General features: G+C 38.7%; 21 protein-coding genes and 1 pseudogene. 9 read left to right on the forward strand and 13 right to left on the reverse strand.

The window, feature by feature from the left end; genetic code table 11:
• Positions 1-420: 420 nt before the first annotated feature.
• Positions 421-1,671 (reverse strand): bifunctional sterol desaturase/short chain dehydrogenase, encoded by a 1,251-nt coding sequence (locus tag RMY32_RS13220; protein ID WP_322714456.1) that lies wholly within the window; start codon positions 1,669-1,671, stop codon positions 421-423.
• A gap of 453 nt (positions 1,672-2,124) precedes the next feature.
• Here RMY32_RS13220 and RMY32_RS13225 point away from each other — a divergent pair, with 453 nt between their 5' ends.
• Complete coding sequence (locus RMY32_RS13225) at positions 2,125-2,535, forward strand: hypothetical protein (protein ID WP_322714457.1); 411 nt, start codon at positions 2,125-2,127, stop codon at positions 2,533-2,535.
• 10 nt (positions 2,536-2,545) lie between these two features.
• Here the strand turns inward: RMY32_RS13225 and RMY32_RS13230 are convergent, their stop codons facing one another.
• The 9 genes from RMY32_RS13230 to RMY32_RS13270 all read right to left on the reverse strand — a co-directional run bounded on the left by RMY32_RS13230 (position 2,546) and on the right by RMY32_RS13270 (position 38,913).
• A complete protein-coding gene (locus RMY32_RS13230) occupies positions 2,546-3,226 on the reverse strand; it encodes an SDR family oxidoreductase (RefSeq protein ID WP_322714458.1) in 681 nt (226 codons plus the stop codon).
• 9 nt (positions 3,227-3,235) lie between these two features.
• Positions 3,236-3,358: a hypothetical protein gene (locus RMY32_RS13235; RefSeq protein WP_409882902.1), complete on the reverse strand. Its 123-nt coding sequence runs from the start codon at positions 3,356-3,358 to the stop codon at positions 3,236-3,238.
• A gap of 325 nt (positions 3,359-3,683) precedes the next feature.
• Positions 3,684-5,699, reverse strand: coding sequence for an ABC transporter ATP-binding protein/permease (locus RMY32_RS13240; protein WP_322714459.1), 2,016 nt, complete (start codon positions 5,697-5,699; stop codon positions 3,684-3,686).
• Between the two features lie 225 nt (positions 5,700-5,924).
• The gene (locus RMY32_RS13245) at positions 5,925-6,935 is read right to left on the reverse strand and encodes a hydroxyacid dehydrogenase (protein ID WP_322714460.1); all 1,011 of its coding nucleotides are present in this window, start codon (positions 6,933-6,935) and stop codon (positions 5,925-5,927) included.
• Between the two features lie 11 nt (positions 6,936-6,946).
• Positions 6,947-7,744: an aspartate/glutamate racemase family protein gene (locus tag RMY32_RS13250; RefSeq protein ID WP_322714461.1), complete on the reverse strand. Its 798-nt coding sequence runs from the start codon at positions 7,742-7,744 to the stop codon at positions 6,947-6,949.
• Positions 7,745-7,791: 47 nt separating this feature from the next.
• Positions 7,792-18,240, reverse strand: a complete 10,449-nt coding sequence (locus tag RMY32_RS13255) for a non-ribosomal peptide synthetase/type I polyketide synthase (protein WP_322714462.1) — start codon at positions 18,238-18,240, stop codon at positions 7,792-7,794.
• A gap of 36 nt (positions 18,241-18,276) precedes the next feature.
• Entirely contained in the window at positions 18,277-19,206 is a 930-nt protein-coding gene (locus RMY32_RS13260; protein WP_322714463.1) for an SAM-dependent methyltransferase, read from the reverse strand.
• 57 nt (positions 19,207-19,263) lie between these two features.
• Entirely contained in the window at positions 19,264-30,888 is an 11,625-nt protein-coding gene (locus tag RMY32_RS13265) for a type I polyketide synthase (RefSeq protein WP_322714464.1), read from the reverse strand.
• Positions 30,889-30,927: 39 nt separating this feature from the next.
• Positions 30,928-38,913, reverse strand: coding sequence for an SDR family NAD(P)-dependent oxidoreductase (locus RMY32_RS13270; protein WP_322714465.1), 7,986 nt, complete (start codon positions 38,911-38,913; stop codon positions 30,928-30,930).
• Between the two features lie 1,206 nt (positions 38,914-40,119).
• Here RMY32_RS13270 and RMY32_RS13275 point away from each other — a divergent pair.
• The 5 genes from RMY32_RS13275 (at position 40,120) to RMY32_RS13295 (ending at position 54,162) form a co-directional block, all read left to right on the forward strand.
• Positions 40,120-48,030: a non-ribosomal peptide synthetase gene (locus RMY32_RS13275; protein ID WP_322714466.1), complete on the forward strand. Its 7,911-nt coding sequence runs from the start codon at positions 40,120-40,122 to the stop codon at positions 48,028-48,030.
• Between the two features lie 2 nt (positions 48,031-48,032).
• Positions 48,033-51,887, forward strand: a complete 3,855-nt coding sequence (locus RMY32_RS13280; protein WP_322714467.1) for an amino acid adenylation domain-containing protein — start codon at positions 48,033-48,035, stop codon at positions 51,885-51,887.
• A 262-nt stretch (positions 51,888-52,149) separates the two neighbouring features.
• Positions 52,150-53,193 carry an inosamine-phosphate amidinotransferase 1 gene (locus tag RMY32_RS13285; protein WP_322714468.1) on the forward strand — a complete coding sequence of 348 codons (1,044 nt, stop codon included), beginning with the start codon at positions 52,150-52,152 and terminating at the stop codon, positions 53,191-53,193.
• A gap of 99 nt (positions 53,194-53,292) precedes the next feature.
• Positions 53,293-53,943 (forward strand): CatB-related O-acetyltransferase, encoded by a 651-nt coding sequence (locus RMY32_RS13290; protein WP_322714469.1) that lies wholly within the window; start codon positions 53,293-53,295, stop codon positions 53,941-53,943.
• Positions 53,944-54,012: 69 nt separating this feature from the next.
• Positions 54,013-54,162 carry a hypothetical protein gene (locus RMY32_RS13295; protein ID WP_322714470.1) on the forward strand — a complete coding sequence of 50 codons (150 nt, stop codon included), beginning with the start codon at positions 54,013-54,015 and terminating at the stop codon, positions 54,160-54,162.
• A gap of 100 nt (positions 54,163-54,262) precedes the next feature.
• Here the strand turns inward: RMY32_RS13295 and RMY32_RS13300 are convergent, their stop codons facing one another.
• From RMY32_RS13300 to RMY32_RS13310, 3 genes are all read right to left on the reverse strand, one after another.
• A complete protein-coding gene (locus RMY32_RS13300; protein ID WP_322714471.1) occupies positions 54,263-54,529 on the reverse strand; it encodes a heavy metal-binding domain-containing protein in 267 nt (88 codons plus the stop codon).
• Between the two features lie 320 nt (positions 54,530-54,849).
• Entirely contained in the window at positions 54,850-55,458 is a 609-nt protein-coding gene (locus RMY32_RS13305; protein WP_322714472.1) for a glutathione S-transferase family protein, read from the reverse strand.
• Between the two features lie 327 nt (positions 55,459-55,785).
• Positions 55,786-55,953, reverse strand: coding sequence for an aldo/keto reductase (locus RMY32_RS13310; protein WP_322714473.1), 168 nt, complete (start codon positions 55,951-55,953; stop codon positions 55,786-55,788).
• An 18-nt stretch (positions 55,954-55,971) separates the two neighbouring features.
• Between RMY32_RS13310 and RMY32_RS13315 the strand changes: the two are divergent.
• The 3 genes and pseudogenes from RMY32_RS13315 to RMY32_RS13325 all read left to right on the forward strand — a co-directional run.
• Positions 55,972-56,202 (forward strand): annotated as a pseudogene (locus RMY32_RS13315) (ATP-binding cassette domain-containing protein); the annotation flags it as partial.
• A 169-nt stretch (positions 56,203-56,371) separates the two neighbouring features.
• Positions 56,372-56,515: a hypothetical protein gene (locus RMY32_RS13320; RefSeq protein ID WP_322714474.1), complete on the forward strand. Its 144-nt coding sequence runs from the start codon at positions 56,372-56,374 to the stop codon at positions 56,513-56,515.
• A gap of 47 nt (positions 56,516-56,562) precedes the next feature.
• Positions 56,563-57,666, forward strand: coding sequence for a GHMP kinase (locus RMY32_RS13325; RefSeq protein ID WP_322714475.1), 1,104 nt, complete (start codon positions 56,563-56,565; stop codon positions 57,664-57,666).
• Positions 57,667-57,671: the final 5 nt, after the last annotated feature.

Here is a 57,671-nt window from a genome sequence, read left to right on the forward strand (position 1 = left end):
GCCTGATGTCAGGTTTATTTAGAGGATTTCCCGTTTTTAATTCTTCTGTTGTAAAGAAGGTTGTTTTATACAGCAGTTTTCATTTGCATAAAGTACAAAGTTATGGGTTTTGAGGCAGAAGGTAGCTCTTGCTGGAGGGAAGAGGTAGAAACTTTTTATATTTGATAAATAGTCCTGGATTTTGTACCTCACTTACTTGCAATCTGCTATATATAGTCTCCATTTTTGTATTTTTGAAGCAGTAGGTATTCGATACCGATACGGCTAAGGCTCTCACTTTCACTTTTGAGGGTTTGTAGTAAGCACTTTAGTGCTTAGAAAATAAGGACTAAAGTCCTTACTACAAACTTGCTTACCTCTCAATTGAAACTTGACATACTACTTGAAAATCATTCTTTTCGACTATTATTTGCGTAAGCCCTATTCACTTTTTGCTACCCGGCTGAAGACTCGATAGTATAGTGACGTACTCGTTTCCTTTAAGGGAAACAGCAGATAGGTGAGAGGATTTATTGCCACAATAATATTTCGGAAGTCACGCCGTGCCAAAAATAAGATCGCACGAGCAACTTGCTGTGCAGACATCACTCCATAAGGATTCAGTTGACTCTTAAACGGGCCAAGAATTAACTTGCGAATTACACAATCTCCATCCAACCGCTTGAGCGTAACAATATCTCCTAGCGCTCTTTTGCTGAGTTCATAAAGCGGACTCAGTGCTGGAGAAACCTCAGCCTCAGAAGTGTTTACCCAAATTTCCTTGGTTGCTTTTGCTTGTGGCCCTGTTACAGTTGTCAAAAATATATCTATCAACCGCAATGCTGAAAAGGTATTCACTTCATAAGAGGAATTGATAGCCTCCGATGTGCGGCTGGCGTAAACATTGACTCCATGATTGATAATTAAAATATCTACTTTCTCTAAACTATCCTTTAGATTAACTTCATTACCCAACTGCCAGGAAACCACCTTTACCCCAACTTGCTCTACTAATTTTTCTGGATTAGTGGTTAATGCCACGACTTTAGCATTATTCTTGACAAGTTCAGCCGCCAACGCTTGCCCCAACGCTCCTGATGCTCCAGTTAAAGCGATGGTTTTACCTTTGAGAGACAGTCCTGTACCCAGAATTTTATCAACTAAGGGAAAGACGCCACTGTAGTAGGCGTTAACATCATCAAAATGATGCCGCCAATGGTAAGACCGATTCACCCACCAAATGGATGGAATTGTCTCTAAAGGGCCGGGTAGGTGGTTGTAATCTGTATCAATTTTTCCTTGAAAATATCGCACAGACGCGCCATACAAGAAGGTGCAAGCGTAAGCTACTCCCAGCCATAACCCCATTTGCTGGACAATTAAAGCAACGACTACCAATACCACCAGCAGTAGAATCGACTCTAAAATGTCGTGATAAAGCTGCGATTCTTGATAAACTTTCAGAGAAACTATCGATAAATCGCGGCGATAAGCCATGTGGTGCTTGTTGTGCCATTTAGCAAGCCAATTGACTTGGTGACACAAAGCATGGTAGCTGTCTCTCAATATCTCAGCAAGTAAAAGTGAGAAGAGTGCCCAACTAGCAAACTGTAAGCTGGCATTTAGCCAAACCCAATTAATTTGTAAGCTTGTCTCAATTCCTATCAAGTTTTCAGCTAGCATTTTTATCATGTTTGTCTATACTCGTTTTTGTTAATCATTCTTCACGATCTGATAAAGGTGCGTTCAGGTCGAGTTTAGAGCAAATTCAAATCAAAGGGAATGGGGGGACAAGGGGACAAGGAGAAATAAGCAATGCCCAATTACGAATTAGTTACAGCGTATTCAGGTAAATCTGCCCCTGTACTTGCAGCCACATTTGCCAAATCTTGTTGAGAAGTCTATGAATATTCATAATTCACCTGACGATTTATAGCAAAGGTCAATCACTGGATCAAAATGTTGAATATGAGGATGAACTGGATTCTAATATTTTAGATAACATGGCACTGGCTGGAACAAAATTTGATTGGATGTTAAGCCGTTTGAGAAAAAATTAGATTTATTTCGATACTGATAAATAATATAATTGATAACTGTTTTAACAGTGCTGTCTGTTTGTCACATCTCCTCAATATCCACAATATGAATATCGACCGATTACATGAACTTAAGCAAAAACTGACGAATGACGCAGACTTGTCCGATATCTGGCTATTTTATATGGATCATTTTGCGGATTGGCCGGAATTCACTGACCTGGGTAAGCCTGCCGATAATGAATATCTAGATACTGTCCTCCAAAAAACTTGTCAGCAGATGTTTGGCAGGGCAATCAAGATTAGTGATTTTTTGTTGATCTACATAGCTCCGTATCATTTATTTCATGGAGCTTTCTTTCTTGAAGGACGTATTGGGGGTGTGATTTATTTCGAGGATATAAAAATTGGGTTAATTGCAGTTTCGGCAGATTATCCCCCTACCGATGCGGTTAAGTATTCACGTTTTACTGAGTTGATTCAACTGTCGGCACCGCAGGGCAACGATTACAATTGAGATTCAATCTTTAATGTATAGTCAAGGGAATCCCGTTATCTTTGGGTTTTAATTTGAGAATAAATGGCACAGCTTTCAATACCCAATCGGACACGGGTGTATAATTAGCAGCTTCTTCTCCAAAGCTAATAGAGAGCATATCTGTATGAATAATCCCTGGATTAAGGGGTATAGCTGCCATACCATTCGGCAATTCTTGTGCTAAAGAACGAGTTAATCCTTCGATTGCCCACTTAGAAGCACAGTATGGTGCAACTTGGGCTGAAGTCGAACGTCCCCAGCCAGAACTAAAGTTAACAATAATACCCCGTTTATTTTTCACCATTGCTGGTACGAAATGGCGAATTATATTCGCTACTCCTTTAATATTAATATCTATCAGATCGGAAAACTCTTCAGATGGTATTTCCCACAAAGGTGCTGGGTAATTAGTAATTGCCGCATTATTAATTACTATATCTGGCGGTGCATATTTTTGAAGTACGTCTTGGGTCCATTTTTCTACAAGCTGTTCATTTGCCACGTCTACAGATGTGAAATCATTGGGCGCACTAAACTTTTGGCGTATTTTATCGATAGCATCTGATGAACGGGCGCAACCAATAACAGTATGTCCTTGTTGAATAAAACCCTCGGTCATGGCATAACCTAGACCTTTGCTTATGCCTGTAATCAAGATGAGTTTAGTCATATTTTTCTGCTATTCCTGACAGCAAGAAATAATTCGTAGGAACAAATAACCACTACCTCGTGTTGTCAGGATAAATTCTGGATTATTGCGATCGGATTTTACCTTTGTCCGCTTTTCTAGAGATATGCACATCTATAGCAATCCTATTTGATTGCTGATTACTCGTAAAGATCGGGGACTGGGGACTGGAAAGATAGGAATAAAGGGTACTGAGTTTTTTCAGAAATCAAATATGAGTCCTATACCACACGAGGATCTGTATGAACCTTTGGTACAAAGCCCCATAATTATAACACTTCTAATTGCAAAAAATATTTCCCGAATGATTGTTAAAGATATAGAAACTGACTTCGAGTGTAAAAAAGAGTCCCGATTAACTGCATTCCGTTAGCTAGTACAACTTATTGAATCTTTTTGCGGAAATTGGCTATTGTAGTTTTTAGAAACTAAGTAGCTGCTAAACTTTAACCCATTTCAACACATCAGGATCTTTATCATAACGATAGGTAAAGCCGTCCCTAGTAGTGATAGACTCTCCTTTGCTTGCCTTACTTCTAATAGTTTTAATAGAGTAATCAGTTAATTCAGTAATTTCCTTATGAGAAAGCCCTTCTATGATAGATTTTTGAGTCAATATTCCTGATTGATTTTGGAACTCTTTATTAGGCGTAATTTCAGAATTTTGGGAATAATTATGAACAATTGTTTTTTGATCTCGGTAATCTTTGACAGTCAGAAGTTGCCAACTAAAATTTTGTGAAAGTTCCAGAACCCATTGATGATAATCAAATAGACTTTCTCTATGCCCAACGCTGATAAACGTTGTTTTCGTTTCTTGTAATTGTCTATATAAATTACCTTCGTTATTTAAATCTAAAGCACTTGTTGCTTCATCTAATATTGTGAAATGAGGATGAGTTACTAATAGGCGTGCGAAAGCAAGGCGTTGTTGTTCTCCTAGCGATAATATGTTTTCCCAAGGAACTTCTGTATCAAAGCCATCAACTCGATTTAACAAGTTTTGCAGGTTTACTTGTTGCAAAACAGCTTTAAGTTCCGCGTCAGTCATTTGACGAGTAGTTTTAGGATAAAGCAACTGTTCGCGCAGAGTTCCTAAGATGATGTAAGGACGTTGAGGTAAAAATAAAACTTCTTCTAGGGAAGGTCGCACCAAACGACCAGTGCCTGCATTCCACAAACCTGCGATCGCTCTTAATAAAGAACTTTTACCTCGACCACTCGGCCCAACAATCAATAAACCTTCTCCCGGCTGAACAGACAATGATAAGTCTTCAACGATTACCTGCTCGTAGTTGGGCGTTTGTAAGGTAACATCCTCAAAAGCCAGACGGTTTTCTTCTATTGTTTTAATAGTACTTACATTCTCTAGTTGTTTGGTAACAGCTTCTAAAGCATCTGAAAAATTAGCTAAACGCTCAACATAACTCGAAAATCGTCCAGAAGTTCCAAATTCATCTATTAATGTTGCCAGACCATTAGCAAACATACTGCAAGCTACAACTGCTTGGCTAACTTGTCCAAAATCAATTTCACCTCGAATATATACAGGTGCAAATATTAAAAACGGAAAAATTTGGATTACAGAGCGGTATCCTCTATTAAAAATATCTTTGTTTCTTTCCCAATTAATCTTGCTTTCAGAATTTTTCAAAAGATTATTGAATCTTCGCTGAATGATATTTAATTCTTGGTTTTCTCCCCGGAAGAAAGCTATAGATTCAGCATGATTACGAACATGAGTTAGGCTATATGTATAATCAGCTTTAGATTCAAGTTCTTCTTGAGTAATCTTATCTAATTCTTGACTCAAGTAAACAGCAATCAAATTGCCTATAATCGTATAAGTAAGTAGAAATGCAACAGCAAATTGGGAAATGGACCAAAGAATTATTAAAAAAGTCGTCATTTCCAGGATTTTTTCAAACAAAGTAGCTGAAAAATTGAGAGCAGTCCTGGCAATAGGTTCGATTTCTTGAGATAGACGTTGGTCTGGGTTATCAATATCGGAGCTAAAATTGATTTTATAATAGGCGCGATCGCTAAAATATTTTTCTAAAGTCTGCTGATTGAGCCATTGATACCAATTAAGGGCAATTTTTTTTCTGACAAATTTAGTAAATCCTGTTAAGAGCGTGATTAAGAGCAGTCCAAAGCCATAAAGTGATAACGTACTAAAAAACTTAGAAGTATCTTTATCTTGAATAATGATATCGACTAAATAACGATCGACAAAGCTATTAAAGGCAGTTACGCCCACAAGCCCAATTATTAATAAGATTAGGAGAATGAGCATCCCCCATGTTTTAATTACATCTGAAAATGCTCTTTGCCCTGGCTCTATTGGAAACCAGTAAGGCCTAGCGATCGCTTTTACATCCTCCCAAAATTGAGTAAAATTAGAAAGAAAAGAAGTATTTTTTGGAGGTTTATTAGAAATAACTTGAGCTTGCATATTAGACCTCTTACAAAAATAATTTTTAGTATGATAACTTATTGTAAAATTTTGTTTTTTGTCTCATTAACTATAGTAAAAAATAAAAAATTGCAGTATTAATTCTGATTATGTAAACAAAATTATCATATCACAAAATAATTTTGCTATATTTCTATAACTAGAAATATAGCAAAGCAATTCAATGATAAATCCCCAGCATTTATTTTGTTGTGGGATGAAAAATTACGAACTCCAAACTTCAGGATTGACAATGTAAGGCGGCTTCTCGCCTTGAAGCACTTGAAGTATTTGATTAGCTGCGGAAAGTGCAGCAGCCATACCAGCTTCAGGTGTCACTCCAGCCAAATGAGGGGACAAAATTATATTGTCAAACTCATATAAAGGATTATCAAGAGATGGAGGTTCTGGCTCAAACACATCAATTGCAGCCCCTGCTATCAACTTTTCGCGTATGGCTGTAACCAAATCTCGTTCGCGAACTACCTTTCCACGAGATGTATTGATCAAGAAAGCAGTAGGCTTCATCTTCTTGAAAGCTTCTAAAGCAAACATTTCATAAGTTTCATCAGTTAGTTCAGGATGCAAAGAGACAAAGTCAGATTCAGTAAGTAGGTAGTCTAAATCTTGTACTAAGGTTGCACCAACTGCTTCTGCTTTACTGATTGGGACATAAGGATCGTATGCTAAAACTCGCATCTGCAACCCTGTACTACAAATTTGAGCAACAGCACTACCAATCCTCCCCAAACCGACAATACCAAGGGTTTTTGCTTCGACTTGAATTGGTTGTACCTGATTACGAATTAAGTAGTTTCCTATTTTGACACACTGATTGAGAAAAGTAAGCTTTTTAGCAAGTGCTAAAATCATGGAAATCGTGTGTTCTGTAACAGCAGTTGTTGATAACCCAGGATTATTAACTACGACAATTCCCTGTTGTGTTGCAGCAGCAATCTCAATTGCATCAGTGCCAAATCCAGAGGTACTAATAACTTTTAAATTTTTTGCTAATCGAATCGCTTGGGCATCTAATTTAGTAGGATAACGGACAAATACACCAGATACGTCTTGAATAGCTTCATGAATTTGATGCTGCGTTGCTTCTTTGATAATCTCGATATTAGTGTATTCTTCTAAAAGCTTTTCACCTGTTTCGTGGTACATTCTCCCAATTAAAAGAACCTTGTGATTTTTAGTAGTTGCTGGGGAAGTTTGAGGAAAAATAGCTGTCATCTTAATTAACCTTAACTTGTTTGATACAAAGATGTTTTAGATTCAATAATTGATGAATGAAATTGCTGAGAAAATTTCATTCTTTCTGTCAGCAAACTAGAATTAGATGTGGCTGACTCTAATAGCTGAGGTAAATTTTCGGCAATGGTAGTTAAAGGGTCGATCGCTTGAATAGAATCAATGCCATTAAGCTTGAGATATTTGGCAAGGATATGAAATTCTGTACAACCAGAAATAAAGGAACGAGTATTATATTTATCTAACAACTTTTGAACATCTTCAAGAATTGTTAGTGGGTTTTGTCCTCGTTTTAGTACTTTAAAAATCATCTCATGAATCAAGTGATGATCTTTTTCATCTGGAGAAATAATTCGATTTGCAGCAGTACAGCCTCGATCGAACAATTTTTTCTTGTAAGTACCTGAACCTGCAAGTAAAAGTGCAGGTTCATCATGTTCTTGAAGTTGGCGATCGGCAATTTTAATTAAGGAGATTACTTTATTAGTTTGATGCTCTGGAAGATAAGCTAAAGCATAATGAGCGGTACAACAACCAATCACTATGCGGTCAACTAATTGATTAAGTTTTTCTAAATGTGTTTGCACAAAATCAATGAATTCTCTTTCCTTGCCGCTATGAACTGAAGTCGTGCGATCTGGTGCAGAGGGAAGTGAGAAAACAATAACGTTGGGTGCTTCTTGTTCGTTGTCGATATACTGGTTGTATTCATAAATGGTTTTCAGGAATTCAACAGTAACTACAGGCCCCATTCCGCCTAAAATTCCCAGCACTGGTAGTTTTTTATTCATAAACTTTCTCCAAAACAATGATTACTATGGTTTAGCTGTTTAGGTTACTAAAAACTAAAATCTGTAGCAAAAAGATTGTTATCTTCTTGAGTGGGTTTATCTGTGCGATCACACAGTTTTAATAATGGGGTATCGGGAAATTTTACTACTTCTTCTATAAGGCTTTCTAACAACTTGATAATCAATGAAATACGTTCGCTGGCAAATATATCTGTATTGTAGATTAACTTCAAATACAGTTCTGTTTCGTCCACAAAAATAAATTCCAGATCGAATTTAGCAGTAACAATTTCTTGCTCAATAGTGTTAACAGTAATTCCATCTATTGCTAAGTCTACATTTTGATTATTTTGCAGAACAACTACAATATCAAATAGAGGATTACGGCTAGGATCGCGTTGGAAATTTAAATCTGATACTAATTTATCAAAAGGATATTCTTGGTTATCATAAGCTTCTATTGTGGTCGTTTTCACTTTTGCAAGTAAACTAGCAAAACTATCATCTACTGCTATTCGATCGCGGAAAACTAAAGTATTAACAAAAAAACCTATTTGTTCTTCTAAATCAGGATGATTTCGTCCAGCGATGGGAGAACCTACTGTAATCTCATTTTGTTCGGTATAGCGAAAGAGAAAACTTTTAACTAAAGTTAGTAAGCCCATAAATAAACTGGCTTTTTGGGTCTTAATTAATAACTCAAAATCCTTGATTAATTCTTGATTTGGCTTCCAGATCGTCGCAGAGCCTGAGAAACTTTGCACTGCTGGTCGAATACGATCTAAAGGTAAATCAAGACGCGCCGGAGCAGGAGTTAATTTAGCCAACCAGTAATCACGTTGTGCTTGTAGTTTTGGTGTTTGCAACTGTTTGTCTTGCCACAAAGTATAGTCTTTATAATGAATTCTCAGAGGTGGCGGTAACTCTATATTCTGTTGCCCATAGGCATGATAATGTGCAAGAAAATCTTTAATTAAAACGCCTGCCGACCAACCATCTGAAATGATATGGTGCATATTAAACAGAACCATATAACTCTGTTGAGTGAGCTTTAATAAGTTAATCTTGAGTAAAGGCCCTGCTTCTAAATTAAAAGTAGTTTTGGCGTTATTACAAATAGCTTCAACAATGTTTTCTGCTTGTTTTTCATCTTCAGTTAAGTCTATTTTTTTAACAGCAAAATCCATTTGTTCGTGTACGATTTGATGTGGTTCATTATTTATTAAATTAAATGTAGTACGCAAAGTTTCATGACGTTGAATCAGATATTGAAAAGCATTTTCAAATGCAGAAATATTTAAATTACCATTGAATTGATAAGCACTGGGCATTCCGTAAGCATTATGATTGCGATCGAGGAATTCTAAAGCCCAAAGACGGCGTTGCCCATGAGACATGGGATAAGATTGTTGCTGAGTTATTGCTGGTATGGGTTCTTGATAGTTAGATTTAGTTTTAGATATTAAAGCTGCTAATCCAACAATTGTGGGAGCTTTAAAGAAGTCAGCTAATTTGACCAACACATTTAATTCTTTGTGAACGTGAGTGACTACTCTTGAAAGTAGCAGGGAGTGTCCACCAATTTCAAAAAAGTTATCAAAAATTCCGATAGGATGTTTAGTGAGAATTCTTTCCCAAATATGGACTAGCTTTGATTCTAAAGTATTACGCGGTGCAGTATAAGCTACTTGTGTTAATTTATCTGTTGGCTTGAGAGCAACGAGCGATCGCAAGTCAAGTTTGCCATGTTTAGTTAAAAGAAATTGCTTGAAGAAGATAAAGGAAGTCGGAATCATGTAAACTGGCAAAAATTGAGATAAAAATTCTCTAATTTCAGAAATTTTTATCTCTTTACCAGTTTGACAATAGGCAGATAATTGAATTTGATGATTTACCTCTACAGGTAACACAATTGCTCTTTCTATTTGGGCGTAGCGGCTAAGTTGGTATTCAATCTCGCCTGGATTTATCCGATAGCCATTGACCTTAACTTGATTATCTTTTCGCCCCATAAATTCAATCACACCTGGGGCAATTTGTTTACCTAAATCTCCTGTTCTAAAAAGAATTTTTTCGGAATTTAGAAAGCTAGGTTGAAATTTTTCTTTGGTGATTTGGGGAAGATTGCGATAACCAACTGCTAATGCTGCACCTTCTACGCAAATTTCACCTATTATATGCAGAGGTACAGGGTTATTGAATTCATCCAGGACAAATAATCGATTGTTATGGAAAACCTGACCAAGAGGTACGTCTGTATTTAAATTTTCGTCTATTGTATATTGAGAGACTCCTACACAAGTTTCTGTGGAACCGTAGACATTACTAATAATTTCAGATGAGAAGTGTTTTCGTAAAGCGATCGCAGTTTCTCGGTCTAATTTTTCTCCGCCGCAAGAGATATATTTTAAGCTGGGGATAGTTTCTTCAGGTTCGAGTACAGCTAAAATTTCTCGATAAATAGATGGCGTTGTGTGCAGTGCATTGATTTGGTTTTCTTGTAAAAAGTAAACTAAATGCCCTATATGCTGTACTTCGTACATATATAAAGCAGCACCGATGGTTAAAGGTAGGAAAATATTGCGAAAAGATGGGTCGTGGGTGATAGGTGCAGTAAAGATATAACGCCATTCAGGATGTTTATCTAAGTCAAATGTCAGTCGTAAGCTCCGAATCACATTCAAAATAGAAATGTGACGACCCATGACTCCTTTAGGGTTTCCTGTGGAGCCAGAAGTGTATAAAATATAGGCAACTTGGTTAGTGTCTGGTTTGAAATTAGGCTCAGTGTTATCAAAATATGCCAAAATATTGTCGATTTTATCTAAGCAGATTGCTTCGATTTCTTGGGGGAATTGGGAGACAAAATTACTTTCGGTGAGACAGAGATTACAGCCACTATCTTTTAAAATAAAATCGATACGATTTCTAGGATATTGGGGGTCTATCGGTACATATATTACTCCAGTTTTGAAAGTAGCAAGGATGGCGATAATTAAGTTTTGATTGCGTCCGATCGCTAGTGCGATCGCTTTTCCGTAACCAATGTGATACTTATCATGTAAGTAATTCGTTAAACGATTTACCTTCTCATTTAATTCTCTATATGTTAAAATCGATTCCCCAACTATTAATGCAGGTGCATTGGGTGTAGATTTAACTCGAACAATAAAGTCATCAATGATTGTAGAATTTTGGGGTAATTCTATTGTTTCTCCTGTTAATTCTGTCAATAATTGTTCTTGTTGCACTTGTGTTAATAAAGGCAACTCAGAAAGCAAATTATTAGCATTTTTAATTACCCCCTGCATCAAAATTTCAAAACTTTCTAGAAACTGGTTGATAGTTTCTGGTTTAAACAGTTCTGTATTGTAGTTGCAGTAGATAATAAGTGCGTCATTGACTTCGATGAAATTAAAGCCTAAATCGAAAGGAGTATAGCCAATTGGTTCTGCTGGTAGCGATACTTTCAGTCCTTCAAATTCAGGTAAAGTTAATTTTGGGTCTAGATTGAAAGAAACTGAAATCAGAGGAGAACGAGAAAAATCCCGTTGCAATTGTAAGGCTGCTAATAATTCTTCTAAGGCGTGACTTTGGTGTTTAAAAGCGGCTATGAGTGTTTCTTTGGTATGACGGAGATGTGCAACAAAAGAAGCAGTGACATCTGTCTGGATGCGAATCGGTAAAAATTGCGAACAAAAGCCAACTAATTTTTCGCTTCCTTCAAATTGTCGTCCCGAAATCGGTATACCAATTACTAAATCATCATAACCGGAAATTCGACGCAGAAAAGCTGTGTAAGCAGCGAACATTGTCATAAATAATGTCGCTTGGTTTTTGCGTCCTACAGTCTGCAAATTTTGCCACAATTGAGGAGCAATAATTTTACTTTCTCTACCGCCTGTGTAAGTTTTGACAGCAGGACGGGGAAAGTCTGTAGGAAGCTCAAATACGGGGATTTCTCCCTCATAAGTTTTCAACCAAAAATCACGATGCTCTTGCATTTGTGGGCTTTGCGCTTCTTGCTGTCGCAAAGCTAAATATTGGCGAAATTGCATTGGTGGCGTTAAAGAGTCTGTAGCAACGCCAATTTTTGCTGAATAAAGATTGCCGATTTCATTCAAAATTAGCCCTAATGACCAACCATCTGCAACAATATGATGAGTTTTTAAAGTTAGCAGATAATGTTCGGGTGCAAAACGCATCAGCACAGCCGCAAATAAAGGAGCAACACCCAAGTCAAAAGGCTTTTGAGATAACTCAGTTCTTAATACTAAAGCAGTTGCTTCGGGATTATCTTCATCCATCAAATTGATTAACGGTAGGTCAATTTTGACACTACTGACAACTTCCTGTAGTTCGCCTTGTTCTAATATTTGGGTTCGTAACGCTTCATGACGATTGACTACTTCATTAATCGCTTGCTGTAAGTATGATATATCTAAAGAACCACGCAATTCTAAGGAAGTAGTAACATTATATGATGCTGAAGCGGTTGTATCTAATTCTGCCAATAGCCAAAGCTGACGTTGCGCTTCACTGGTAGGAAATTTCTGGTTTAAATTTTTCCTACCATCTTCATCATCAGAGCGATCGCTTGCTTCTCTTTTCTTTGCTTGGGGTGGTTTGGCATTTTCAAAAAAACTTGCTTGTTGAAGTTCTATAATCGCTTCTTTGACAGCAGCAACTACTTTGTCTATATCTTTATTAGTATGATTAGTTGAGAGAAAACAAACTCGTTTTTCCCATGTATACACACCTTTAAGATTTAGCAAGTAGTAAAAGAGTGGTAATTCAATAGGTTGTAGGAAAATACTATAAGCACCAAAAGATTCAAAGCGAAACAAAGAGCCAAAATGAACAATGCGGATAGGAATTCCTATTTCTTGAAAGAACTGATTAACTTCAGTAGCTAATCGATTAGTTAATTGATTTACTCTTTCTTGAAGCGTTGCACCTTGTTTGCGTAAATGTAAAAGTACTGCACGACAAGCAGCCAAAGCCAAGGGATGACGGCAAAAAGTACCACCATAAGCAGTTAATTCTGTTTGCGGATGGGAATTATCCCCATAACTCCAGAAACCGCCATCAATTGTATCTAATAAATCTGCTTTCCCACAGATCGTACTGATAGGCAAACCACCACCAATTGCCTTACCATAAACTACTATATCCGCTTCAACATCAAACCATTCCTGCGCTCCTCCTGGAGTAATGCGAAATCCAGTAATAATTTCATCAAAAATTAGGGTAATTTCTTTTTGTTGAGTCAATTTTCGTAATTTTTGCAGAAATTCTTTAGGTTGTAAATCGGGTTTACGGCTTTGCACAGGTTCTACTAAAACTGCTGCTAAATTATCAGCTTGAGCAGCAATTATTTCTAGACTTTCTTCGGCTCCATAAGTAAGAACTATGACATCTTCAACCATTCCTGATGGTGTCCCAAGACTCAATGGTTGAGCTGTTCCCGCTTCTTCTCCAGTGCGCGCTAAAATGCCATCAAAAGTACCGTGATAAGAACCAGCAAAAATTACAATTTTTTGGCGTTTTGTTCGAGAACGAGCAACACGAACTGCTGCCATAATCGCTTCTGTACCAGTATTACTAAAAGCGACTCGCTCCACACCTGTCATCTCACAAATTAAAGCAGCTGTTTCTGCCGCAATATTAGACTGCATTCCTAATCCAATTCCGTGTTGCATTTGTTGCTGAATTGCTGACAACACAAAATCAGGACTATGCCCAAAAAAGTTAACACCAAACCCCATTGCTAAGTCGATGTAATCATTGCCATCAATATCACGAAAATATGCTCCTTGGGCTGATTCTGAAACAATGGGATACTGAAATTCTTTTAAAGCCATACGGAAGTCAATGGTAGGTTTAACATCAACCATTGTCTTGCGGCTATTTTGCGAATATGCCTTGGATTTCGCTGTTTTTTGGTTATAAATAATTTCTAACTTTTGGATAAAAGCTTGCTGTTTGTCTGTGAAAGATTTATTCTCTGCTAGCTTTAAAGCTAGTGGGTTTAAATTTGGAGAATTAATTTTTTGGCTAGGAGTTACAGTTTCTATTTTGCTTGTTTTAGGAGTAGGTGCAGTTTCTGTCTGACTAAACAAAACTTCTGATGTATTGCTCGGTGCAACAGATACAGATTGCAGTATTTCTAACTGCTTGATAATAGTTTTTTCATGTATATCTTTGAGTTCTTTCAAAGATTGCAATTGAGCCATCATCAAAGCTTCTTTGCCAGAGGTTGGTGTTGATACAGCTACTGTTTTTGCTTGGTTATCAATAGCACTTTCAGCAGAGATGGAAGCGATAATTAACTCTTGTCCATTATAGATGCTGATATTATTCTGTTTAGAAAAACTATCCGCAGTAGCAAAACCACAGCGTTTTAAAACAGCACACCAACTTTCTCCACTCAACAATGGAGTATCCAAACGTAAATCTTTGTCTTGAAAACGCCACCATCCGGGTGTGAGTCCAAAGGTTAAATCAAGCCATGAATTATTTTCTACTGTTTCTAGCAGTACCAAGTAACCACCAGGTATTAGTAGTTCTCGGATATTATTTAGTGTTTCTGTAAGATTTCGGGTGCTATGAAGCACATTAGCAGCAACAACTATCTGATAAGAATGTGCTGTTAACCCTTGAGAAACTGGTGATTTCTCAATATCTAATTGATGAAAGTTGAGATTATCTCTATGTTTAAATTTTTGTCGGGCTTTATTGAGTAGAACAGGAGAAAGTTCAGTAAAAGAATAATTAGCATCATTGAGATTTAAATTATTAATAATTGCTTCCGAAGTCGCTCCTGTACCACCTCCCACTTCGATAATTTGGTAAGGGCGATCGCTACTAGAAAAACTCTCTAAAATTGAGTTAATTGCTTGGGCTACTCGTTGATTCATTAAACGAGATACCGGAGAATTTCCATATATACTTTCTGCATGAATTACTGAACCTGCTGGAAAAATTAACTCTAAAGGATCTATATTTCCTTTCAAGACTTCTGCCAAATTTTCTCCGCAGCGTTGCAGCATTTCCAACTCAGGTTTTGTTGCTGCACAAGTTGTTTGCAGATTTTCTATCGCTTCAAGTAAAGAAAAAGGCGTAGGCAGTTTTTGTACTATCCATACATCACCTTGATTTTGAATAATTCCCGCTTGCTCTAAAGTTTTTAAATAACGAGTGACTAAAAGATGATATTTTGGAGCAATGGGTAAGGTTTGTAATAAGTTTTCTGTCGTCCAAGTTTCTGCTATATTTAGTCTCTTATCTAATACTTCTAAAGCTTTCAAGATATAGGCAACAGCAATCGGTTGTAATTGGGAAATCACCCAGAGATAATTATTTAATTCTGATTCAGAATTAGATACTCGATCTGAGGTTTTAGTGAAAATATTATTTACTCCTATTTCATCATATGTATCTGAGGATTCCTGTTTAATATAATTAGATAGATAAATAGCTATATCTGCAATTGTTTGTAAATCGGTAAATAATCGATCTATCTTGACCTTGACGCTAAATTTTTCCTCAATTTTGCGAGCAAAGTCAGTCAAAATAATCGAATCTGCTCCTAGATCTAATAAAGTTTCATCATCTCTGATGTCATTTTCATCTTCTTTGAGTAGCACAGCCAAGATAGACTTTAACCGATTGCCGATTTCTTGCTGATGTTTCTGAATATTTGAAATTTTTGCTACAGTCATCTTAGTCTCCATTAGCTCTCTTTCTAAAGGTACTTCTCTGATTGGACTTGATTCGACTAAAACAGCAGATTGAAATTGAAAACTTTTTCTTTGAAAAGGATAGTTTGGTAATTGAATATTCCTGTAGCCGTAATCTTCATTGAATTTTTCAGCGTGAAAATTTACACCATTAATGTAGAGTTGGGCTAGTGTTGATAACATCGTCTGCCAGTTATCCAAATTTCTATTCAGAGAACTAAGCCAGATAGCTTCATCGTTATAACGGCAACCTTGTTCTGCAAGTATTGGTCTTGGCCCCACTTCTAAAAACAGGTTGTAACCTTTGTTTAATGCTGTAATTAGACTCTGCAAAAATTGCACGGGTTGGCGGCATTGTTGTCTCCAATAACTTGCATCAGGCGCACTTGCTAAAGGTTGTCCGTCAATTCCTGAAAGTAGTATAATTTTGGGATGATGATAAGAAATATCACGAGCAGCAGTTTCAAATTCATCTAAAACCGACTCTATTAATGGAGAATGAAAAGCTCCGCTTATTGATAATAATTGAATTGATATTTTTTGGTTTTTACAGTTAGCGACAATCTCATCAATGCTATGACTTTCTCCGGAAATGACAATTTGTTGAGGATGATTAATAGCCGCAATTGAAACTGTATTACTATAGTTTTGGATTAGAGAAAATACCGTAGCTTCATCTGCAAAAACTGAAGCCATTTTTCCGATAGTGGCAGTTTGCATTAATTGTCCGCGTTTCACAATTAATTCTAGACCTGCTTCTAAACTAAATACTCCTGCAATACAAGCTGCGACATATTCACCTACGCTATGGCCAATTAGTAAACTAGGTTTGATTCCCCAAGATTGCCACAACATGGCAAGTGAATATTCGAGAGCAAATATAGCTGGTTGAGCATATGCAGTTTGATTGAGTAAATTTGTGCGATCGCCAAACAATATTTCTGGTAATGGAAGCTCTAAATAATTTCCTAAAATGTCTGCACATCGATCGATATATTTGCGAAATGTAGGTTGGGTTTGGTAAAGTTGATGACCCATACCTGCATAACAAGCTCCTTGACCAGTGAAAAGAAAGGATATTTTCGGCTGTTTTTCTCCAGAGAAACGTTGATAAAAAGTCCCATGCTCAATATTTTTTTCGTCAGCAAAAGTCGCTAATCTTTGTTGCAACTCTGGCAATGTATCTGCAACGATCGCTAAACGTTCGGGTAAAGGCGATCTACCCATTGCCGCACTATGACAGATATCTCCAATTTCTGGATGAGACTCTAAGCGGTTGTGAAAACGTCGTGCTAATTCTTTTAAAGCTGTTTCGCTATGAGCAGAAATCGTCAACAGATGACTAGGACGTTGCAATTTAATTTCTGGTATGTTTGCAGCAGGCGCTTGTTCGATAATTACATGAGCATTCGTTCCAGAAAAACCGAAGGAACTGACACCAGCAATGCGGACTTGGCCATTGTTCGACCAGGGTATGGTTTGACTAGGAATTTCGATCGGGTATCCTTGCCAATTAATCAGAGGATTAGGTTCTTGGAAGTGGAGATGAGGCGGGATCTCACCATGTTGAAGGGCAAGAATTGTCTTGATTGTGCCTGCTATCCCTGCGGCGGCTTCGAGATGTCCGATATTAGTCTTAACTGAACCGACGTAAAGTGGTTGCGATCGCTCTCCATAAACAGCGGCGATCGCATTCATCTCAATCGGATCGCCTAAAGAGGTTCCCGTACCATGTGCCTCTATATACCCAATTTCCTGGGGTTTGACTCTGGCATCAGCTAAGGCTTGACGAAGTAAATCTTGTTGGGCGGGGCCGCTAGGAACTGTTAACCCGGCGGCTGCACCGTTATGATTGACCGCAGACCCCCGCAATAATGCGAGAATGCGATCGCCATTTTTTTCAGCCACAGATAAGCGTTTCAGTACTAAAACCCCGCATCCTTCGCCGCGCACATATCCATTTGCAGCTGCATCAAAAGTCTTACAACGACCATCGGGAGACATCATCCCCGACTGGGAAAGGTTAATTGTAATTGCCGGATCTAAGATGAGATTTACCCCAGCTACCAAAGCTAATTCGCATTCGTAATTTCTTAGACTACGAATGGCTTGGTGAAGTGCAACCAGTGAAGAAGCACAGGCTGCATCAATAGACATGCAAGGGCCGCGCAGGTTGAGAAAATAAGATAACCTACCTGCTGCTGCACTCAGGGCGTTTCCCGTACCAAAAAAAGAATCGATTTCATCATAGTTGCTTTTGTAGACTGTCATCGCGTGGTCAATACTAGTGATGCCGACAAACACACCCACGCGATCGCCTGCTAAATTAGTTGGTGGTAAATTGGCATTTTCTAAAGCTTCCCACGTTACCTTAAGTAGTAACCTTTGTTGAGGGTCCATTGAAGTTGCTTCGCGGGAAGATATGGAGAAGAAACGAGCATCAAATTCTGTAATATCCTCTTGCAAAAATCCCCCATAACGAGTGTTCATTTTGCCGGGAGTTGGTTCTTGAGTATAAAATTTCGCGATATCCCAACGGCTTTGAGGAACTTCTACAATTGCATCAAGTCCAGCTTTACAAAAATGCCAATAAGCTTCAGGAGAATTTATCCCTCCAGGGAAACGACAACCCATTCCAATCACAGCAATTGGCTCACTTTGTCTAGTTTCTAATTCGGTAATGCGAGCCTGCATTGCCTCCATTTTTGTTAAGGTTGTGGCTATTAATTTTTTATAATCTGTATTTTGAACCATACTTTTGTCCGCGAGTTTTCTATTTTCTGGAAATATCTAATCGGGTTTTTCCCCTGAAAATAAAAGATAGTCATCAAAAGCCATAAACCAACCTCTATCTCTCGACCAAGCCTCAAGTCCTGGATTATCTTTTTGGAGATCGATCGCAAGATCGTGTTTACTAACTCCTTTACTGACCTCGGCAAAGTAACGCACAGCAGCCGACCAAACATATTCGCTAATTGATAGAGCTTGGATATTTATAAATCCATGCTTTTTGAGTTTTTCAACATAAATATTTCGGTCGTATTGGTTGGCAAAAGGAATACACATTTTCTTGCTATTGACGCGCAGCCAAAAGTTAATATCTCGTCCAACTCTCGGCAAACAATCTGCTAATGCTAATTTTCCACCAGGGCGCAAAACTCGAAATGCTTCAGCAAAAAAATCTTCACGAGTATTGAAATGAAAAGCACATTCTAAAGCTGTTACTTTATCAAAAGAATTGTCTTCACAAGGAATGCTCGTTGCCGAACCAAGTTTAAGATTTATGCGTTCAGCTAATCCCGCCCTAGCTACTCGTTCTTGAGCAATTTCTACTTGTATCTCTGTAGTATTTATCCCAGTAATTGCATCTACATTGTTTTCACGCACCCAGAGGATATCTTGTTCGGCAAAACCGAAGCCGACATCTAAAACTTTGTCTCCAAGGCGAAGTTCGGCAATTTCTCCTAATTTCCGGGCTAAAGCGGCACAGGCTCCGTTATAAGTTGTTTCTTCTTGCCAATAGCCAAAGTTGAGCCATTGGGGAATATTGGGATCGTGAAGATCGCGCTCTCGTTTAGCTATCCTAGTATAAAGTTCAGTTACCTCAAATTTATCTCGTAAAAACCAGAGTTCTTGAATTGGATTCTGGATAAATTCTTTGATAATTATCCAGCGATTGCGCCATTCATAGTTGAAGGGGATTTTACCAATATTTTCCAAGACTATACTCTCCTATTTATCAATTAAAAAATTTCGCAGCACTGAAAGCTTTAATATTTAATCACCATATTCCTCAAGCTCTGCTAGCTTTTGATTAAGTAGTATAGCCAACTCATCTTCATTGAGACTTTCATAAGGATTTAAAATCTCACTATCATTTATTTTCATCTCAAAATCGATATAATTTGCTAACACTTCTTCCTGCAAATAAATGTTGAGACTTGCAATATTAGGATAATCAAAAATTACAGATGTAGGTAAAGTGCAAGCTAAATTACTTTCTAGCCGATTTTTAAATTCTAGTACCATTAACGAGTTTAAACCTAACTCTAAAAATGAGGTGTATTGAGGAACACTACTAGCAGTTAATCCAGTAACTTCGCGTAAAACTTGCTCAATTCCTTGAGATAAATTTTCTGCTCGCTCATCTATAGGTAGAGATTTTAATCGTTCTAACAATGTTGCCTCTTTGCTGTCTGCTTTGGTTGTAATTACTTCGGCAAAAAATGGTTGATTAATGTTAAAAGCTTGATTAAAAATAGACCAATCAATATCAAGGATAATTCCTTGATAAACACCGCTTAAAATTAAATTACTGAGATATTTGATAGCGGTATCAGAAGACATACTTTGAATACCCCAATTAGCAAAACGTTGTTTTGCTATTTCATTTCCTGTATCCCATGCTCCCCAATTGATACTAATACCTGGAAATCCTAAAGTTTGTCGTTGTTGCATTAAAGCATCCATAAAAGCATTCGCAGCAGCGTAACTACTTTGTCCGGGCGAACCGAGAATCACAGCAGCAGAAGAAAAGGCAATGAAAAAATCTAAAGATAGATTGCGGGTGTAGCGGTCTAATAATAAAGTACCTTCTACTTTGGGACGCATAACATTTTGATATTTTTCCCAATTTTGATTGCTTAAAAGCCCATCATCTAAAACAGCCGCCGCGTGAATGACTCCACGTAAAGGGGGTAAATCTACACCAAAACGGGAGAACAATTGTTCCATATCTGCGGCTGAGGCAATATCAGCGCCGATAATTGTAATCTGTGTACCATTTTTAGTTAATGAGGCGATCGCTTCTGGTTGAGATTTAACATTACGACTACACAAAACTAAATGATTAGCTCCCATTTGTGATAGCCACTGAGCCATTAGCAAGCCAAGTTTACCTAAACCACCAGTAATTAAATAAGCTCCTTCTTTACTAACTAATTGCTGTTTTTGAGTTGTGGGAATTGTTGCAGATACTAACCTTGCTCCATAACGGTTTCCTTGACGTAAAGCTAAACGTGACTCATCGCTTGCAGCGTGAAATTCGTTGAATAAAAATTCAGCTTCATTAGGTTCTATGGTTGGTGGTAAATCCAAACATACGCAACGAATTTGGGGATATTCATGATTAATTACTGTCCCTAATCCCCAAATAGGGGATTGTTGAGGTTGCAAATCAGTTTCAGCTAGCACTTTATTTGCACCGCGAGTTACTAACCATAAATCCGGTAATTTTTTCCAATTAGCAGTAATAGTTTGGATTAAGTGCAATACAGCATTACAACTTTTGTAAACTGTATCTGCACATTCTTCAACAGCTACGGTTTCCCAAGTAAAAATCACACCTGTAGGAAATTCACCCGATGAATATGCTTCTTGATATAAGCGATGAAAATCAGATTTTTGAGATGGATTGATGACAAAATTCTCTTGAGAATGGCATTTATAATCATTACCAAGTTCTACAGTGATAACTCTTTCTCCAGCTTTTTGCAATAAATCAATCGATTGATGCAACGCTGTTCCAGGATGTACAAACACTAACCAAGAATTATCATACTTTTCTGTAATAGTTGGAACTGAATTAAGCTTTTGCCATTGCACCTGATAAAAACAATTGTTTTCAGTTTCTTGCCATAAACTTTGTAAAACTGCTGGATTAATCCGCCGTGCTGTTAAGTCTGTAAACTGAGCGCAAAGCTGTTCTTGTTCATCGTAAACCTCTACATCTACGCACATTTCACCCTTGGTATTAGATTTAATCTCGATGTGCGCCCAAGCTTGAGAACCAGGATTACGAAAGAATTCTAATGAAGAGAAACCATAAGGTAAATGTAATTCCTGACCGTGAATTTCTGGAAAAGCCGCACCAATACTTTGCAAACAAGCATCTAAAAGCACAGGATGCAGGCAATATCGCCGATCTGTTAAACTGCGATCGATACTAATTTTAGCCTGAGAACCATTGCTTAAATAACTTAGTTCTTGAATAGCTTGAAAACGCTTACCATAGCTAATTCCCATTTGCTCATAACGCTGATAAAAACTGGCGATATCTACAGATTTTCCTTCTATATCAGACCAATTATTCACAGATGTAGGTGTTTTTTTATTATTGGGTTTAATTTCTCCAGTTGCGTGCAGAATCCAGTTATTGTGTGAGTAATTATTACTAAATATCTCAAAACTATAGCCGGATGATTTTTGAGGTTTAAAAATTATTTGTAATGTAGTTGGAAATGAAGATAATAGCAACCCTTGATTAATTGACACATTTTGAATAATCACCAAATTATCAGTAAAGATTTTCTTACTAGCTGCTAAAATCGCTTCAATAAAACCCGTAGCTGGAAATAATATTTTGCCAAATACCTTGTGTTCTTCCAAATAATATTGATGCTCAGAACTTATCTCTCCTTCAACAATAATTTCTCCCGTAGCTAGTTTCTTGAAATCACTAATAAAAGGATGCAGCTTGGTTTTGATATCACCTAGAGAAAATTGTGACTTTAACAACCAGAAACGTTCTCGTTGAAATGGATAAGTAGGTAAACTAATCCGCTTTCCTTGCTTAAATACCTGCGTCCATTCTATGGAATAGCCATTAACAAAAAGTGTGGCTAAACTTCTATACATCTCAGCTTGTTCATCTTGTCCGGGTACGATGCTGGGTAGCCATGATATTTCTTTGATTTGATAAGTTAGCCGTGCTATACCCAGTAACACAGGCTTCGGCCCTATCTCTAAAAAATGGCGATAACCACTGTCAATTAAGAATTTAAATCCTTTTTCAAAATAGACAGTGTTGCGAAGATGGCGCAGCCAATAATCGGGAGTAGTAATTTCTTTACCAATTGGTTTACCTGTGACGTTGCTAATAATAGTCAAGCTTGGTTCATGGAAAGAAATTTTATCTAAAACCTTAGCGAAATCATTAAGAATTGGCTCCATTAACAGAGAATGAAAAGCATGAGATACTGCCAAGCGTTTAGTTTTATAACCCTGTTCTATAAAAGTTCTTTCTACTCGTTCGACAATTTCACGCAAGCCAGAAATGACATTAATTGCGCCATTGTCTGCGGCAATATTTACTTGATTTTTATATGGAGCAAGATAATCTGCTACTGTTTGATAATCAGCATAAATCGCTGCCATTGCCCCATTATGCGGTAATTCTCCCATCAAACGACCGCGTTGGACGACTAATTGCAAGGCATCTTCTAAAGAAAAGACTCCTGCTAAACAAGCGGCTACATATTCACCAATGCTGTGTCCCAAAAGTGCAGCAGGTTGTATTCCCCAGGATTGCCATAATTTAGCAAGTGCGTATTCAAGTGCAAAAAGTGCTGGCTGTGTAATTTGAGTCTGTTCGAGCAACTCGCTGTTTTGCAATTGAAAAATGAAATCTAAGAGCGACTTTCCTAAAATAGGTTGCAGAATTTTGTCACAAAGATCCAGAGTCGTTTTAAAGACAGGTTCTTGATTGTAAAGAGTTTGCCCCATTCCTGAATATTGAGAACCTTGTCCTGAGAATAGGAAAGCTATTTTTATTTGAGTTTCTGATGTAATTGGAGTAATTAAATTGTCAGAATTCTCACCTTTTTGAAAATCAGTAAGAGCTTTTTCGGCTGTAGCGCTCGAGTCGGCTAAGACACATAATCGATGCTGGAAAACAGCCCGTCCTGTACTGGCAGTAAAACAAGCATCTGCTAAATTACCAGACTTATTAAAAGCGTATTGATAATTTTTTGCTAACTCTTTGAGAGATTTTTCTGAACGAGCCGAAAGAGGCAACAAGTAAAGTTTATGCTCAGATGGTTGTGGAAAATTAGCTTCAATTTCTCCAACAATAATATGAGCATTAGTACCACTAAATCCAAAAGAACTTACTCCCGCAATACGTTCTCGTTCGCTAGGATGCCAGTTTTTTCCATGTACTGGAACTTCAAAAATATGAGAACTCCAATCAAAACGGGGATTGGGTTTTTCAAAGTGAAGATGGGGAGGAATTTTGTAGTGTTGTAAGGCTAAAACAGTTTTAATTAATCCAGCAATTCCGGCTGCTCCTTCTAAATGTCCTAAATTAGTTTTGACAGAACCAATAATTAAAGGTCGATTTTGGGGGCGCTTCCCAAATACCGCAGCCATACTTTCTAATTCAATCGGATCGCCTAAAGCTGTTCCAGTACCATGAGCTTCGATAAAATCTATTTGCTCTGGCTTAAGTTTCGCTGTCTTCAATGCTTGCTGTAATAATTTTTCCTGAGCATCGCCATTCGGTACAGTCAACCCACTACTTGGGCCATCGTGATTCACAGCTGTAGCATGAACTCTAGCTAAAATGCGATCGCCATTTTTAACTGCTTGACTCAACCGCTTGAGAACAATCATCCCGCAACCCTCGCCCCGCACCATACCATTAGCACTGGCATCAAAAGTCTTGCAACGTCCATCAGGTGCAAGCATGTGGGCGCGACTTTCAATTAAGGAAATTACCGGGGTTAACATGATGTTGACACCACCTGCCAAGGCAATGTCACATTCACCATTACGCAACGCATTGCAAGCTAAATGTACTGCTACTAAGGAAGAAGAACAAGCTGTATCAACTGTCATTGATGGCCCTTGCAAGCCCAGTACGTAAGAAAGACGACCGGCTGCTACACTGACAGAAGTCCCAGAACCGGTATAGGCGTTGATTGCTTCTGGAGCATAACTCAACTGGGCATAGTCTTGAGTCATCGCCCCCACAAAAACACCAGTTTGACTGTTGCGTAACTGCTGCGGGTTTTGTCCGGCAGATTCTAATGCTTGCCAAGTAGTTTCTAATAGCAGACGTTGCTGAGGATCGATGGCGACAGCTTCGCGGGGGACAATGCCAAAAAATTCGGCATCAAATCGATCGATTTGCTCTAGAAATGCTCCGTAAGGAGAATAGATTTTTCCTGGTGTATCTGGATCGGGATGATACCATGCTTGCATATCCCAGCGATCGCTGGGAATTTCTCTGACTGCATCTTTCCCTTGTTCTAAAAGTTGCCAGAATGATTCCAAATCATTCGCACCGCCAGGAAATCGGCAAGCCATCCCTACAATCACAATTGGATCTTCTTCTTGTTGTGGTTTTTCTGGGGGAGATTTTTCAACTTGGATTTTGGGGACTTCTTGTATTAGTTGTTGTACAGGAGTTTGCTGTTCAGAAATATTTAAAACTTCTCGCAGCAAATAATCTGCCAAAGTTTCCACATTGGGGAATCGAAAAGCGATTGTTGTGGGTAAAGAGCAATTAAAATCTGTTTGCAAAAGATTGCGAAGTTCTGTGGAGGTGAGAGAATCCATCCCCATATCAAAAAATCCTTGTTGGGGAGATACTTCCGCAGTTGATAGTCCTAAGACAGTGGCAATTCGCAAACTAATCTGCTTAATTAACAAATCACGACGCTGTTTTACAGGTGTGGTTTGCCATTGCTCTAAAATATTGGATGCAGTTAGAGATTTAGGTTTGATTTGGGGTAAGAAGTTTTGATAAAAGCTTTGATTAATGTATGGGAAACGTTGCCAATCAATGGCAATTACACCAGCACGTACAATCTGATTAAACAGAATTTTTTCTAGAGTATTGAGTGCTAAATCAGGTGCGATCGCATCATAACCTTTCGCGGCTAATCTTTCTAAGACATTGCGATCGACTGCTGCACCGATTTCACTCCACGGCCCCCAGTTGATGACTGTAGCTGGTAAATTATGTGCATGACGATAATAGGTAAAGGCATCCTCAAAGGCATTCGCAGCCGCAGCATTAGCTTGTCCCGCCGAGCCAATGAGCGACACCGCAGAGGTATAACAAACAAAGAAATCTAAAGGATCGTTTAGGGTTTGTTGATGCAGTAGCCAAGTTCCTTTCACCTTGGGCGCAAGAACATGGTTAAAACGTTCTGGTGTCAGTCGCAGTAATGTTGTATCGTCTAAAGTGCCGGCGATGTGGAAAATTCCCCGCATTGGATGTTGCGATCGGCATTCTTCTAGTAGGGCGTGCAGTTTCTCGCCATCTGTGATATCAACATCTTTAATTTGGATGTCTGCGTTACTGGATTGCAGACTTGTTATAATTTCAGGAGTGAGAGCTTTTGCACCACTGCGACTGCACAATACTAAATGACGAGCGCCACGTGCTATCATCCATCGAGCAGTAGCTAAACCTAATCCGCCTGTACCACCAGAAATTAGATAAAAGCTATCTTGACGGAAATTGATGTTTCCGTCTGCTAATTTGCGCTCTACCAAACGGGGACAGAAGCGTTGTTCGCCCCGCAAAGCAATGCGGTTTTCTTGGGTGTTGTTGTAGATTTCTAGGAATAATTTTTCTCTTAAATCTTGGGCGTGAGGATCTAAATCAATCGCTCTAAAATTGAGTTCGGGATGCTCTAGAACTAAGCTGAAAGCGATTCCTAATAAGGAAGATTGTGCTGGATAAGTTAAGGTTTTGATTTCTTTTGCGGGGACAGAACCTTGAGTTACAAGAACAAGTGCGGGGGGATTTTCTTGTTGTAATAATGCCTGAAGTAAAAATAGAAAACGTTTACAATGAATCTCTACTACCCGATAGATTTCGCCTTCTATTTCTTGTAAGGGCCAGAGGTAGATGATTTCACGCGTTTCTGGTGTTATCAGGTTTTGTAATAGTAAGAGATAATCGTCGAGGTTATCGAGGCTAATATCTTGAGGGGAGATGAGAGAACAAGCAATCCCTCGCTGTTGGAATGGGGTGATTAAATTTTGGGCAATTCCCTTAGTGTCAGCAAAGATGATTTCGTGAGAGTAAGGTTTAGAGTTTGTTTCACGCAGAGTCGCAGAGTCGCACAGAGGAAGGCTGCTTTTGGCGATGATGACGCTTTGTCGTAATAGATTGCGTGTCTCTGGTTTGGTTGGTTCGATGACGTTAATTTCTGCAAATCGATGCTTGGCGAGTAAATTTTGCCAATGTTCTGTATCTACTAAAGGATAACCATTGCGGAGTGGATCTTGACTGCATAACCACCATCCTTCTGTTAACCCAAAGGTTAAATCAACCCAACGACGCGCTCCAGTACTTTCTAATATTATGAGTAGGGCATTAGGAGCTATTAGAGAACGGACGTTATCAAGTGTTTTGTTAATATCTGTTGTAGCATGAAGAACGTTAGCAGCGATAATAATATCAAAACTTCCAGGGAGAAATCCTTGAGTAATGGGATTTTTTTCTATATTTAAAGTTTGATATTTAATGAAGGGATAATGATGGAAATTTTCTTTGGCTCTAGTTAAAAAACTAGAAGAAATATCGGTAAATGTATATTCAATTTGTTCTAGAGGTAAATGCGGTAAAATAGCTGCGGTACTTGAGCCTGTTCCGCCTCCAATTTCGAGAATTCGTAGCTGATGATTTGTTGGTAAATTTGTCACTGCACTTTTAATTGTGGCTGCGACTAATTCATTCATCAACTTAGCACCAGCCGCATCAGAATATATAGATGCGATCGCATTTAAATCACCTTGAGGAAATAGTAATTCTAATGGCTCAATTTGGCGGCGCATCACCGCAGCTAAAGCTGAACCACAACGTTCTATTAGATTAATTTCTGCAAGGTAATCGGGATACTCGCTACGTAGTTGTTGGATTTGTAATTGAGATGAAGATATAACAGGTTCTTGTGCTAATAACCATCCATCTTTTTGCTGAGTAACTATTCCTTCTTCAGCTAGAATCGCTAAACACCGCGATAATAAAGGACGATAAAATTCAACTAATCCACCTTGATTTGCAATTTGTTCTTCTGGATAAATTTGACCTAATTGGGGTTGCCAGTTTAGCTCTTTTAAACCTTCCCATATATAACTTACGCTTAAAGTTTCCATTTCTTCAAGCAAGCGTTCGTATTGGCGCAATTTTTCTGCTAATGGCTGTTCTAATTGCTGTGGTTTAACTTGAGTTTTAATGGCATCAGGAGTCAGTAAATAATCTCTACCATCAGCTAATAATGGTGCTAAGGAAATCCATTCTTCTATGTAAGATTGTGGTTGGATTTCACGGCGGATAATTTCTTGACGTTGAACAGCTTTGAGTTCAAATCCTGTAATTGTTACTAGTAATTCACCTTGCTCTGAATAAATATCAATATCAGAGATGATAAAGTTATCAGAATTTTTAGTTAGTCGAGCCGCACTGATGACACTATCACCTGGAGATTTAAAGAATTGAAATTTAGCAATGCGGACTGGTACATAAGTTACAGATGATTCTTGCTGAAATAAAATTGCTGCGATCGCCTGAAAACAAGCATCCAACATTATAGGATGAAAATGATAGTTTTTTGCTTCTAAACTTTGGCTATCTGTTAACTTTATTTGAGCAAATGCACTATTTTTACCACGTTGAAGCCTATTGACGATCTGGAAGCTATCACCGTAATTAACTCCCGATTTTTGATATCTTTCATAAAATGAATTAATCTCAAGTTGTTCTGGACAATTAGCAGCTATTTGTTCTAGATTTTGGCGATTTGCATCTAATGATTTTAATTTATCAATTTTTCCAGTAACAAGTACATTCCAGTTATTGTTACTTTGTTGATAGATTTGAAACTTATTTTTGTCAATAATTAACTGTAATGTATCTTCTTTTTCTTGCAGCAATAATGCTTTTTGAAATTCGATATTTTCTAAAATCACAGCTTGGCTTTTTGTAGCAGCTAACGCCATTTCAATAAAAGCTGCACCAGGAAATATCGGTTTACCAAAAACTTGATGTTCTACTAAAAATACTGGGTTGTTCTGACTAATACTAGCTCGATATTGAATAGAAGATAAGGGTGAGGGGAAGCGATCGCCTAGTAAAGGATGTCCAGAGCGATTTGATTTAGTAGCATCTACCCAGTAGCGTTTGCGGATAAAAGGAGAATTGGGTAAACTAATTTTTTGTCCAGAGCGAGAACGATGAAATTCCTGCCAATTAATATTTACTCCTTTTACATATAGTTCAGCTATGACTGTTTGAATTTGTTTATAGTTACTGCCATCTTTGGCTAAACTACATAAGTAAAGGATATCATTCGTGTCTAATTTACTACGCTCTATATTAATTATGGGCTGATTTCCAATTTCTAGAAATATTTGATAGCCCATTTGATGCAAAGTAACAATTCCTTTTTCAACATTTTCTGATTGACGTAGCTGTTGCACCCAATAAGCAGCAGTTTTAATAGACTTACTAGCAACTTCACCATTATTAGAAATTAAAGTGAGTTGCGGATTATTATAAATAACTTCTTCAGCTACTTTTTGAAAAGCTAAAAGCTTGCTTTCTCCAGTTTTTTTGCTAAATAACTGAGCGCGAGTTGCAACCAACTTAACTGCATCTTCAATTGAAAAAACTCCAGCTTGTTGAGCAGCCAGATACTCACCAAAGCGAGAACCTAAAACCGCAGAAGGGCAAATTCCCCAAGATTTCCAGAGTTCGCACAGCGCATATTGCAGTGCAAATAATGCTGGTTGAACATATAAAGGATCGTTTATATCTTGATTGTTAGCAATTAACTCTTCTAGAGAAAAATTTAAATAATTTTGGAATAAGCGATCGCAGCGAATCAAAGCATCATGAAATACAGGCTCATTTACAAAAAGTTCTTTCCAAATTCTGGAAAATATCGCTGTTGCCTCATTGCAAACAAAAGCAATTTTAGTATTTCCTCTTGTCTCACCGTGAATAATATTAGTTTCTCGCTGATTACCACTAGCAAAAACCTGTAGTTGTTGCTGTAAATCGGCAGTGTTGGAAACTAATAAAGATAATCGCTGTTTATGATGAAAACGACCTGTATTTAAAGAAAAGGCGACATCAGTTAAGTTAACTTCCGGTTTTTGGTCGATATAATCAACGAAGTTAGCAGCCAATAGACGCAATCGTTCTTCATCTTTAGCAGACAGAGTAACTAGTAGAGGAAATGTATTTGTAGTTGAAGATTGCACTTGCGGAGGTTCGCTCAATATCGCATGAGCATTAGTTCCCGATGCTCCAAAAGAACTGACTCCGGCGGCTTTTATCTTGCTATTACCTTGAGACCAAGGACGATTTTGTGTCACTACCTGGAGAGGTAAGCTATCCCATTTAATATGAGAATTTGGTTTTTGGAAATTGAGATGAGCCGGAATTTCACCATGATAGATAGATAGTACAGTCTTGATCAAGCCAGAAATCCCCGCCGCCGCCGCTAAATGACCGAGATTTGTTTTGACAGAACCGACTAACAAAGTTTGGGATGGAGAGCGATTGACGCACAAAGCATCAGCGATCGCTTTAATTTCAATCGGATCTCCCAAAGATGTACCAGTACCGTGAGCTTCGATATAATCAATGACATCGGCGCTCAAACGAGCGTCAGCCAGAGCTTCACGAATCAATTCTGTCTGCATGGGGCCGTTAGGAACTGTAAAGCCGCCACTCGCACCATCGTTATTAACAGCTGTTCCCCGAATTAACGCCCAAATGCGATCGCCATCTGCTAAGGCTTCACTCAACCTTTTTAAAACGACGACTCCGCAACCTTCGCCAATCCCAAACCCATCGGCACTTTCGTCAAAGGTTTTGCACCTCCCATCAGCAGCTAACATCTGATTTTTGCACAAGGCGATCGCTACTTCCGGTGTGAGAATTAGGTTCACTCCCCCCACCAAAGCCTGACGACATTCCTGGGCGCGCAAAGAACGGCAAGCTAAATGCACTGCTACCAAAGAAGAAGAACAAGCTGTATCCACAGCCAAGCTAGGGCCATTAAGATTTAAAAGATAAGAAATGCGTCCGGCAGCAGCATTGATATGGTTGCCAGAGATATGATAAGCCCCAACTGTGCTATAATCTCCTCCTGGTGCAATTAAACGAGCATAATCATTGTTTGTGATGCCGATAAAAACACCAGTTTTGCCGATTCTGCCAGTAGGCGCAGCCATTCCCGCATCTTCTAACGCTTCATAGCCAACTTCTAACAGTAACCGTTGCTGGGGATCGATATGCAAAGCTTCTCTCGGTGCAATTCCGAAAAAGTGTGCGTCAAACATTGACACATCATCGAGAAAACCGCCTTGAGATACATAAATTTTGCCGGGTTTACTACGATCTGAATCATAAAAATCAGATATATTCCAGCGATCGCTTGGTACATCTGTTAACGTATTACCACCAGCTTTGAGAAAAGACCAAAAAGCTTCAGGAGTAGAAATATTTTTACCAAAACGACAACCCAAACCCACAACTGCGATCGGTTCGCTTTGTTGAGCTTCAACAGCCTTTAATCTCTCCTTCGCTTCATTCAGTGCCTTAAACACCCTAGCTTGGACAGACTTATCGTTACTTGATGTCTCTAACTCCATCTTTTCTCCTTCCTCTGCGCCTCTGTGCGAGCTAAAAAATCAAGAATTACCCAAAAAAGCCTCCAAATCTGCAAGCTCTTGTAAAACTAAATCCTCATTAACCTCCTGCTCAATAGGAACAACGTTGATAGATTGATGAGAAGTATGTGGAGAGATTTTCTCCCCTGCTCCCTGCTCCCTGCTCCCTTGCTTCTCATGAACTTGCCAACCAAACACCTGTTGCACCAAATAATCAACTAATCTTCTAATATTGGGAAAATCAAAGATCAAAGAAGCAGTTAAAGCCACTTCCAATCCTTTTTCTAAGCGATTTTTCAATTCAATCGAAAGCAAAGAATCAATCCCCATTTCTAAAAATCCTTGTTCGGGGTCTGGCATCTGTTTATTTCCCAAAATTATCGCTACGTGTTTGCCAATATATTCAAATAAATGTTCCCGACGCTCTCCTGGGGGAATTTCTTCGAGAAGACGACGTATAGAGGTTGACTGTTGAATTTCTTTGGCTGAATTTGGGTATTCTCCTAATTTTTCAAAAATTGGTTTATTGCCTTTAGATTGATAAATATTTTTGAATCGTGCCCAATCTACATCAGCTAGTAAAATTTGGGGCTTTCCAGATTCCATAATAGCATTCATGGCTGCAAAAGCTGTATCCAAGGCAATTTCTTTCATCCCAATTTGTTTGAGCCAATCTTCATAATCTTGAGAAACTATGCCATTTCCAGCTAATAATGCCCAATTCAAACTAGTAGCTGGTAATTCTTGAAGATAACGTAAATGAGCTAAAGCATCCATGAAATGACTAGCAGCATCGTATAAACCTTGCTCTTTAGCTCCCCAAATGGCACCTGCGCTAGAGAACAATACAAAGTAGTCTAATTGAGTTACTAAAGATAACTGATGCAAATTCCAAGAACCGCGAACTTTAGCTTGAAAAACTTCTGCGATATCATCTAATGTACATTCGCTTAATTGAGCTTTGCGTCCTGACACTCCAGCAAGATGGAAAATACCCCGGAGCGGATAAGATGTTTTTTGGATGTTGGCAAATATGCGCGACATCTGCTCAAAATCTCCAACATCTGCTTGACAAACTTCTACAGCTGCTCCCTTTTGTTCTAAAGTCTGGAGATTTTGAATTATGTCCCCAAATTCTGCTTGTGAATCCCACTCTGCTCGTGGTGGAAATTGACGGCGTGTAGTCAAAATGAGGTGTTTTGCACCCAAATCAACCAGATGACGAGCAAGTTGCAACCCTAGATGACCAATACCTCCTGTAATCAAATAGGTTGCTTGAGCTTGGATAGTAACTGGTTTTGTAGGTAGAGATTCCTCTGGGACTAGACGCGCAACGTAAGCTTGACCTTTGCGGAAGAGAAGCTGATCTTCACTGACAGAGTTGGTCAATCCTGAAAGTAAAGCGCCAAGATTTTGAGCAAGATCGGCGTGGGGATCTAGGTCGATCGCTCCCCCCCATAATTGTGGTTCTTCTAGCGCCATCACGCGCCCTAACGCCCAAAGCGGAGACTGAGTAAGAAAATATGGCTGCTCTAATCTAAAGGGTTGACCGCCTTGGGTAACGAGGAATAATTTGGGAGGATGAGGTATTTTTTTAATTGTTTGCAGAAGATTTAAAAGATGGTGACAGCGATTGAATAAAGTAGACTCATAGCGATCGCCCTCTCCAGCATTCACAAGATAAATAATTCCACGCAAAGATGTGTCTAGCTCAAAGCTATGTTCTGGATTAGCGATCGCACAAGATCCACAATCTTTGCTTAGTTGCTCTTGAATTGCTAGAGTTAGATTGTCTTTCTCACTATCGGTAAATATGAACCAATTACCCGAAATATCGCGGTTTACTTCGGCATTTTGAGCAACAATGATACTTTGCTCAAATAAAGGACTGCCAATTTTTTCATCAGGAGAAATAAACTCAGATCGAGCAAAACCAGATTCTCTGAGGATAGATTGCCAAGTAGATGCTGCAATGATGGGATGATCTGGACGTAAATTGCGTAGCTTGCCGTCGTAGGCATCGCTAAAACGCCACCAACCTTGAGTCACGCCAAATATCAAATCAATCCATCGGGACTGATGAGTAAGTTCTAGGAGTAATAAATGTCCCCCAGGACGCAGCAAACCTCGAATGTGGGGTAAGGTTTCTCCTTGTAAATCCCGCGTAGAATGCAATACATTTGCCGCAATAATTAGATCGTAAGAATTAGGTGAAAAACCTTGAAGTTCGGGATCTTTTTCTATGTCCAAAACCTTGTATTCTATGAAGGGGAATTGAGCAAAAGTATCTTTGGCAGTCTCCAGAAAGAATGGTGAGATATCAGTAAAGGTGTAATTAATTTGACAAGAAGTACAAGTTTTGAGAATTTGATGAGTAGTGGCTCCAGTTCCCGCACCAATTTCTAGAATTCGGATTGGTTCTACTTGAGAATAGTTGGCTAATAAAAGTTCAACAGTTTTAGAGATACCAAGATTAAGAACTTTTGCCCAAGATGTATTTTGATAAAACTCTGTGGCTCCTATTTCTTTATCTTGAGAAAATAAGATGGATAAAGGAGAAATCTTGCCTGTAAGTATGGCTGCAAGATTGGCAGCAACTCGCCTAAACAGTGTTAATTCTATAGAAGCATTTGGGTACTGAGCAATCAAATCATCTACTGTTAAATCAGGGCGAGATTGTTGCGCTTCGCTTATGATTTTCCAGTCCGAACCTTGCTTTTCTAGAATACCTGTTTCTGCCAATATCTTTAAGCAATGTTGCCATAGTAATCTATACTCTTCTTTAATACCAGCCTGACGGAAACTGTTTTCTAAGGAGAGGATAGTATTGATTTGCCATAATCCCAAATCTTTTAACGCTTGCACAATAAAGTCTGCACTGAGTTCTTCCATCTGGGAAAAAGCTAGAGAAACTCCTGTAATTTGTGCAGATTTTATTTCTTCTTCAAAATAAGAGTCTAAATTCGTTTTAATTGTTTCTAAATTCTGTAATTTATTGCCTGATAAAGCATAAGGCAACCATTCAAATTGGTAAAGTAAGTTATCAAAATTAGAATTACCAGTGTCTTGATGATGTAGCTGAATTAATTGTTGAACAATTGCTGATAAAGTTTGTTTTTCGGCTTCAGAATAATTCCCAGTTTCTACTAGAGTCTGGATTAAACTTTTTGTATCTTTTTGAGACAACATCTTGACAACAGCAGATTCCTGGGAAGTTGGGAATTGAGTTTTTAAGGGAATCCAATGTTGACGTTGCTGGAAAGGATAAGTTGGTAAAGCACATCTTTTAGGTTGGTAATCTTTTTCCAGAGCATACCAATCTATATTTGCACCGCGCACATAAAGTTTACCTAGACTTTCTAAGAGAACTTCCCAATCCGAAAATCCTGAGCGTAAACTCGGTAAGATCGAGGGGTTAGATAAAGATATCGATGATTGGATAATTCCTAAAAGAATAGGTTGGGGGCCGATTTCGATAAAAGTATCACAGCCTAGAGATTGTAAAGACAGAACTCCTTGGTAAAATTGCACGGGATGCAGCAAATGTTGAATCCAATAATCAGGAGTAACAATGCTGTCATCTGCAATTTCTCCTGTGAGGTTAGAGACGATGGGAATTTGGGGTTTAGCAAAATCAATCTCTTGCAGGGTATGTTTAAATTCTCCACATACAGGTGCTATTAATGGGGAATGAAAAGCATGAGAAACCTTTAATTGGCGAACTTTCACTCCGGCGTTAGTAAAGTGTTCGCAAAGGTGTTGAATGATTTTTTTTTCGCCCGAAATTACTGTATGTTGTTCTGCATTGATAGCTGCGATCGCAATTTTTAGCCCCTGCTTTTTACACACTTGCCGCACAGATTTTTCATCCAGAAAAACGGCAGCCATTGCTCCTTGTTCTGCGGGTAATTCACCTATTAAATTTGCTCGTTGTACGACCAGTTTTAAACCACTTTCAATATCAAAAACTCCGGCAAAACAGGCAGCAGCATATTCGCCTAAGCTGTGTCCTAACACAGCAGTCGGCTGAATGCCCCAAGAACTCCATAATTGAGCTAGTGCTACTTCGACAACAAATAAAGCTGGTTGGGTATAAGATGTATGATTTAAAGCTGCATCAGAATTAGCAAAGATGATTTGCAGTAAAGATTTACCAGTGATTTCTTGATATATCGTTTCACATTGGTCTAAAGTTTGCCGAAAAGTTGGTTGAGTTTGATAGAGTTGAGCAGCCATTCCTAGATATTGAGAACCTTGTCCTGTAAACAGAAAGGCAATTTTAGCAGGCTGCTTTTCATCAACTTGAGCGTGAATTACTGACTCTAGATTTTGTTGTCCAAACTGCTGCAATTTAGTGACAAAATCATCAATTTCAGAACCAGTCACCGCCAAACGATTCTTAAAGTTAACTCGGCTAGTATTGGCTGTAAATACTACATCACAGATATCGCTTTCGGGATGATTTTGAAGAAATTCTGCATAGCTTTTTGCTAAATCTAGCAAAGCCTGTTCTGTTCTAGCAGAAAGTGTTAGTAAATGGTGGGGGCGCTTAATGTTATTAGGCTGAAGAGTAATGGCAGGAGCTTCTTCCAACACTACATGAGCATTCACACCACCAATTCCTAAAGAGTTAACCCCCGCGCGTCGAGGCAATTCTTTGCCATCTTGTTGCTTTGCAGTCCAGGGTATGGCTGCGGTATTGACATAAAAAGGAGTCTTGGAAAAATCTATTTGGGGGTTGGGAGTATTGAAGTGTAGAGTCGGGGGAATAATTTGATGTTTGAGAGCCAAAGTAGCTTTGATAAGACCAACAATACCAGAAGCAATTTGCATATGCCCGATATTGGTCTTCACCGATCCCAAAGCACATTCTCCCTGGTTTGCAGTGCTATATGCTCTCGCCAAAGCATCGATTTCGATGGGATCGCCGAGTTTCGTACCTGTACCATGAGCTTCTACAAAGCCAATAGTATCAGCCTCGACTCCGGCAAAGGCTAATGCTTCGGCTGCTACTGAAATTTGACCTTCTCCTGATGGAGCTGCAAATCCCAGTTTTGTACCGCCATCGTTATTAATGGCAGACCCCTTAATCACAGCATAAATGCGATCGCGATCTGCTAGAGCGTCTTTTAATCTCTTGAGTAAAACTACTCCAACTCCACTGCCAAAAATAGTACCATTCGCTTGGGCATCAAAGGCGCGACAATGCCCATCGGAAGATACAATCAAACCTTCTTGATACAAATAACCTATTTTGTGGGGAGAGTTAACAGAAGCAGCTCCAGCCAAAGCCATGTCACTTTCACCGTTCAACAAACTTTGACAAGCCAGATGCACAACTACTAGTCCGGTAGAACAAGCTGTTTGGACGTTAACACTAGGGCCGCGCAGGTTCAATTTATAAGAAATCCGCGTCGTCAAATAGTCTTTATCGTTAGCCACCATCGTTTGGAACCCTCCCATCGAATCTAATGTGAAGGGTTGTAACTCGTCGTTGGCATCTAATTGACCGCGATGTGGATAGCAGTTATTGATAAAGTAGGTGTTCATACTTGCCCCAGCAAACATCCCGATCGCTCCCTGATAGGAGTTAGGATTATAGCCAGCATTTTCTAAACATTCCCAGCTACATTGCAGCAGTAAACGTTGCTGCGGGTCGAGTAATTCTGCTTCTCTGTCTGTGTATCCAAAAAATTCATTATCAAAGGATTCTACGTTGTCGAGAATCGGTCTAGCTCTGACATAGTTAGGCTGCTGGAAAAGTTCAGGAGCAACCCCCGATTTTAATAATTCTTCTTCAGAAAAGAAAGATATTGTTTCGACTCCGTTTTTGAGATTTTCCCAGAAACTATCTATGTTGTTAGCTCCAGGAAATCGTCCTGCCATGCCAATAATCGCGATATCATGAGTTTCATGATGGTGACGCGAACGATTTTCGGCGCGTTTTCGACTTTTTTCTGCTATAGCCTTTGTGGCATTAGATTCTTCAGTTAAGAAATGGGCTAATGTGGCAACTGTAGAATTTTTAAATATTTCAGTTAGAGGTATCTGACGACCAAAAAGTTTTTCTAATTGATTTTGGACGCGAATTAGGTGTAGAGAATTTCCTCCCAATTCAAAGAAGTTATCGTATAGACCTACTGAATCAAGTTGTAAAACTTCACTCCAAACTGTTGCTATTTGGCGTTCCTTTTCGGATTGCGGTAAGCTAGCGCTTTTTTGGCGATCGCTAGCTAAATACTCATTGATGGTTTGGATGCGATCGGCAAATAATCCTTGTTCAAAATCTTTTTTTAATTTAGCTTTCTGAACCTTACCAATAGATGTTTTAGGAATTAACTCAGCTTCCAAAGGGATTACATAAGCAGGCGCAATTCCTACTTTTTGAGTTAAATTACTGCGAATTTGTCTGACTAATTTTACCGAATGCTCAAGATTATTTGATTCGGGGCTAAAAGTAATAACTAATAAATCTGTTTCTCGATTTTGGTCGAAAACTGCAAAAGCAGCTGTATATGAAATAGCTACACCATCTAATTCTTCTATCGCTGTTTCAATTTCATGAGCAAAGTAGTTAATCCCGTTAATAATAATTTCTTGTTTTTCTCTACCAGTAATAACTAATTCACCATTGTGCAGATAACCCAAATCTCCTGTAGTAAACCAACCTCCATTTGAAAACACTTCTTGGTTGAGTTCGGGATTCTTATAATATCCTTCAGTCACAGAAAGGCCTTTAATCTGAAGTCGTCCAATTTCGTTTTCTGGCAAAACACTTTTCTCTTGGTCAATAATCCGAATTGTAGCTCCAGGAATAGGTCGTCCTAAAGATACAAAACTATTTTCTTCTATCAATTCATCTTTGCTTAAACCTGCTGACCAAGTAATTCCAGAACACGATTCAGTCATTCCGAATGCTGGTTTAATTACTCTATCCCGCAATTGATGTTTTTCTAGAAGTTCTAAAAACAAGCGAATAGTTTTGACTGAAACTTGCTCTCCGGCATTAACTAAAAATTTGATTGAGGAGAGATCATAGCAAGATTGGTTAAGTTCTTCAGCGTGCTGATTAATTAAGGAGAATGCAAAGTTAGGGGCCCAAGAGATAGTCGCTTGATGCTTTTGAATCAAGTCTAACCATTTGAGTGGTTGACGCAGAATCAATTCAATTGGTACATGGATTTGATGACAAGCCAAATCCACAGCCATAATTCCTAAAAATACTATTGCCCCCACATGGTCTAAGGGCATCCAATTTAGGGTAACTTCTTGTTGTGTAAAGTTATTCATCCGCACTGTACCGGCGGACATAGATAAAAGGTTGCGATGATGTAACATCACACCTTTGGGTAGACCTGTACTACCAGAAGTAAATAGTAACAACGCCGGATCTAGTGGTGCAAGATCGGGTAATTCATAAGCCGACTGTTGGTTTGATAGAGATTGATGACTGCGTAAATCATCTATCGATACTACTCGCAATTCCTCTAAATGAGATTGAGTAGTTAATTTTTGTATTTCGCTAATTAATTCACAATCTGATAAGATAATCGGTTTATCTAAAATCTGCCAGACATTCTCAAGTTTTTTAACTGCGGCATTTTTTATATCATAATTGGGAGCAATGCTCAGAGGTGCAGGGATAATTCCACCTAAAAAACAAGCCCAAAGTGCGGGAATAAAATCTTGACTTCTACCAATTTGCAATATGGCTTTATCTCCTAATTTCAGTCCGCGCTGATAAAGCCCATCTAAAATACTAAGAGCGTCGTTATATAAATCTTTATAAGTTTGAAAATATTCTGTTTCGTCATTTTTAATGTATGTAATTCCTTGATTTTCATACTTGGCAGCATCACTCAATACTTCTGGAAGAGTCCGCCAGTTCTCTTCTAATTGCCCACCAAAACTGATGGAATTTTTTAATATTTTTTCTTGCTCAGGTTTTTGATGCGATTGTTCATACAAATTAGTGTCAATGAATTTCTTAATTTGTGGTATCTGCATATACTTTAATTTTGGCAAGTGTTAATTAGGTAATTACTTGACTCAATATTTGTGTTTTAATGTTTTACATACTGAATTTTTATTTTTTCAATTTAAACTTTCATTATTTAAACTAGATTTTGTCTATTAAAATCTTCTTGTTTGAGGTAGTTTTTGAGTAAGTAAAATTATAATATTTATTTTAGCTATGTTACCAAACTTTGTTTACAGCGAAATAAAATTCTGCATAACTTCAAACAACGTCCTATTTGTCTAATGCTCATTACTAAGTCTATATTATTACTGATAAAATCAGCCGTTTGCTATAAAAAAACTTTGTAATTTTTACTATTAATTTTTTTATAGATTTTTATAAACAGCTTTACTTGTAGTTTTTATAACTTATGCAGTCTTGACATTCATTACAACTTATGTATGAATAGATATTTTTTGATATTTAAATCTAAATATCTTCTCACTACTAAGATAAATATGCAATACCAAATCAATATATTTTTTCTTAACTGTCTTAACTGTCTTAACTGTCTTAACTGTCTTAACTGTCTTAACTGGTTCACAATTGAGATTTTTTATTAAACGCAATTATCGCAGTTAAAATTGCTGTTATATTAAACTTAGTTTGAGTTGAAGAACGATCCAACTAAAAAGTAAAAACAACATAACTATATATCCCAGAGCGATCGCTAGGTATTTAATTAGTCTGGAGTTAGTAGCTATGTAAACTTTAGTAGATAGAGGATACATAAATTTGCGATCGCTGCCTACTCAAAAAAAGTTTACAAAGAAGTTAACTGTATACAATTCTCTTGATACAAGCATTTTGGCTCTCAGTTGAATCCTAGCGTGAAAAATAGATGAAATTTTTTCCGAATTACTTATTGTTTCCCAAACGCTTATGGTGTAAATTTAATCTCTATAGTTCTAGTACTTCCTAGCTAGTTCTTAAAATACAACGAATAATCGCTTATTTGACTAAATAATTAGAACACTTTAGCCGAGAAAACAGATAATTAAATCGAGTTTGGTGATTTTAGCGATCGCTATAGTATCTACTGCAAACAAATTAATTTTTCTCCAGCAATAGGTAATTTTTCTCAGAGCAAGTATGATTAAATTACAATTAATTTTTTAATTTTTCTAAATATAGCAATTAACAGTAAAAATGTTGTGTTGAATACATAAATAACACAATTTACGGAGATTTGTATGGAAGTAGCAGAATCACATCTTGTTGCATTAGATTACCAAATTCGACAACTTCGAGAAATCCAGCCAGTCACACCTTTATTTAACAGTGGAAATCAGGATAAAATAGAGCAGACAGAAAAAATAATTAATCCTATATCTGTTAATATACGGGAAAAAATATATCGTTTGACTGCAAACTCTCCTGTTAATAAACTTGCTTTATATCTATCAGCTATCAAAATTTTAATATTTAAATATACTGCCCAAGAAGAGTTTGTTGTAGCAACGGGAGCTTTAAATCTAGATCAATCTGATAGCCTGATATTCTCTCGATTTTATGGTCAAAAACTCACATCATTTAAGGATTTGCTAAAAACAATCCGTAGCGAGCTACAAGAGGGATACCGCTACCAAAGCTATGATGTTAACGCTTTTCTAGAAACATTTATTGCTAGAGGTGGGAATCCAGCAGCAATTTTTGACATTGCTCTGATCCAAGAAGGATTGTGTAGTCGCAGTTCTTTATTAAACAACTTTCAATTAGTCTTTGAAATTGATGAACGAGATACTGCTGTTTCTGTAACTTTTGCCAAAGATGTTTTTCATCGAGATTTTATCCAGAGAATGCTGGGACATTTTCTGCAAATCTTGGAAACTGTTACGGCTAATCCCGATTGTGAATTATCAAAAATTGACATATTAACAATAGCAGAGCGTCATCAATTACTGAGAAAATGGAATAATACAGAAATTCAATATTCTCACAAATGCATCCATCAACTATTTGAAGAGCAAGTAGAGCAAAGCCCCGATGCAGTAGCGGTAGTATTTGACAATCAACAATTAACCTATCGACAGTTAAATGAGCAAGCTAATCAATTAGCGCACTACTTGCAAACAAAAGGCGTAAAACCAGAGGTACTGGTAGGTATTTGCATAGAACGTTCCCTAGAAATGGTAGTGGGACTGTTGGGAATTTTAAAAGCGGGGGGAGCTTATGTGCCATTAGACCCCAGCTATCCAGCAAAACGTCTGGCTTACACGCTTCAAGATGCAGCAGTACCAGTGTTGCTTACCCAAAAGTCGCTGTTAGCATCAATACCAAAAAATCAAGCAACAGTGGTGTGTTTAGACACAGATTGGGGAGTAATTGGTTCTTGCAGTCGGGAGAATGTAGTTAGTAATATCCAGCCAAATAATTTGGCTTATGTGATTTATACTTCTGGGTCTACGGGGAAACCCAAGGGTGTATCGAGCGACCACCAAAATGTGATTCGTTTATTTGCAGCCACTCAGTCTTGGTATCACTTTTGTGCAAGTGATGTATTCACACTATTCCACTCAATTGCTTTCGATTTTTCCGTTTGGGAACTCTGGAGTGCTTTGCTGTATGGTGGACGTTTGGCGATCGTACCCTACTGGGTAAGCCGCGATTCCTCAGCTTTTCACACCTTGCTGCGCCAAGAGCAAGTCACAGTTCTTAACCAAACGCCCTCTGCTTTTCGTCAACTGATCCGGGTGGAAGAACTAGCGGGAACTGCGGAATCGAAACTGAGCTTACGCCTAGTCATCTTCGGTGGCGAAGCTCTAGAGCCGCAAAGCTTGCAGCCCTGGTTTGAGCGATATGGAGATCGGTTTCCCCAATTAGTAAATATGTACGGGATCACAGAAACAACCGTCCATGTTACCTATCGACCACTGACAATAGCAGATGTTAACGGTAGCAAGAGCCTGATTGGTTCCCCGATTCCCGATTTGCAATTGTACATTCTGGATGAACAGTTAAAACCTGTACCTATCGGCATCAGAGGTGAGATGTATATTGGTGGTGCTGGGTTGGCTCGCGGCTATCTAAATCGCCCAGAACTAACAGCAGAGCGATTCATTACTAATCCGTTTAGCGACGAACCACAGGCAAGGCTATACAAAACTGGCGATCTAGCCCGCTATTTGGAAAATGGGGACATTGAGTATCTCGGCCGCATCGATAATCAAGTTAAGATTCGCGGTTTCCGCATCGAACTGGGAGAAATAGAAGCCGCACTGGTAAAACATCCACAGGTGCAGGAGGCGGTGGTAATAGCCCGAACTGACCAACCAGGAGACAAGCGCCTAGTAGCTTATATAGTTGCCAAATCCTCAAATCAAGCAGCTGAGAACCAATCTCATAGCGAACAGATATCACAATGGCAACAGGTATTTAATGATACTTATCGCCAGAATGCTCCCACTCAAGACTCAACGTTCAATATTATCGGCTGGAACGACAGCTACACAGGTCTACCCATTCCTCAAGCACAAATGGGTCAATGGTTAAACTCTACAGTTGAGCGAATTCTGGCTTTGCAGCCTAAGCGGGTACTGGAAATTGGTAGCGGTACGGGGATGCTGCTGTTTAGAATTGCTCCCCAATGCTCGCGTTACTGTGGCACTGACATTTCCGACAATGCTATCCGTTATGTGGAAATGGAAATGCACAAAAGTGGCAGCACTTGGTCACATGTGCAGCTGATTAACAAACCAGCCGACAACTTTGAGGGTTTTGAAGGCAACACATTTGATACAGTTATCCTCAACTCAGTTGTACAGTATTTTCCCAACATTGATTATCTGGTAAGTGTCTTGGAAGGTGCAGTGAAGATGGTAGCACCAGGGGGCTTTATCTTTGTCGGGGATGTGCGTAGTCTACCGTTATTGTCAGCTTTCCATGCCGATGTCATGCTGTACCAGACATCCCAGGAGCTACCTACAGAAGATTGGTGGCAGCGCGTGCAGAAAAATCTCCAAGAAGACCAAGAACTAGTAATTGACCCAGCCTTCTTTAACGCCCTTGTGCAGCATCTACCGCAAATCAGCCGAGTGCAAATTCAGCTCAAACGAGGTCGCGATCGCAATGAGTTAACACGGTTCCGCTATGATGTGATTCTCTGTGTAAAAGACAGGGTTTCTCCCTCAATCGAGCCTCGGTGTTTCGACTGGCAGCAAGATGAGTTGACATTGCCCTCGGTTCGGCAACTTTTACTAGAGACGCCAGAGATTGCGATCGTCAAAAATGTTCCCAATGCACGTGTGTGGAAACAAGTCAAGCTCTTAGAAACACTGACAAGGGATGAGAAACCTGCCACTGTCGGCGGTCTACTTCAGGATTTAGAGGCTTTCACTCAAGAAGGAATAGAACCTGAAGATTTTTGGAGCTTGAGTGATGAGTTACCTTACAACATCGACATTAGCTGGTCGGATACGGGGAGAAATGATTGTTATGATGTTGTATTTAGCAAGCGATCGCCAGAAATAATATCTCATAGAATACTACCTCTACTTAGGGAAACGCCCCAACTCCAACCCTGGAGTCACTATGCCAATAATCCTTTGCAGGGTAAATTAACTCGCCAGCTAGTCCCACAGCTACGCGGTTTCCTCAAACAGTCTCTTCCTGATTACATGATTCCCTCCGCCTTTGTAACGCTGGAGGCACTACCGCTAACATCCAACGGCAAAGTCGATCGCCGCGCTCTACCAGCACCCCAGACAACTAGAGCAGACTTGGAAAAAGTTTTTGTCGCACCTCGGACTTTAGAAGAACAGGTACTAGCCGATATTTGGTCTGAGATTCTTGGTTTGGAACGAGTTGGTGTCCACGACAACTTCTTTGCTTTAGGCGGCGATTCCATCCGTAGTATTCAAGTTTTAGCCTTAGCTAAAGAAAGAGGTTTGCACTTTTCAGTTCAACAGATGTTTTTGCATCAGACGATTTACGAGCTGACGCAAAACCTCGTAACAGCAGAGACTGGTAATAGAATCACAGAAAAAGTCAAGCCTTTAGCTCTTATTTCTGAACAAGACCGCCTCAAGTTACCTGACAATATAGAAGATGCTTATCCGCTTGCTAGACTTCAGATGGGGATGTTGTTTCATAGCGAGTACAGCCCTGGTTCTGCTGTCTATCACAACATCAACAGTTTTCATCTGCGAGTTGTTTTCGACGAATCAAAATGGCAGATAGCTGTACAAGAACTTGTTGCAAATCATTCTGTACTGCGGACTTTCTTTGATGTCAGCAACTTCAGTGAGCCGTTACAGTTAGTTAGGCGCACAGTTCGTGTTCCTTTGGTAGTAGAGGATCTGCGCCATTTGTCTACCGTTGACCAAGAAATTATTTTAAATGCTTGGTTTGCAGCCGAAAGAAAACAAAATTTTCGTTTAGATAGTCCTCCTCTATTACGCTTTCATATTCATCGCCGCACTGATGAGACATTTCAGCTAACTTTGATTGAACACCACGCCATTCTCGACGGATGGAGTGTAGGCTTACTATTCACTGAATTACTGCAAAAATATTTATCCTTCTTAAGTGAAGAAAATTTACTTCTCAATCCACCACCTGCGCTCGGATTCCGAGACTTTATTGCTTTAGAGCAAAAAGCCCTCAATTCCCAAGAGTGCCGACAACATTGGTTGGAAAAACTTAACGGTATTACTATTACAAAGTTGCCTCGTTGGCCTCAATCCTACAACTCATCTGAACCTGAATTAGGCACATTAGGCACTCAGGAAGTAACCCTATCTCTAACAGTTTCTCAAGGTTTAAAACAGGTAGCAAATAAGGCAGGAGTTACCCTCAAAAGCGTACTTTTAGCGGCACATTTGAAGGTGTTAAGTGTGCTTTTTAATCAGTCCGATGTCTTAACAGGTATGGTATCGAATGGTAGACCAGAAGAAGCCGATGGAGAGCAAGTACTAGGACTTTTTTTGAATACTCTGCCATTGCGTTTACAACTCTTGGGAGGCACTTGGATAGACTTGATGCAAGAGACATTCAAGGCTGAACGAGAATCCCTACCTTTCCGACGATATCCCTTAGCTGACTTGCAGTGGAATTTAGGCGGTCAGCCTTTATTTGAAACATCATTTAACTTTACCCATTTTCATGTTTACCAGAGTATTTTAGGACTGCCAGGTTTACAGGTATTAGATAGCAAATTTCTGGGAAAAACAAACTTCACTCTGGGAGTCCACTTTAGCTTGGATCTCTTCTCGTCCCAGATACACTTAACTTTGAAATATAATGCTAGCGAGTTGTGTCAAGAACAGGCGATCGCCATTAGCGATTATTACACTAGTACCCTAGAAGCAATAGCTAGTGACCCCTCGCAACGTTATGAATCTTTCACTTTGCATCTTCTAGAACAAGACAAAATTGCAATATCCCATGCTCAACCAAGCCAGTCAATACAACAAATTGAGTTGAATACTGATGCAGTGTGGTCAAGTAATATTTTGCCAAATGAGAAGCATAAAAAACATCTAAATTACTGGCGACAACAACTTGACGATGGGCAACTACCCCGCGTTCACTTACCTACAGATTTCCGTCGTCCTTCTGTAAAAACATTCAATGTTTCTCGTTTAAATTGGACATTCCAACCAGAAATTGTCTCTGGATTGCGAACGATTTGCAAACAAACAGAAACTACTTTATTTATGGGACTTGTAGCGGCAGTAAAAGTATTACTTTATCGCTACAGCGGTCAGCGCGATATTTCTATTGGTACAGAGATTTTCACTCGTAACCATTCTCAAATTGCATCTGCAAGTGAATTTCTAAATACACTTGTTATTCGTGACGAAATAGAGCCAGATCGAGGATATAAGAATCTGCTAATTAAAGTTTGTCAAACTGTTACTGAAGCATTTAAATATGCTGATTATCCGTTTGATAGTTTGATAGAAGAACTGGTTATTTCCAGTGAAATTAACCGCACACCATTGTTCGATGTGTTGATACTTTTGCAAAACTTTAGCCAAACTGTAGTAGAGGATATACAGATAAACTCCCTGGATTCATCAAATTCTACAAGCAAGTTTGACCTCTCTTTTGTTTTTATGGAGCAAAATGACGAACTCAGTTTAGCTCTAATTTATAACACAGATATATTCCAAACAGAGAGAATACAACAAGCTCTAATACATTTGGATAAACTGCTCATAGAAATGGTAGTAAATCCCAGTCAACCAGTTTGTGAAATTCCTCTTTTGTCAACCACCGCCGAAACATCTTTTATCGAAAGCTTTATCCAACCAATTCCTCGCTTAGAAACACGCACAGTCATCCATGATTTTCTTGACCAAGTAAAAGCAACACCTGAAAAAACATCAATTCTTTATCCTGGAGGAGAATTCAGCTATCAGGAGTTAGATATACTCACTAACTCTTGGGGTAATATCTTTAAAAATTTAGGCATTCAAAAAGATACTATTTGTGGCGTAATTTTTGAAGGAGATTACCGTCAAGTATTAGCAATGGTAGCGGTATTTAAGGCTGGGGGAATTTATTTACCTCTGCGTTTGGATGAACCAGAAGAACGTTATTCACGCATGATGATGAAAACATCCCCTGCTATTATAGTGGTCGATCGCGAAAATTTAGAGATTGTCAAACCTCGACTAGCAGTATTACCAAAACCACCTCAGATATTGGTAGCAACTGCCCATGAAATTCAGCAATACTATCAGTGGAATGGCAGAAGTTATCAATGCTTGCCTGTAGTAGCAAGTAATGATGAAAAAGCTCTAATTATGCCTGATGCTGATGATTCCAACTATATTATGTTTACATCTGGGTCAACAGGTGAACCCAAAGCCATACTTGGTAGTCATGGTAGTTTGCGTCATTTCATAAATTGGGAAAAATTAGAATTTGGGATTAATTCAAATTGGCGCTGTTTGCAAATAGCACAAATTAATTTTGATGCTTATCTTAGGGAAACTCTTGTCACTTTATGTTCTGGAGGAACTCTTTATATTCCTGATAGCACAGACCGCGAAGATTCAGAACGTTTGTTACTGAAGTTGGGAGAATGGCAGATTAATTTACTGCACACTGTACCTTCGGTAATGCGCCTATTTTTAAATATTGGCCACAATTTAGCGAATGCTAATCAATTGCTTAAAAATCTACGAGTTTTTGTATTGGGAGGAGAACCTTTATTTGTCAAAGAATTGTGTGAATGGCATCAAGTTTTTGGTTCTCAGACAGAATTTGTGAATATTTATGGTGCAAGTGAAACCACTTTTGTCAAACATTTTTATCGGATTCCTGACCCGAATAAAATTACTTATGCCAGAGTTCCTGGAGGTAAAACATTGCCAAATGCGGCTTTTGCAGTCATTGATGGGATTCGTCCTTGTGCTGTAGGAGAAGTGGGAGAAATTTTTGTTAAGTCACCTTATTTAACAAAAGGCTATTACCAAGACCAAAGCTTAACCAATTCTGTTTTTGTACCCAATCCTTTGAATCATGGCGCTGATATAGTTTACCGCACAGGAGACTTAGGACGACTGCTACCCGATTTAACGGTGGAAGTGATAGGACGCAGCGATAACCAAGTGAAATTGAATGGAGTACGGATTGAGTTAGGAGAAATTGAAGATGCACTAACTGCTATTGATGGTGTAGAAAAAGCACTGGTAATTGCTGAGAAACAAGAAGAATCAGTAACAGTTATTGCATATTATCAAGCAAAGAATGCTGTAAATCATCAACATATTAGCAGCCAATTAAAACAAGTTTTGCCGATTTATATGCAGCCAACTTATTTGATGCAGTTGGCAGATTTTCCGTTACTACCAAATGGCAAAATCAATCGTCTAGCACTACCAAAAGCGGAAGCAAATATTGCTCAAAAAAATCATCAAATTCCTAGATTTAATCAACAAGAAACTTTATTAGCTTCGATTTGGAGTGAATTATTGGATGTAGAGGTGAGTGATGCTAATCAGTCATTTTTTGAATTAGGAGGAAATAGTTTAAAGGCAATGCGCTTAGTGTCGCATATCCGTAACCAATTCGGAGTTGCACTGCGATTGCGGGAAATTTTTACTCAAAATACTTTAAAAGCTCAAGCTGATTTGATTCAATCACGACAATAAAAATGACAAAGTCACTACCAAATCAACAAGATTACGAAGTATCCCACGCGCAACGACGAATGTGGATTCTGCACCATATAGATGAATATTCCAGTGCTTATAATATTAGGCTAGCTATGAGAATAAGTGGTAGCTTAGATATTTCAGCATTTGCAGAAGCTTTTCAACAAGTTGTTAGTCGCCACGAAATTTTGCGTACTACTTTTACAAGTGTTGCAGGCAATATTCAGCAAATAGTACGTGAAGAAGTGCCTAAAGAACAGTTAGTAGTATTTAGAGATTTAAGAGAACAAAAGGATGCTGAAACAATAGCTGATAACTTGATTCAAGAGTCAGCAAACTTGCGTTTTGATTTAGAGAAGTTACCTTTGATGCGAGTTTTATTAGTACAAACAAAGTCAGAGGAATTTTTGTTTTGCTTGACCATACACCATATTATTGGAGATGCGCGATCGCTCGATATTCTTTTCCAAGAATTCGTCACTTTATACTTTGCTTGCACGCAACAAAAAACTGCCGCCTTACCTCCACTATCATTGCAATATAAGGATTATACTGCATGGCAAAATCAGTGGTTAGAAAGTGAGGAGGCAAAAGAACAACATAATTATTGGTGCGATCGCTTTGCTAGAGAACCACCCATACTCAACTTACCTACCGACTTTCCTAGACCACAATTTAAATCTTCTCAAGCTGGTATATATAATTATAATTTTAGTCAAAGTTTAAGCGAAAAATTACGCTCTTTTGCTGCGGGGAATCATACAACTCTATTTATTACCCTCTTAACTTTATTTAAAATATTACTCCACCGTTATACCGGACAGCGTGATTTAGTCATTGGTATACCTATTTCTGGACGTAATCATCCAGACCTAGAAAATCAAATTGGCTTTTATGTTAACACCTTAGCTTTAAGAACTTTACTCCCAGAAGCGGGAACTTTTCAACAAGCATTGGCAGAAGTGACAAATACTTGTCTTGATGCTTATGAGTATAATGAATATCCTTTTGATAAATTAGTATCTGCCCTCGATTTAAAACGCGATTTATCACGAAATCCGTTATTCGATGTGATGTTTTCACTGCTAAGTAAAGATAGTAAAGCAGCCATCAAAATTCCCGGAATTGAACATCAAGCTTATTCACTAACACCACGAACTGCTCAATTCGATTTGAGTTGGAGTTTCTTTGAAGATGCCAACGATTTAAGATTGGTTATAGAATACGAACCGGATCTGTTTCGAGAAGAGACGATCGCTAGAATGAGCGGTCACTTTTTACAAATTATTCAAGCAGTAGTCGAGAATCCTGATTGCCAATTGTCACAAATCAATTTACTAACTCCTGAAGAGAGCGATCGGTTACTAATAGAATGGAATAACACAGAAGTTGCATATCCTTTAGAAAAATGTCTGCATCAGCTATTTGAAGAACAAGTAGAACGCAACCCCGATGCAGTCGCGGTAATATTTGAAGGTCGAAAATTGACCTATCAACAATTAAATGAAAAAGCCAATCAATTAGCTTACTATTTGCGAGCAAAAGGCGTAGAACCAGAAGTATTGGTGGGAATTTTTGTTGAACGTTCAATCGAGATGGTAGTCGGACTATTAGGGATTTTAAAGGCAGGGGGAGCTTATGTGCCTCTAGACCCTAGTTATCCAAGCGATCGCTTAACTTATATGCTCGCTGATGCGGCAGTATCAATCTTACTAACTCAGCAGTCTTTATTAGACTCTTTAGCAGCAAATTCAGCCGAGGTGGTGTGTTTAGATCGCGATTGGCACATGATTGCTAATTATAGTCAACACAATCCTGTTAACTTGGTGAATTCAGAAAATTTAGCTTATGTGATTTATACTTCTGGTTCTACAGGTCGGCCAAAGGGAGTGATGATTACTCATCAGGGTATTTGCAATAACTTATTGCGAACAATTGATACTTATCCACTTACAGTAGGTGATTGCATCCTGCAAATAACTCCTTTAAGCTTTGACGTTTCAGTTTGGGAGATATTCTGGTCTTTAACATCTGGCACAACTCTAGTAGTGGCTAAACCTGAAGGTCATAAAGACATAGCTTACTTGATGAATTTGATTGCTCAACAACAAGTCACTCAAGTATCTTTTGTTCCCTCAATGTTGCGAATTTTTCTGCAACAATCAAACTTAGAAAATTGTCGTTGTTTAAAGCGAGTCTTTAGTGGTGGGGAAGCACTATCTTATGAACTGACTCAACGCTTTTTTGAGCAGTTTGATTGTGAATTGCATAATCTTTACGGCCCAACGGAAACAGCAGTTGATGCCACTTGCTGGCAGTGTAGTTCACAGTCGAATTACCAAGTAATTCCTATTGGTCGCCCAATAGCCAATACCCAAACTTACATCCTCGATCCCGATCTCCAACCAGTTCCAATTGGTATTCCTGGAGAACTGCATATTGGTGGTGTCCCTTTAGCGAGAGGCTACCTCAACCAGCCAAAATTAACTGCTCAAAAATTTATTTATAATCCCTTTAGTAAGGGTAAATTGTATAAAACTGGAGATTTAGCTCGTTATCTAAGCGATGGGAATATTGAATATCTTGGTCGCATCGATCGTCAAGTTAAACTACGAGGTTTACGTATTGAGTTAGGAGAAATAGAATCAGTTTTAGATACTCATCCCCAAGTAGAACAAACAGTTGTAGTTCTGCCAGAAGATAGTGCTGAAAACCAACGCTTAGTAGCTTATGTAGTTAGAAAAGACTCATCATTAACTCCTAGTGATTTACGTCGTTTTCTACAGCAGAAATTGCCAATTTACATGATACCTTCAGCTTTTGTGACCTTACCAGAATTGCCATTAAATCCTAGTGGCAAGATAGACCGTCAAAAATTACCTAAACCAGATGAAACATCAATAGTAGAATCATTTTATTTACCTCCTCGCAATTTCTCAGAAAGTATTTTAGCTAAAATTTGGCAACAAGTTCTGCAAGTATCAAAAGTAGGAGTAAATGATAACTTCTTTGATTTAGGTGGTCATTCATTACAAACCATGAATTTGATGGCATTAATTTATCAAGAACTGGAAATTGAAATTCCATTATCGATGATTTATGAAAAACCTACAGTGGCAGAATTAAGTGAATATATCATCTACGCTAAAGAGATGAATATTCAACCTAAAGAACGTCCTTATGTAGTTTTCAATCAAGCACGAGAAAAAGCTGTTTTTCTATTTCCTCCAGCCCTTGGTTTTGCCGCAGCTTACGCAAATTTAGCTGATTATTTAACAGATTATACTATCTATACTTTCAGATATATTGCTGATGAAGCAACTTTAGAAAAATATGTAGAACTGATAGACGATATAGCACCAAATCAAAACTTAAAATTGATGGGACATTCAGCAGGTGGTTTTTTGGCAATGTTGATAGCTCAAAAATTAGAAAGTCGCGATCGCACAGTTTCGGATGTCATTTTATTAGATACCTATAGAGACGGTCGTGAAGCTAAAAAAGCCCAAATGTCAGAAATCATAGAAGGTGTTGATGCTTTCTTATTAAATCCCAAACGTCAGGAATTGAGGCATTACTTTATGGAAAATCAAAAGTTACGCGATCGCACCTACAATCAAGTTTGGGAATACTTCAATTTTCTCTGGCATTCAGACCTAAAAAATTTACAGATTGACGGAAATATTCATCTCATTCGTGCTGAAGGCAACTACGAACATGAAGATGATTGGATACAAGCTACAAGGGGAAAACGAATCAATCATTATGCATCTGGTGTTCATCGGGAAATGATTGAGCCTCCTTATCTCAATCAAAATGCCACTATTATTAATGCGATTCTCAGTCAGAATTGAAAATGGAGAATTCAGAATACTCCACTGATTTTAGTATGGAGTTTGAAGCAGGAATCTTAACTCCTGAATTCGGCTTGAATAACCCTTTCCACCTATGTTAAGAACCTTCCAGCAATTCCCTAAAATAAATAGACAGATACAAATCCCCAAAGCGTTAGTAATTCTAACTTGATTAATTTTGCATTTTGAATTTGTATTACTGCGTATATGCAGTCTATTGAAACAGTTTCCCTAACTCTAAAATTTAGGACTAGAACAACAGATGAGTAAAGTAAGAGTTGATAACGAATGGGACGTACTTGAAGAAATTATTGTTGGACGCGCCACCAATGCGCGTATTGCTTGTCAAAATCGAAGTTTGTTTGCAGTCGAATACAGAGATTATGGCAGCATTGAAAACATTCCCTCTGGTCAGTATAGCGATCGCATCATCGAAGAAACTGAAGAAGACCTTGATGAACTCGTGCGTACACTTCAAAGCCTCAATATAGCTGTTCAGCGTCCTGACATAGTAGATCATTCTATTAAATTTCGCACCCCTGATTGGGAATCAGACGGTCAATACAATTACTGTCCTAGAGACCTATTCGTTACAATTGGAAAATGGATTATTGAAGCGCCAATGACGCTACGAGCAAGATTTTTTGAAACTCTTTCATTTAAATCTATCTTGATGGATTATTTGCAAAGCGGGGCTAAATGGATATCAGCACCAAAGCCTAGACTTGCTGATGAAATTTATAATATTCACGATCCCAACTCTTCAGCAATCAAAGACTACGAACCTCTATTTGATGCAGCAAACATATTGCGGTTAGGGAAAGATATTTTTTATCTGATTTCAGATACTGGAAACCGATCTGGAGCATTGTGGCTGCAAACTATATTAGGCGAAGAGTATAAAGTGCATACCTATGACAACGTTTATAGTGGAAGTCATGTAGACACGACTATCGCTGTAATTCGACCTGGTTTAGTTGTGGTGAACGCTGAACGAGTTGGCGAACAAAATTTGCCCGATCTGTTCAAAACTTGGGATGCGATCTATCTGACGGATATCGTTGATATTGGTTATACAACAACATCCTATGCTTCTAAATGGATTGGTATCAACCTCTTGATGGTAAATCCAAATCTGGCGATCGTTGATAAATCTCAAACTCCACTCATCAAACAGCTTGAGAAACGCGGTGTTGATGTTATACAACTCCAACTCAGACACTCAAGAACCTTGGGAGGAGGATTTCATTGTGTAACGCTGGATGTGCGACGAAAAGGCTCATTGGAGAGCTATTGTACTGCTTAAAAATTGCATTATAAAGCCTATGCAATTTTTAGTAAAAGACAGATTTTAGACAAAGGATATATCTATAGAGTGCGTAAGTCTAAATAAAGGAATTTAGCTATGGCTTATCATACCTACAAAGCTCCGCTTTTATGGTTAGCATCCACAATTAAAGATAGTCGAGTGAGTGTTGGAGAATATACTGCCTGTGACAACTCGATTACTTTTGCATTGTGGTTTCCTGATGAGAGAATTGAGATTGGTAAGTACTGCTCTTTAGCAAAAGATATTACTATCTTCGGTGGCGGAGAGCATCATATTACTAGAGCAACGACTTATCCATTTCGTCTGTTCTTCCCTCACTCTCAAACCGAGTTTGCAGATCGGCGTAACGAAGTACGCCACAAGGGGACTACTTCAATTGGGAATGATGTATGGATTGGCTATGGTGCAACCATCTTATCAGGAGTTAAGATTGGCAACGGAGCAGTCATCGGATCTCAGACAGTTGTTGCCAGTAATATCCCTGATTATACGGTTGCTGTAGGCAACCCAGCCAAGGTCATCCGCTCTCGATTCCGACCTGAAACAATTGAACGTCTGCTGAAACTGCGGTGGTGGGATTGGGATACTAAGAAAGTTATAGCGAACCTAGAATGGCTTTACCAAAATCCTGACGATTGGCCAGAAGATATCCAGTTTAATGAATCTACAGAAGGTTTGCCAGATTTTCCTGCACCTGAACTTCTACAGGAAGACGTTAAAAACTAAAGTTACGATCCAATACAGTGCAGTTAAGCCTACAGGTTCAAACCAAAAGCTTGATTTGGTAAGGAGAGTATGAATTTGGAAAGTATTGGAAAAATTCCCTTCAAAGACGAGTGGCGCAATCGCTGGATATTGATACAAGAAGTCCAGTTAGAACAGAAAGAAGATAGCTCAATCTACTATTCTTCAGTCAATCACCTAAAAATCAGACGTAAACATTAAACAAAACAATTTGACGCTCTTGATTTGAAAGTTGATTTGGAATAAGACTCGTCCTGAATAAAAACTGGGGCGAGTTTTATTTTTTCCAGTAAAATCGATTTTATGAAGGTTGATTTAATTTGGTCATGAGAGTCCCTTCAGCAGCGTTTACAAAGGTATCTCGATCTGAAATAATTGCTTGTGGTATTAAAGTACTGGAGTGAGTGGTAATTCCTGGCAGCTTTTTGACAGCAGTGCCGATGGCCAGAGACTCGATAATCCCGCTACCTAACTGATAAACATAAGTTTTAATCCCAACAACGAGGTCAGCGCCACTATTACGAGCATCTGTGGCGATGTAGGCAAGAGCTTGTTCCAAAATCAGCATAATTTAGGGTTAGGCAATGCGATCAACTGATTTTTTCTTTGGGCAACCAAATCTTTTAAATATGGCTGTATTCAGTAAACGCTACTTTAAAATGATGCCCAAAAATGCAGCAGCGATCGCAGTAGTGACATAATCATAAACGTAAGTAAGGATTCAGGTCTAATATTGCGGAAGTCACTCGCTTCGCTCGAATTCACGCATTCACGCATTCACGCATTCAAAATTACAATCTCCATAAATAAATTTAGGAGCTTGAATAGGTGAATATAATAGCTACGATGTCTTCCAAAAACTCAAGTAATAAAGTCAGCTAAATTGCTTTATGCTTTTGGCATGGTAGAGTAAACCGATTGACGTTGATGTAATACCTCAAACCATTGCCTCAATTTAGGATACTTTTGCTGCCAATTATGGCCAAATCTGAGGCTGTAGTAACCCAACCCCGATATAGCTGCCACATCAACAGCGCTTAGAGTTTCATTTAATAGGTAGGCTGAGGTAGTCAACTTTTGCTCAAAAACACCTAAAATGCGATTAATGCTGGACTGATATTTAGCTTGAGTGTCAAAATCAGCTTGATTTCCTTTACGGGTTTCGTACCACAATCCCACAACATTGTCTATTAAACTGTCTGCTAACTCTTCCCCCTGACGACAGTACAAACGCTCAATGCGCGAGCCTGGATAAAAACTCGGCTGAGGATAAGTCTCGTCTAGATACTCCACAATCAGCGTTGAATCCCAAAAAACGAGACCATTTTCATCCACTAATACCGGAACTTTCCCGATGGGAGATAAACTCAGAAATTCTGGAGGTTTATTGTTAATGTCTGTTTCTTTGGGTTCGTAAGTTAGCTGCTTTTCGTTCAGGACAATTCTCACTTTCCGAGCGTAAGGTGAACGCTGTGCAAAGTATAAGATTCGTGCCATATCGCTGCTATAAATTCAGTATTGTGAGTTCCTATTTTTAATGGATTTGATGCATGATACTGTGCATGGTATCATTATCCATCATGCGAATCTAGCAACACCAATTTTTTAGCCGTCTTTGAAGTTTGTGCTTTTGGACACCTCTTCCTAGGCATTTAAAATTTTTTAGCTATCCCCAGCTTCAGATCCCTCAAATAAGCGATCGCCATCATGTAGTCTATTGTTGGTGTGGAAACGAGCTACGCGCAATGCTGCTCATCTCAAGGTATATTTTTGACACCAAGACAACAAAACTTTTGGGTTCGCTCTGACAACTAGCTACTTTCCTTACCTTTGAACAACCGATGCCAGTATTTGGTCAATCGCTGCCAGTACATCCGCATCTAGCTGTACTCCTGATGCAGCCGCAACAATTTGTTCTGGACGGCTAGCACCAATAATTGCTGAAGACACACGCTCATCTCGTAGTACCCAAGCCAGAGCTAATTGTGGCATACTCAACCCTAAATCTTGGGACAAAAACAAAGAGTTGCGATCGCTAGGGCTTTGATTAGTCAACCAAGAGTAGTTCTTGCTGATGAACCAACTGCTTCTTTAGATAAAAATAGTGGATGCGATGTTGTTGAATTGATGCAATAACTTGCAAAAAACCAAGGTTGTGCAATCTTGCTAGTCACTCATGATAACCGCATCCTTGATATTGCCGATCGCATTATTCATATGGAAGATGGGTATTTGTATTAATTGATGACGGTTAACGGTTGACCTTCGCCTTGCTCATGCCATTACTCTGCTATCTGGCTTTAAAAGGTATAAGCCTTATCCCGCATACTTTATAGGTTTTCTTAGTGCCATTCCGTTATATAATACTATTCACCTCAATTTTCGTGCTTTACGCAAAAAACGAATAATCTTGAAGTTGGCATTACAAAGTTTAGAAGTCAGCATCAGCCAACGTATCATAGACGGCATCTGCGGTTTTGAGCTTCTTCCTTGGCTTGCAACTCCTTATGCCAAAAATATGGTTGCTGGTGATGGGGTGTTGAGTGAGTTGTAAAGATGGAGATCGGGCAGAAATATATTGCGATCGTGTGAGAGCTTTAAATGAGAATTTTTGTTCCAGGGCGTCTTTGTTTGTTCGGAGAACACAGCGATTGGGCAGGAGAATATCGCAGTGTTAATCCTCTGCTCGAAAAGGGCTACACCTTAATTGTTGGTACTAATCAAGGAATTTATGCCGATGTCTTGCCTAATCCTACTGAGTTAATTATTCGTACTTCTATTAATGATGGTAGGGTTTATGAACCTCTGAGATTACCTATGGAATCTAATACCCTGAAATGCATAGCGGCAGAGGGCGGTTTTTTTAGTTATGCGGCTGGTACAGCATATCAAATTCTGACTCACTATGATGTTGGCGGACTTGAGGTTGATAATTATCTAACCGACTTACCCATCCAAAAGGGATTATCTTCGAGTGCTGCCTTTTGCGTTTTGATTGCAAGGGCTTTTAATCGTCTGTATGACTTGAAGATGACAATTCGTTCAGAAATGGAGTTTGCCTACCTGGGAGAAAGAACCACTCCTAGCCTTTGTGGTCGTATGGATCAGGCTTGTGCTTATGGAAATCGCCCAATATTGATGATATTTGATGGTGAAGAAATCGATCTGCTCTCCCTTCAAGTTAGTGAGGATTTGTTTCTTGTAATTGTCGATCTTGGCGGCAGCAAAAACACACAAGAAATACTACATAAATTGAATCAGTGTTATCCTTTTGCTATTAATCCAATACAGCAAAATGTCCAAAAATATTTTGGTTATATTAGCTCTGAAATTACTCAGGCAGCAGTTGAAGCAATACAAAGAGCAGATGCCCAACTTCTTGGAGCTTTAATGACAAAAGCCCAAACAGAATTTGATCGGCACGTAATTCCGGCTTGTCCTGAGCAATTAACTGCAAAAAAGCTGCATCTGCTTCTCGATCACGAGCCTCTTAAGCCTTATATCTTCGGAGGAAAAGGTGTGGGTTCTCAGGGCGATGGCACTGCACAACTGATCGCTAAAAATCAAGAGAGTCAAAGAAAAGCTATCGAAATTATTGAGCGCGATTTTCCTCAAATGCAAGCGTTACAGTTAACTATTTCAAGATTACCAACTCCTATGATTGACTTAGCTGAGGACAAAAAGCAGTATGGGGATGTTTGTTAAAACAC

The organism is Nostoc sp. ChiSLP03a, assembly GCF_034531215.2.
Lineage (GTDB): Bacteria > Cyanobacteriota > Cyanobacteriia > Cyanobacteriales > Nostocaceae > Nostoc.

Coding starts and splice junctions, on each gene's coding strand:
- RMY32_RS13220 (WP_322714456.1), bottom strand. CDS start 1,671: ATGATAAAAATGCTAGCTGAAAACTTGATAGGAATTGAGACAAGCTTA.
- RMY32_RS13225 (WP_322714457.1), top strand. CDS start 2,125: ATGAATATCGACCGATTACATGAACTTAAGCAAAAACTGACGAATGAC.
- RMY32_RS13230 (WP_322714458.1), bottom strand. CDS start 3,226: ATGACTAAACTCATCTTGATTACAGGCATAAGCAAAGGTCTAGGTTAT.
- RMY32_RS13235 (WP_409882902.1), bottom strand. CDS start 3,358: ATGTGCATATCTCTAGAAAAGCGGACAAAGGTAAAATCCGATCGCAAT.
- RMY32_RS13240 (WP_322714459.1), bottom strand. CDS start 5,699: ATGCAAGCTCAAGTTATTTCTAATAAACCTCCAAAAAATACTTCTTTT.
- RMY32_RS13245 (WP_322714460.1), bottom strand. CDS start 6,935: ATGACAGCTATTTTTCCTCAAACTTCCCCAGCAACTACTAAAAATCAC.
- RMY32_RS13250 (WP_322714461.1), bottom strand. CDS start 7,744: ATGAATAAAAAACTACCAGTGCTGGGAATTTTAGGCGGAATGGGGCCT.
- RMY32_RS13255 (WP_322714462.1), bottom strand. CDS start 18,240: ATGGTTCAAAATACAGATTATAAAAAATTAATAGCCACAACCTTAACA.
- RMY32_RS13265 (WP_322714464.1), bottom strand. CDS start 30,888: ATGGAGTTAGAGACATCAAGTAACGATAAGTCTGTCCAAGCTAGGGTG.
- RMY32_RS13270 (WP_322714465.1), bottom strand. CDS start 38,913: ATGCAGATACCACAAATTAAGAAATTCATTGACACTAATTTGTATGAA.
- RMY32_RS13275 (WP_322714466.1), top strand. CDS start 40,120: ATGGAAGTAGCAGAATCACATCTTGTTGCATTAGATTACCAAATTCGA.
- RMY32_RS13280 (WP_322714467.1), top strand. CDS start 48,033: ATGACAAAGTCACTACCAAATCAACAAGATTACGAAGTATCCCACGCG.
- RMY32_RS13285 (WP_322714468.1), top strand. CDS start 52,150: ATGAGTAAAGTAAGAGTTGATAACGAATGGGACGTACTTGAAGAAATT.
- RMY32_RS13290 (WP_322714469.1), top strand. CDS start 53,293: ATGGCTTATCATACCTACAAAGCTCCGCTTTTATGGTTAGCATCCACA.
- RMY32_RS13295 (WP_322714470.1), top strand. CDS start 54,013: ATGAATTTGGAAAGTATTGGAAAAATTCCCTTCAAAGACGAGTGGCGC.
- RMY32_RS13300 (WP_322714471.1), bottom strand. CDS start 54,529: ATGCTGATTTTGGAACAAGCTCTTGCCTACATCGCCACAGATGCTCGT.
- RMY32_RS13305 (WP_322714472.1), bottom strand. CDS start 55,458: ATGGCACGAATCTTATACTTTGCACAGCGTTCACCTTACGCTCGGAAA.
- RMY32_RS13310 (WP_322714473.1), bottom strand. CDS start 55,953: ATGCCACAATTAGCTCTGGCTTGGGTACTACGAGATGAGCGTGTGTCT.
- RMY32_RS13325 (WP_322714475.1), top strand. CDS start 56,563: ATGAGAATTTTTGTTCCAGGGCGTCTTTGTTTGTTCGGAGAACACAGC.